The organism is Streptomyces sp. NPDC002520, from assembly GCF_053595235.1.
The window spans coordinates 1-57671 of sequence record NZ_JBSFXG010000043.1 but is presented as its reverse complement, the minus strand read 5'-3'; the positions used below and the strand labels follow the sequence as shown (position 1 = coordinate 57671).

At 70.5% G+C, this 57671-nt stretch carries 49 protein-coding genes and 2 pseudogenes (1 of these 51 running past the window's edge); 27 read left to right on the top strand and 24 right to left on the bottom strand.

The genetic code is table 11. The annotated features are described in order from the left end of the window. A protein-coding gene (locus ACWD5D_RS38115) for a lipid-transfer protein (RefSeq protein WP_451377390.1) crosses the window boundary here: on the bottom strand, window positions 1-456 show its start. 699 nt of this gene lie to the left of the window's left edge; the window shows 456 of its 1155 coding nt (coding positions 1-456); its start codon is at window positions 454-456; its stop codon lies off the left edge, out of view. A gap of 93 nt (window positions 457-549) precedes the next feature. Between ACWD5D_RS38115 and ACWD5D_RS38110 the strand changes: the two genes are divergently transcribed. Further along, window positions 550-2154 (top strand): FadD3 family acyl-CoA ligase, encoded by a 1605-nt coding sequence (locus tag ACWD5D_RS38110; protein WP_451377389.1) that lies wholly within the window; start codon window positions 550-552, stop codon window positions 2152-2154. 105 nt (window positions 2155-2259) lie between these two features. Here the strand turns inward: ACWD5D_RS38110 and ACWD5D_RS38105 are convergent, their stop codons facing one another. Both ACWD5D_RS38105 and ACWD5D_RS38100 read right to left on the bottom strand, forming a co-directional pair. Beyond that, complete coding sequence (locus tag ACWD5D_RS38105; RefSeq protein WP_451377388.1) at window positions 2260-2430, bottom strand: hypothetical protein; 171 nt, start codon at window positions 2428-2430, stop codon at window positions 2260-2262. A 204-nt stretch (window positions 2431-2634) separates the two neighbouring features. Continuing rightward, window positions 2635-5601 carry an AfsR/SARP family transcriptional regulator gene (locus ACWD5D_RS38100; protein WP_451377387.1) on the bottom strand — a complete coding sequence of 989 codons (2967 nt, stop codon included), beginning with the start codon at window positions 5599-5601 and terminating at the stop codon, window positions 2635-2637. 188 nt (window positions 5602-5789) lie between these two features. On the opposite strand from ACWD5D_RS38100, the gene ACWD5D_RS38095 reads away from it, so the two are divergent. From ACWD5D_RS38095 to ACWD5D_RS38070, 6 genes are all read left to right on the top strand, one after another. After that, a complete protein-coding gene (locus tag ACWD5D_RS38095) occupies window positions 5790-7025 on the top strand; it encodes an amidohydrolase family protein (RefSeq protein WP_451377386.1) in 1236 nt (411 codons plus the stop codon). Next, the gene (locus ACWD5D_RS38090; RefSeq protein ID WP_451377385.1) at window positions 7022-7966 is read left to right on the top strand and encodes an LLM class F420-dependent oxidoreductase; all 945 of its coding nucleotides are present in this window, start codon (window positions 7022-7024) and stop codon (window positions 7964-7966) included. The genes ACWD5D_RS38095 and ACWD5D_RS38090 overlap by 4 nt, the downstream gene beginning before the upstream one ends. 10 nt (window positions 7967-7976) lie before the next feature. Next, complete coding sequence (locus ACWD5D_RS38085; RefSeq protein ID WP_451377384.1) at window positions 7977-8747, top strand: SDR family NAD(P)-dependent oxidoreductase; 771 nt, start codon at window positions 7977-7979, stop codon at window positions 8745-8747. Between the two features lie 118 nt (window positions 8748-8865). Next, a complete protein-coding gene (locus tag ACWD5D_RS38080; protein WP_451377383.1) occupies window positions 8866-9984 on the top strand; it encodes an LLM class flavin-dependent oxidoreductase in 1119 nt (372 codons plus the stop codon). A 120-nt stretch (window positions 9985-10104) separates the two neighbouring features. Then, on the top strand, window positions 10105-11835 hold the full coding sequence (locus tag ACWD5D_RS38075) for an N-acyl-D-amino-acid deacylase family protein (protein ID WP_451377382.1): 1731 nt from the start codon (window positions 10105-10107) through the stop codon (window positions 11833-11835). Next, window positions 11832-13301 (top strand): aldehyde dehydrogenase family protein, encoded by a 1470-nt coding sequence (locus tag ACWD5D_RS38070; protein ID WP_451377381.1) that lies wholly within the window; start codon window positions 11832-11834, stop codon window positions 13299-13301. Before ACWD5D_RS38075 ends, ACWD5D_RS38070 begins: the two co-directional genes overlap by 4 nt. 20 nt (window positions 13302-13321) lie before the next feature. On the opposite strand, the gene ACWD5D_RS38065 is transcribed toward ACWD5D_RS38070, so the two are convergent. Both ACWD5D_RS38065 and ACWD5D_RS38060 read right to left on the bottom strand, forming a co-directional pair. Continuing rightward, window positions 13322-14122, bottom strand: coding sequence for a hypothetical protein (locus ACWD5D_RS38065; RefSeq protein ID WP_451377380.1), 801 nt, complete (start codon window positions 14120-14122; stop codon window positions 13322-13324). A gap of 190 nt (window positions 14123-14312) precedes the next feature. Then, window positions 14313-14711 (bottom strand): nitroreductase/quinone reductase family protein, encoded by a 399-nt coding sequence (locus ACWD5D_RS38060; RefSeq protein ID WP_451377379.1) that lies wholly within the window; start codon window positions 14709-14711, stop codon window positions 14313-14315. A gap of 70 nt (window positions 14712-14781) precedes the next feature. Between ACWD5D_RS38060 and ACWD5D_RS38055 the strand changes: the two genes are divergently transcribed. After that, window positions 14782-15312 (top strand): GNAT family N-acetyltransferase, encoded by a 531-nt coding sequence (locus ACWD5D_RS38055; RefSeq protein WP_451377378.1) that lies wholly within the window; start codon window positions 14782-14784, stop codon window positions 15310-15312. A 99-nt stretch (window positions 15313-15411) separates the two neighbouring features. Here the strand turns inward: ACWD5D_RS38055 and ACWD5D_RS38050 are convergent, their stop codons facing one another. After that, window positions 15412-16785, bottom strand: coding sequence for a CehA/McbA family metallohydrolase (locus ACWD5D_RS38050; RefSeq protein WP_451377377.1), 1374 nt, complete (start codon window positions 16783-16785; stop codon window positions 15412-15414). Between the two features lie 135 nt (window positions 16786-16920). Between ACWD5D_RS38050 and ACWD5D_RS38045 the strand changes: the two are divergent. After that, window positions 16921-17145: pseudogene (locus ACWD5D_RS38045) on the top strand (transposase); the annotation flags it as partial. Window positions 17146-17853: 708 nt separating this feature from the next. On the opposite strand, the gene ACWD5D_RS38040 reads toward ACWD5D_RS38045, so the two are convergent. Further along, a complete protein-coding gene (locus ACWD5D_RS38040) occupies window positions 17854-18186 on the bottom strand; it encodes a hypothetical protein (protein WP_451377376.1) in 333 nt (110 codons plus the stop codon). 179 nt (window positions 18187-18365) lie between these two features. Here ACWD5D_RS38040 and ACWD5D_RS38035 point away from each other — a divergent pair, with 179 nt between their 5' ends. The 4 genes from ACWD5D_RS38035 (at window position 18366) to ACWD5D_RS38020 (ending at window position 24119) form a co-directional block, all read left to right on the top strand. After that, window positions 18366-19838 carry a hypothetical protein gene (locus ACWD5D_RS38035; protein ID WP_451377375.1) on the top strand — a complete coding sequence of 491 codons (1473 nt, stop codon included), beginning with the start codon at window positions 18366-18368 and terminating at the stop codon, window positions 19836-19838. Between the two features lie 141 nt (window positions 19839-19979). Then, entirely contained in the window at window positions 19980-20825 is an 846-nt protein-coding gene (locus ACWD5D_RS38030; protein WP_451377374.1) for an LLM class F420-dependent oxidoreductase, read from the top strand. A gap of 49 nt (window positions 20826-20874) precedes the next feature. Further along, entirely contained in the window at window positions 20875-23460 is a 2586-nt protein-coding gene (locus tag ACWD5D_RS38025) for a bifunctional FO biosynthesis protein CofGH (RefSeq protein ID WP_451377373.1), read from the top strand. Window positions 23461-23555: 95 nt separating this feature from the next. Further along, on the top strand, window positions 23556-24119 hold the full coding sequence (locus tag ACWD5D_RS38020; RefSeq protein WP_451377372.1) for a hypothetical protein: 564 nt from the start codon (window positions 23556-23558) through the stop codon (window positions 24117-24119). Window positions 24120-24125: 6 nt separating this feature from the next. Here the strand turns inward: ACWD5D_RS38020 and ACWD5D_RS38015 are convergent, their stop codons facing one another. After that, window positions 24126-24626 (bottom strand): DUF2165 domain-containing protein, encoded by a 501-nt coding sequence (locus tag ACWD5D_RS38015; RefSeq protein WP_451377371.1) that lies wholly within the window; start codon window positions 24624-24626, stop codon window positions 24126-24128. 97 nt (window positions 24627-24723) lie between these two features. Continuing rightward, window positions 24724-25059, bottom strand: coding sequence for a prevent-host-death family protein (locus tag ACWD5D_RS38010; protein ID WP_451377370.1), 336 nt, complete (start codon window positions 25057-25059; stop codon window positions 24724-24726). Window positions 25060-25224: 165 nt separating this feature from the next. Here ACWD5D_RS38010 and ACWD5D_RS38005 point away from each other — a divergent pair, with 165 nt between their 5' ends. Continuing rightward, on the top strand, window positions 25225-25350 hold the full coding sequence (locus ACWD5D_RS38005) for a hypothetical protein (RefSeq protein ID WP_451377369.1): 126 nt from the start codon (window positions 25225-25227) through the stop codon (window positions 25348-25350). Window positions 25351-25353: 3 nt separating this feature from the next. Here the strand turns inward: ACWD5D_RS38005 and ACWD5D_RS38000 are convergent, their stop codons facing one another. Together ACWD5D_RS38000 and ACWD5D_RS37995 are read right to left on the bottom strand one after the other, a co-directional pair. Further along, window positions 25354-25536 (bottom strand): DUF397 domain-containing protein, encoded by a 183-nt coding sequence (locus ACWD5D_RS38000; protein ID WP_451377368.1) that lies wholly within the window; start codon window positions 25534-25536, stop codon window positions 25354-25356. Continuing rightward, the gene (locus ACWD5D_RS37995) at window positions 25533-26345 is read right to left on the bottom strand and encodes a helix-turn-helix domain-containing protein (RefSeq protein WP_451377367.1); all 813 of its coding nucleotides are present in this window, start codon (window positions 26343-26345) and stop codon (window positions 25533-25535) included. The genes ACWD5D_RS38000 and ACWD5D_RS37995 overlap by 4 nt, the downstream gene beginning before the upstream one ends. Before the next feature lie 405 nt (window positions 26346-26750). Here ACWD5D_RS37995 and ACWD5D_RS37990 point away from each other — a divergent pair, with 405 nt between their 5' ends. The 5 genes from ACWD5D_RS37990 (at window position 26751) to ACWD5D_RS37970 (ending at window position 32192) form a co-directional block, all read left to right on the top strand. Continuing rightward, complete coding sequence (locus ACWD5D_RS37990; protein ID WP_451377366.1) at window positions 26751-27566, top strand: helix-turn-helix domain-containing protein; 816 nt, start codon at window positions 26751-26753, stop codon at window positions 27564-27566. Between the two features lie 39 nt (window positions 27567-27605). After that, complete coding sequence (locus ACWD5D_RS37985; RefSeq protein ID WP_451377365.1) at window positions 27606-27863, top strand: hypothetical protein; 258 nt, start codon at window positions 27606-27608, stop codon at window positions 27861-27863. A gap of 8 nt (window positions 27864-27871) precedes the next feature. Beyond that, window positions 27872-28177 (top strand): hypothetical protein, encoded by a 306-nt coding sequence (locus ACWD5D_RS37980; protein WP_451377364.1) that lies wholly within the window; start codon window positions 27872-27874, stop codon window positions 28175-28177. A 200-nt stretch (window positions 28178-28377) separates the two neighbouring features. Beyond that, the gene (locus ACWD5D_RS37975) at window positions 28378-29493 is read left to right on the top strand and encodes an ADP-ribosylglycohydrolase family protein (RefSeq protein ID WP_451377363.1); all 1116 of its coding nucleotides are present in this window, start codon (window positions 28378-28380) and stop codon (window positions 29491-29493) included. A gap of 443 nt (window positions 29494-29936) precedes the next feature. Next, window positions 29937-32192 carry an N-acetylmuramoyl-L-alanine amidase gene (locus ACWD5D_RS37970; protein WP_451377362.1) on the top strand — a complete coding sequence of 752 codons (2256 nt, stop codon included), beginning with the start codon at window positions 29937-29939 and terminating at the stop codon, window positions 32190-32192. Window positions 32193-32292: 100 nt separating this feature from the next. Here ACWD5D_RS37970 and ACWD5D_RS37965 read toward each other — a convergent pair whose 3' ends face one another. Further along, window positions 32293-34293 (bottom strand): hypothetical protein, encoded by a 2001-nt coding sequence (locus ACWD5D_RS37965; RefSeq protein WP_451377361.1) that lies wholly within the window; start codon window positions 34291-34293, stop codon window positions 32293-32295. Window positions 34294-34472: 179 nt separating this feature from the next. On the opposite strand from ACWD5D_RS37965, the gene ACWD5D_RS37960 reads away from it, so the two are divergent. Then, window positions 34473-35849, top strand: a complete 1377-nt coding sequence (locus ACWD5D_RS37960; protein ID WP_451377360.1) for a cytochrome P450 — start codon at window positions 34473-34475, stop codon at window positions 35847-35849. 189 nt (window positions 35850-36038) lie between these two features. On the opposite strand, the gene ACWD5D_RS37955 is transcribed toward ACWD5D_RS37960, so the two are convergent. After that, on the bottom strand, window positions 36039-37607 hold the full coding sequence (locus ACWD5D_RS37955) for a sodium:solute symporter family protein (protein ID WP_451377359.1): 1569 nt from the start codon (window positions 37605-37607) through the stop codon (window positions 36039-36041). 172 nt (window positions 37608-37779) lie between these two features. Then, window positions 37780-38568 (bottom strand): SDR family oxidoreductase, encoded by a 789-nt coding sequence (locus ACWD5D_RS37950; RefSeq protein WP_451377358.1) that lies wholly within the window; start codon window positions 38566-38568, stop codon window positions 37780-37782. A gap of 74 nt (window positions 38569-38642) precedes the next feature. On the opposite strand from ACWD5D_RS37950, the gene ACWD5D_RS37945 reads away from it, so the two are divergent. Then, window positions 38643-39485, top strand: coding sequence for a hypothetical protein (locus tag ACWD5D_RS37945; RefSeq protein ID WP_451377357.1), 843 nt, complete (start codon window positions 38643-38645; stop codon window positions 39483-39485). A gap of 34 nt (window positions 39486-39519) precedes the next feature. Here ACWD5D_RS37945 and ACWD5D_RS37940 read toward each other — a convergent pair whose 3' ends face one another. Together ACWD5D_RS37940 and ACWD5D_RS37935 are read right to left on the bottom strand one after the other, a co-directional pair. After that, entirely contained in the window at window positions 39520-41430 is a 1911-nt protein-coding gene (locus tag ACWD5D_RS37940) for an MFS transporter (protein ID WP_451377356.1), read from the bottom strand. A gap of 198 nt (window positions 41431-41628) precedes the next feature. Beyond that, window positions 41629-44121: a D-alanyl-D-alanine carboxypeptidase gene (locus ACWD5D_RS37935; RefSeq protein ID WP_451377355.1), complete on the bottom strand. Its 2493-nt coding sequence runs from the start codon at window positions 44119-44121 to the stop codon at window positions 41629-41631. A gap of 181 nt (window positions 44122-44302) precedes the next feature. Here ACWD5D_RS37935 and ACWD5D_RS37930 point away from each other — a divergent pair, with 181 nt between their 5' ends. From ACWD5D_RS37930 to ACWD5D_RS37920, 3 genes are all read left to right on the top strand, one after another. Next, window positions 44303-45058 carry a GOLPH3/VPS74 family protein gene (locus ACWD5D_RS37930; protein WP_451377354.1) on the top strand — a complete coding sequence of 252 codons (756 nt, stop codon included), beginning with the start codon at window positions 44303-44305 and terminating at the stop codon, window positions 45056-45058. Between the two features lie 291 nt (window positions 45059-45349). Then, entirely contained in the window at window positions 45350-46207 is an 858-nt protein-coding gene (locus ACWD5D_RS37925) for a helix-turn-helix domain-containing protein (protein ID WP_451377353.1), read from the top strand. A 191-nt stretch (window positions 46208-46398) separates the two neighbouring features. Beyond that, a complete protein-coding gene (locus ACWD5D_RS37920; RefSeq protein WP_451377352.1) occupies window positions 46399-46590 on the top strand; it encodes a DUF397 domain-containing protein in 192 nt (63 codons plus the stop codon). Between the two features lie 170 nt (window positions 46591-46760). Here ACWD5D_RS37920 and ACWD5D_RS37915 read toward each other — a convergent pair whose 3' ends face one another. The 3 genes from ACWD5D_RS37915 to ACWD5D_RS37905 form a co-directional block, all read right to left on the bottom strand. Further along, complete coding sequence (locus ACWD5D_RS37915) at window positions 46761-47609, bottom strand: MerR family transcriptional regulator (protein WP_451377351.1); 849 nt, start codon at window positions 47607-47609, stop codon at window positions 46761-46763. Window positions 47610-47688: 79 nt separating this feature from the next. Beyond that, a complete protein-coding gene (locus ACWD5D_RS37910; protein WP_451377350.1) occupies window positions 47689-48198 on the bottom strand; it encodes a glutathione peroxidase in 510 nt (169 codons plus the stop codon). Further along, window positions 48195-49286: an ArsR family transcriptional regulator gene (locus tag ACWD5D_RS37905; protein WP_451377349.1), complete on the bottom strand. Its 1092-nt coding sequence runs from the start codon at window positions 49284-49286 to the stop codon at window positions 48195-48197. The genes ACWD5D_RS37910 and ACWD5D_RS37905 overlap by 4 nt, the downstream gene beginning before the upstream one ends. A gap of 110 nt (window positions 49287-49396) precedes the next feature. On the opposite strand from ACWD5D_RS37905, the gene ACWD5D_RS37900 reads away from it, so the two are divergent. Further along, entirely contained in the window at window positions 49397-50587 is a 1191-nt protein-coding gene (locus ACWD5D_RS37900) for an MFS transporter (protein ID WP_451377348.1), read from the top strand. Here the strand turns inward: ACWD5D_RS37900 and ACWD5D_RS37895 are convergent. Both ACWD5D_RS37895 and ACWD5D_RS37890 read right to left on the bottom strand, forming a co-directional pair. Continuing rightward, a complete protein-coding gene (locus ACWD5D_RS37895) occupies window positions 50532-51359 on the bottom strand; it encodes a slipin family protein (protein ID WP_451377347.1) in 828 nt (275 codons plus the stop codon). The genes ACWD5D_RS37900 and ACWD5D_RS37895 overlap by 56 nt on opposite strands. Window positions 51360-51535: 176 nt before the next feature. Beyond that, window positions 51536-53938 (bottom strand): SpoIIE family protein phosphatase, encoded by a 2403-nt coding sequence (locus ACWD5D_RS37890; RefSeq protein ID WP_451377346.1) that lies wholly within the window; start codon window positions 53936-53938, stop codon window positions 51536-51538. 237 nt (window positions 53939-54175) lie between these two features. On the opposite strand from ACWD5D_RS37890, the gene ACWD5D_RS37885 reads away from it, so the two are divergent. Beyond that, the gene (locus ACWD5D_RS37885) at window positions 54176-54334 is read left to right on the top strand and encodes a hypothetical protein (protein WP_451377345.1); all 159 of its coding nucleotides are present in this window, start codon (window positions 54176-54178) and stop codon (window positions 54332-54334) included. Window positions 54335-54581: 247 nt separating this feature from the next. On the opposite strand, the gene ACWD5D_RS37880 is transcribed toward ACWD5D_RS37885, so the two are convergent. From ACWD5D_RS37880 to ACWD5D_RS37870, 3 genes are all read right to left on the bottom strand, one after another. Further along, window positions 54582-55298 (bottom strand): NADPH-dependent F420 reductase, encoded by a 717-nt coding sequence (locus ACWD5D_RS37880; protein WP_451377344.1) that lies wholly within the window; start codon window positions 55296-55298, stop codon window positions 54582-54584. Window positions 55299-55362: 64 nt separating this feature from the next. After that, a complete protein-coding gene (locus ACWD5D_RS37875) occupies window positions 55363-56394 on the bottom strand; it encodes an LLM class flavin-dependent oxidoreductase (RefSeq protein WP_451377343.1) in 1032 nt (343 codons plus the stop codon). A gap of 714 nt (window positions 56395-57108) precedes the next feature. Beyond that, a complete protein-coding gene (locus ACWD5D_RS37870; RefSeq protein ID WP_451377342.1) occupies window positions 57109-57330 on the bottom strand; it encodes a hypothetical protein in 222 nt (73 codons plus the stop codon). Between the two features lie 201 nt (window positions 57331-57531). Here ACWD5D_RS37870 and ACWD5D_RS37865 point away from each other — a divergent pair. Beyond that, window positions 57532-57671 (top strand): annotated as a pseudogene (locus ACWD5D_RS37865) (DNA-directed RNA polymerase subunit alpha); the annotation flags it as partial.

Genomic DNA, 57671 nt, shown 5'->3' with positions numbered 1-57671 from the left:
CGCCAGCATCGCGATCTCGTCGGCGGGCCGGAGCAGCCCGAAGGGCCGGGTCCACTGGGCCGGAGTGGGCAGCTGGACGGCCGTGTCGGTCCACGGCCTGGCCCCGCTGCCCCGCTTCCGCGACCGCCACGCCACCCCGACACCGGCCTGCCCGGAGGCGATGGCCGCGGCGAGATGGGCGACGGTCGCGCAGGACCCGCCACCCCCGAACCCCACCTTGCTGAAGAAGGTCAGATCCCCGAACCCGACCGCCTTGGCCAGCTCGACCTCGTCCGTCTCCTCCATCGTGTAGGAGGCGACGGCGTCGACCTCACCGGGCGCGATCCCGGCGTCGTCCAGCGCGGCGAGCACGGCACGGCACGCGAGTGTCTTCTCGTCCTCCGGGAGCTGCTTGGCGAAAGGAGTCTGTCCGATCCCGACGATGGCGGTCGCGTCCTTCAACCCAGGTCCGGCCATGTCACATCCACCCACCCCTCCTGTGCTGACAGGCCGTCAGGTTACAGCTAATCTGACGGTCAGTCAGCTACGCGTGCGCAGGGGAGGCCAGCTGTGAACGACTGGGGCGAATGGCGCACCATCCCCCGCCTGGTGCGATGGTCGGCCGAGCGGTACGCGGACACCGAGGCGGTGGTCGACGGCCGTACGAGGATCACGTACGCCGAACTCGGCGCCCGCGTCGAGCGCGCGGCCGCCGCCTGCCTCGCGAGCGGGGTACGGCTCGGCGACCGGGTGGCCGTCTGGGCCCCCAACTCCCTCGACTGGATGGTCGCGGCACTGGGCGCGGTGACGGCGGGCGCGGTCCTGGTGCCGCTCAACACCCGCTTCAAGGGGGCGGAGGCGGCGGACGTGCTGCGCAGGAGCGGGGTCCGGCTGCTGTTCGTGACGGGCACCTTCCTCGGCACCTCGTACGTGGCCTCGCTCCGGCGCGCGGCGGGGGAGGGCGTCCCGGCGGGCCCGGCCCCGCTGCCAGGGCTTCCCGCCCTGGAACGGATCGTGGTCCTCTCGGACGACGCCCCGCAGGACTTCCTCACGTGGAAGGACTTCCTGGCGGGCGGGGAGGGGGTGGCGGAGTCCGAAGTCCGTGCGCGTGCAGACGAATTGGCCGGGCCTGACCTCTCCGACATCATCTTCACCTCGGGGACGACCGGCCGCCCCAAGGGTGCGATGATCACCCACGAACAGACGCTGACGGCCTACGCGATCTGGGCCGACCTGGCGGGCCTGCGCAGCACGGACCGCTACCTCATCGTCAACCCCTTCTTCCACACCTTCGGCTACAAGGCCGGCGTGATCGCCTGCCTGATGCGCGGGGCGACGATGATCCCGCAACCGGTGTTCAACGTGGACACGGCACTGGCGAACATCGCGGCGGAACGGGTGTCGGTCCTGCCGGGCCCGCCCACCCTCCACCAGTCCCTCCTCGACCACCCCTCCCGCGCCGCCCACGACCTCTCCGCCCTGCGCCTGGTGGTGACGGGCGCGGCGGTGGTGCCGTTGCGGCTGGTGGAGCGCCTGCACGGCGAACTCGGCATCGACACCGTCCTCACCGCCTACGGCCTCTCCGAGGCCAGCGGCTTCGTCACGATGTGCCGCCGCGGCGACGACCCGTCCGTCATCTCCACCACCTCCGGCCGGGCGATCCCGGGCACGGAGGTGAAGGTGACCGCCGCCGACGGCACCCCGGTACCACCCGGCACCCCTGGTGAAGTGCGGGTCCGGGGCTTCAACGTCATGCGGGGCTACTTCGAGGACCCGGCGGCCACCGCGGAGACGATCTCCCCGGACGGCTGGCTCGGCACCGGCGACATCGGCGTCCTGGACGAGGCCGGCAACCTCCGTATCACCGACCGCCTCAAGGACATGTTCATCGTCGGCGGCTTCAACGCGTACCCGGCCGAGATAGAGCAACTCCTCGGCGTGCACCCGGACGTGGCGGACGTGGCGGTGATCGGCGTCCCGGACGCGCGGCTGGGGGAGGTCGGCAAGGCGTTCGTGGTGCGCCGGCCGGACTCGGTCCTGACCTCCGACGACCTGATCGCCTGGTCCCGCCGCGAGATGGCCAACTACAAGGTGCCGAGAGCGGTGGAGTTCGTGGGGGAGCTGCCGCGGAACGCGAGCGGGAAGGTGGTGAAGGGGGAGTTGCGGGGGCGGTGAACCGGCGCCGGGCCGAGGCCGCGGTGCCGTCCGGACATGCCGCGGCCGCGGCGGCTCCCCCTCGGTGCCGCCGCGGCCGACTCCCCCGTCGGTCGGAAAGTCCGGTCAGGCCTTCTCGTCCGTGGCGTGGCTGTTGTCCGGCGTGGCGATGGTGCCGGTCTCGCCGGCGCCCAGGGCGGTGACGGGCTTGATGGGCTCGCTGGTGGCGTGGCTGTTCAGCGTGGTCACCTCGTCGGCCGAGGTCTCCGCGTGGTCGGTCTTCTTGGCGTCGCTCATGAGTGCTCCCCTGATGTTTCTGTGCGTCGGGTCGGAAAGGCCCGCCCGGCAGCTCCCCCGAGGGCTGCCGGACGGGCATTTCTGGGCCGGTACACCATAAAGTGCGGCCACTTGACGTCCGCTCTGCCCCCCAGCGCGACGGATCGACACCACTGATGGTGCCGTGCGGCGATAAACGAACGATGAACGCGCAGGAGGCCGCGCTCAGGCGACCGCGCGCGGCTCGAGCAGCGCCCGCACCTCGTCGGCCTCCGGCGTGCCCAGCGCCTCGAAGATGCCCAGGGCCTCCTGCAGACAGACCTGCGCGCGACCGCTCTGCCCGATGCCGCTCAGGGCCCGCCCGAGCGCAGTGAGCACCTGGCCGCGCCGCCATTCGCCGCCGATCCCACGCAGGAGGGTCAGCGCCGATTCCGCGTACGTCGCCGCCTGTGCCAGGCGCCGGGCGGCGAGGTCGACCTCGGCGAGGCGGAAGAGCGTCATGCCCTCCCACAGGCGCTGCCGGCTGTCCCGGAACACCTCGTGGGCCTCCTCGAGACGTTCGGCGGCCTGGTCGAGCTGCCCGCTCTGCGTGAGCGCGAGGCCCAGCGCGTACCGCCCGTTGGCGCCCTTGAACGCGTGGCCCATGTCGTCGTACATGTCCGTGCCCTGCTGGGCCAGGGACACCGCGCTGGCGGTACGGCCCATCGCCAGGTGGATCCGCGAGAGGTTGCACAGGGCGCTGGCCTCGCCGGGCCGGTCTCCGGCGGACCGGAAGCTCTCGATGGCCCGGGTCAGATGCCTCTCACCGGCCTCGTGCCGGCCCTGGTACAGCGCGATGATCCCGACCATGTTGGACGCCCAGCACTGGGGCAGGGGGTCCCCCGCCAGCTCGGCCAGCCGTATGGCCCGGGCCGCCTCCTCGTCCGCCAGCTCGAAGCGGCCGGACAAGTGGTGGCCGTTGGCCAGCGTCACCAGGGCGCGGGCCTGCGCCTGTTGGTCGCCCAAGGCTTCGGCGGCCGCGCGGACGGCGCTTCCGGTCGCCTCGTACTCCCGGGAGTTGGCCCCCGACTCGGCCAGGTCGATGGCGGCCCACAGCAGGTCCACCGCGCGCCTGAGCTGATCGGGCCGGGTCGACTGGCGTACGCACGCGAGCAGGCAGACGGCCTCCGCGTACAGCCAGTCCTGGGCCTTGTGCCGGTTCTCGAAGGACAGCCCGGGGTACTCCGTCGGCTCCAGGTGATCCACCAGCCGGTCGCCCGGACGCTCGATCAGGTAGCCGCCCGCCGCGGTCGCCAGATAGAAGTCCAGCAGCCGCGACATCGCCGCGCCCCGCTCGCTCGGCGGGTGTTCGTCGCGTTCCGCGCAGGCGCGGGCGTAGAGGCGGACCAGGTCGTGGAAGCGGTAGCGGCCCGGAGCGGCGGATTCCAGGAGGGAGGTGTCGACCAGGGACTCCAGGAGGTCCTCCGTGTCCTCCAGCGGCAGGTCCAGGGCGGCCGCTGCGGCCGCCAGTGACATGTCGGGGCCGTCGGCCAGGCCCAGCAGGCGGAAGGCGCGGGCCTGGGCGGGCTCCAGCTGGCCGTAGCCCAGTTCGAATGTGGCCTTGACCGCCAGGTCGCCGGCCTGCAACTCGTCCAGCCTGCGACGCTCGTCCGCCAGCTTGGCCGCCAGGACCGAGACCGTCCAGGTGCGGCGCGCCGCCAGCCGGGAGGCGGCGATGCGGATGGCCAGGGGGAGGAAGCCGCAGGCGGCGACGACGTCGAGGGCGGCCTCGCGTTCGGCGGCCACCCGCTCCTGGCCCACGATCTTCGTGAACAGCGCCAGAGCCTCGTCCGGGGACATGACGTCCAGGTCGACGAGGTGGGCCCCGGCCAGGTCGACCATCCGGACGCGGGAGGTGACCAGCGCCGCGCACCCCTCGGTGCCGGGGAGCAGCGGTCGTACCTGGGCGGCGTCCTTCGCGTTGTCCAGCAGGACCAGGATCCGGCGGCCGTCCAGCACCGAGCGGTACAGGGCCGCCCGTTCCTCCAGCGAGTCGGGGATCGCGGAGTCGGCCGTGCCCAGGGCACGCAGGAACGAGCCCAGGACCGTCTCCGGTTCCGCGGGACGCGGTCCCGCCCCCTGGAGGTCCACGTACAGCTGGCCGTCCGGGAAGGCGGTGCGGGCCCGGTGGGCGACGTGGACCGCCAGGGTCGTCTTGCCGACGCCGCCGATGCCGGCCAGCGCGGACACGGCCATGACGCGGCCCTCGGCCTCCGACGCCGAGGCCAGTACGTCACTCAGCTCGGAGACGAAGGAGGTGCGGCCGGTGAAGTCGGGGACGGAAGCGGGGAGTTGGGCGGGGCGTACCTGGACCACGGGGGGTTCCGCCGCCGGCGCCGAGGGCTCCGCGAGGGCCGGGTCCGCCTGGAGGATGCGCTGTTGCAGCTCGCGCAGGCCGGAGCGCGGGTCCACGCCGAGTTCCTCGGCGAGGAGGCGGCGGGTGTCGGCGTAGACCGCCAGTGCCTCCGCCTGGCGGCCGCTGCGGTACAGGGCGAGCATCAGCAGCTCGCGCAGGCGCTCCCGCAGAGGGTGGGCCGCGGTGAGAGCCGTCAGTTCCGAGACCGCCTCCGCGTGGCAGCCCTGTTCGAGGTCCATGTCGAGGCGGGACTCCAGCAGCCCCAGCCGCCACTCCTCCAGCCGGGCCCGCTGAGCCTCCGCGTAGGGGCCGGGGACGCCCGCCAGCGGCTCGCCGTCCCAGAGGTCCAGGGCCTGGCCGAGCACCGAACGGGCCCGGTGCAGGTCACCGGCCCCGCGCGCCTTCTCCGCCTCCGCCGCCAGTTCCTGCGCGATCGCGAGGTCCAGCGCGCCCTCGTCGAGACCGCGCACCGCGTACCCGCCGGACTCGCTGACCAGGACCCCGGGGTCCAGGATCTTCCGCAGCCGGGACGCGTACGTCCGCAGGGCCGCCAGCGCCTGGGACGGTGGCTCGATGCCCCAGAGGGCGTCGATCAGCTCCGGCGCCGTCGCCGTACGGCCCTCGCGCAGCAGCAGGGCGGCCAGCAGGGCGCGCTGCTGCGGGGAGCCGGTGTTGAGCGGCTCCCCGTCACGCCAGGCACGCACCGGACCGAGCACGCTGAAGCGCGACGCGACCGGCTCCGCGACAGCCGCGGTGCCGGAGCGCCGCTGCCGTGGTACTCGCGGCCCACCGTCCATCCGTTCGCCCCCTAGGCATTCCGAACAACTCCGTCAGTTTGCCTTGTTCACGGCGGTTGCGTCAGCCGTGGGAGACGCCGATCACAGCGCGGCGCAGGGGAGTGCACAAGGCCCTCACACTCTCTCCGCGCCCCGAACCTCCGAAACAGTAGCTGACGGTCCGTCAGATCAGCGCTACCGTGAGGCTCATGGAGACCTCGACGACAGCGCCCTTCCCCCTGATCATCTCGGTCGACGACCACACCGTTGAGCCCGCCACGGTGTGGCAGGACCGGCTTCCCAAGCGGTACCTGGACACCGGTCCGCGCATCGTCCGCGCACCTCTGAAGGAAATGACCTTCCTGGGCGGGCGGTTCAAGCCCGTCATGGGCGAACCGGGCGACGACGGCCCGCTCGGCGACTGGTGGGTCTACGAGGACCTGCGCCGCCCCCTCACCCGCCTCGACACCGCCGTCGGCTACAGCAGGGACGACATCAAGCTCGAAGTCATCACGTACGAGCAGATGCGGCCGGGCTCGTACGACGTCCCGCAGCGCCTCGCCGACATGGACGTCAACCACGTCCAGTCCGCCCTGTGCTTCCCGACCTTCCCCCGCTTCTGCGGCCAGACCTTCACCGAGGCCCGCGACAAGGAGCTGGGTCTGCTGTGCGTGCGCGCCTACAACGACTGGATGGTCGAGGAGTGGTGCGGCCCGAAGGCGCGGGGCCGGCTGATCCCTCTCACCATCGTCCCGCTGTGGGACGCCGAGCTGGCGGCGGCGGAAGTGCGGCGCAACGCCGAACGCGGGGTGCGGGCCGTCGCCTTCTCCGAGATACCCCCGCACCTGGGCCTGCCGTCCGTCCACGGCGACGACTGGGACCCGTTCCTCGCGGCCTGCGACGAGACCGGCACGGTCGTCGCCATGCACATCGGCTCCAGCAGCCGGATGCCGTCCACCTCCGCCGACGCCCCGCCCGCCGTCGGCTCCACCATCACCTTCGCCAACTGCTGCTTCTCGATGGTCGACTGGCTGATGAGCGGCAAGTTCGAGCGCTTCCCGAACCTGCGGATCATGTACGCCGAGGGGCAGATCGGCTGGATCCCGTACATCCTGGAGCGCGCGGACGTGGTCTGGGAGGAGAACCGGGGCTGGGGCGGCGTCGCCGACAAGGTTCACCGGCCGCCGTCCGAGCTGTTCGCCGAGCACGTCTACGGCTGCTTCTTCGACGACGCCTTCGGCCTCAGGAACCTCGACTCCATCGGCGTCGGCAACGTCCTGTACGAGACCGACTACCCGCACTCCGACTCCACCTGGCCGAAGTCCAGGGAGGTCGGCGAGTCCCAGATGGGGCATCTGACGCCCGACGTGGTCGAGCGGATCGTCCGGGGGAACGCGATCGAGCTGCTGGGGCTGACCCCGGACGGCCTGTGGAGCCCCCGGTGAGCCCTGTGGAGTCCCCGGTGAGCCTCACGTACGGCATCCAGCTGCCCGTGCAGTCCCAGAGCACCCTCTACACCGAGGACTGGGAGACCGCCGCCGGGCCCGCCGACCTCGTCGAGATCGCGCGGGCCGTGGACCGCGCCGGGTTCGACTACCTCGCCTCCTGCGACCACGTCGGCGTCCCGCGCCGGCTGGTCGCGGCGATGAGCACGGTCTGGTACGACCCGGTCGCCACCCTCGCCCACCTCGCCGCCGTGACCGAGCGCGTCCGGCTGCTCAGCCACGTGGCCGTCGTCGGACTGCGCCACCCGCTGCTCACCGCCAAGCAGTACGCCACCCTCGACCAGCTGTCCGGCGGCCGGCTGATCCTGGGGGTCGGGGCCGGGCACGTGCGGGAGGAGTTCGAGGCGCTCGGCGTGGACTTCGAGCGGCGCGGGGCCGTCCTCGACGAGACGATCGACGCGCTGCGGGCCGCCCTCGGGCCGGAGGAGTTCCCCGAACACCACGGTAAGCTCTTCGACTTCGAGGGCCTCGGCCAGCGCCCCCGGCCCGCCCAGGAGCACGTCCCCCTCTGGGTGGGCGGCTCCTCTCCCGCCGCCGTACGCCGGGCCGCGTTGAAGGGCGACGGCTGGCTGCCGCAGGGGGATCCCCGGGACCGGCTGCCCGCCCAGATCGACAGGCTGCGGCGCATCCGCGCCGAGGCGGGCATCGAGGCGCCCTGCACGATCGGCGCCATCACCGAGCCGCTGTACGTCGGCCGGGCCGGCTGGGAGGTCGGGCGGAGCACCCTGGCCGGGCCGGCGCAGGAGATCGCCGAGTCGCTGCGGGCCTACCGCGCGATGGGCGTGGACCAGATCCAGGTGCGGTTCCGCAGCCGGAGCCGCAGCGAACTCATCGACCAGATCGCCGTGTTCGGGGCCGAGGTCGCACCCCGGCTGAACTGAGGAGGACGTCATGGGCAAGCTGGACGGACGGGTCGTCGTCATCACCGGGGCGGCGCGCGGGCAGGGCGAGCAGGAGGCACGGCTGTTCCGCGAGGAGGGCGCGCGGGTCGTCGTCGCGGACGTGCTGGACGACCAGGGGGAGGCCCTGGCCAAGGAGATCGGGGCCCTCTACGTCCACCTCGACGTCGGCACCGAGGACGGCTGGCGGGAGGCCGTCGCGGCGGTCAAAGCGGCGTACGGGCGCATCGACGGGCTGGTCAACAACGCGGGCATCCTGCGCTTCAACGCCCTCGTGGACACCCCGCTCGACGAGTTCATGCAGGTGGTGCAGGTCAACCAGGTCGGCTGCTTCCTGGGCATGAAGACCGTGGCACCGGAGCTGGAGGACGGGGGCACGATCGTCAACACCGCCTCCTACACGGCGCTCACCGGCATGGCGGCGGTGGGCACGTACGTCGCCACCAAGCACGCGGTTCTCGGGCTGACCCGGGTGGCCGCGCTGGAGCTGGCGGGCCGGCGGATCCGGGTCAACGCGGTCTGTCCGGGCGCGATCGACACGGCGATGTCGAACCCGGGCCGCCTCGACCCGGACGCCGACCCGGCGGAGACGAGCCGGGCCCTGGACGAGCTGTACCGCAAGCTCGTGCCGCTCGGGCGGGTGGGGCAGCCGGAGGAGGTGGCCCGGCTGGCCCTCTTCCTCACCTCGGACGACTCGTCGTACATCACCGGGCAGCCGTTCGTGATCGACGGAGGCTGGCTGGCCGGGGTCAGCATCATCTGACCTACATCCGACAGGCATCTGACTGTCCATCAGCTATTGACGGCCGGTGCGGCCGGTGCGACAGTCGGCCAGACAGAACCTGACGGTGTGTCAGATAACGTGAGGACGGTGAACCGCCGTGGAATTCGGGCTCTTCGTACAGGGATACGTGGGCAAGCGCGCCGAGACCGACCCGCTGGCCGAGCACAAGGCGCTGATGGAGGAGACCGAGTACGTCATCCAGGCGGACAAGTCCGGCTTCAAGTACGCCTGGGCCTCCGAGCACCACTTCCTGGAGGAGTACTCGCACCTGTCCGCCAACGACGTCTTCCTCGGCTACCTCGCCCACGCCACCGACCGCATCCACCTCGGCTCCGGGATCTTCAACCCGCTCGCCCAGGTCAACCACCCGGTCAAGGTCGCCGAGAAGGTCGCCATGCTGGACCACCTCAGCGAGGGCCGCTTCGAGTTCGGCAGCGGGCGGGGCGCCGGCAGCCACGAGATCCTCGGCTTCCTCCCCGGGATCACCGACATGAACTACACGAAGGAGATCTGGGAGGAGACGATCGCCGAGTTCCCGAAGATGTGGCTCCAGGACGAGTACACCGGCTTCCAGGGCAAGCACTGGCAGCTCCCGCCGCGCAAGGTGCTCCCCAAGCCGTACGGGAAGTCGCACCCGGCGATGTGGTACGCGGCCGGATCGCCCGCGTCCTACTCCATGGCCGCCAAGAAGGGCCTCGGCGTCCTCGGCTTCAGCATTCAGAAGGTCTCCGACATGGAGTGGGTGCTGGAGCAGTACAAGACGGCGGTCGTCAACGCGGAACCCGTCGGGGACTTCGTCAACGACAACGTGATGGTGACGACCACCGCCATCTGCGCACCCACGCACGCGGAGGCCATCGACATCGCGGTCAACGGCGGGCTGCACTACCTGCCCTCGCTGGTGTTCCGGTACCACGACACGTTCCCCCGGCCGGAGGGGTTCCCGGAGTGGCCGGAGACGCTGCCGCAGTACACGCCGGAGTTCGTGGAACTGCTCGTGGAGGAGGAGCTGCTCATCTGCGGGGACCCGGACGAGGTGCTGCGCCAGTGCAAGCGGTGGGAGCAGGCGGGGGCGGACCAGTTGAGCTTCGGATTGCCGGTGGGGGTGCCGAAGGAGGAGACGCTGCAGACGATCCGGTTGATCGGGGAGCACGTGATTCCGAAGATCGACACGGATCCGGTGCATCGCACTACGCGGTTCCGGGCTGCTGCTTGATCGCCGTTGCGGGGTGCGGGTGCGTGGGGGCTTGTCGCGCCCACGCGGCGGAGCCGCATATCGATACAGCCCCGCGCCCCTAGGTAAGCCAGCACCCCGGAGTCGAAAAGGGAGCCCCCTGTGCTCGATCATGTCATCAAGGGCGTCACCGTCGTGGACGGCACCGGGGCGCCCGCCTTCGTCGCCGACGTGGGGATACGAGACGGTCGTATCGTCGCGATCGGAGAGATCACCGAAGAAGCCCGCACCAGCGAGGACGCGCGTGGCCTCGTCCTCGCCCCCGGGTTCGTCGACCCCCACACCCACTACGACGCCCAGCTCTTCTGGGACCCGTACGCCACGCCGTCCCTCAACCACGGGGTGACGACGGTCGCGGCCGGGAACTGCGGGTTCACCCTCGCCCCGCTCAACCCCGACCGCCCCGAGGACGCCGACTACACGCGGCGGATGATGTCCAAGGTGGAGGGGATGTCCCTGGTCGCGCTGGAGGAGGGGGCGCCCTGGAACTGGCACTCCTTCGGGGAGTATCTGGACGCCCTGGAGGGGCGGATCGCGGTCAACGCGGGGTTCATGGTGGGGCACTGTGCGCTGCGCCGGCACGTGATGGGGCCGGACGCGGTGGGCGGGCAGCCGACGCAGGAGCAGCTCGCGGAGATGCTCCAGCTGCTGCACGAGGCCATGGACGCGGGGGCGTGGGGGTTCTCCACGACCCAGTCCAGTACGCACTCCGACGGGGACGGACAGCCGGTCGCGTCCCGGCACGCCCGGCCCGAGGAGCTGCTGGCGCTCTCGCGGGCCGTCGGCGAGCACGAGGGGACGCAGATCGAGGCGATCGTGGCCGGGTGTCTGGACCAGTTCAGCGACGCCGAGATCGATCTGTTCGTGGAGATGAGCGCGGCGGCGGGCCGGCCGCTCAACTGGAACGTGCTCACCATCGACGCCGCCGTGCCGGAGCGGGTGCCCCGGCAGCTGAGCGCGAGCGAACGGGCACGCAAGGCGGGCGGGCGGGTGGTGGCGCTCACCATGCCGATCCTGACCCCGATGAACATGTCCCTGGGCACCTTCTGCGCCCTGAACCTGATCCCGGGGTGGGGGCCGATCCTCGGGCTGCCCGTTCCCGAGCGGATCGAGCGGCTGCGGGACCCGGAGGTCCGCGCCGAGATGCTGCGGCGCGCCCGGTCCAAGGAAGCGGGGGTCTTCCGGCGGCTCGCGGACTTCGGGCGGTACGTCATCGGGGACACCTACAGCGAGGCCAACCGGGGACTGACCGGGCGGGTGGTGCGGGACATCGCCGCCGAGCGGGGCCTGGACCCCTTCGCCTGCCTGGTGGAGATCTGCGCGAACGACGAACTCCGGACGGTCCTCTGGCCGATGCCGACCGACAACGACCCCGACTCCTGGGCCCTGCGCGCCGAGACCTGGCAGCACGAGGACGTCCTGCTCGGCGGCTCGGACGCGGGCGCCCACCTGGACCGGATGTGCGGGGCGCCCTACACCACCCGGTTCCTCGGGGACTGTCTGCGCCGTCGGAAGCTGGTGGGTCTTGAACAGGCGGTGAAGATGCTGACGGACGACCCGGCGCGGCTGTTCGGGCTGCGCGAGCGGGGCCGGATCAGGGAGGGCTGGCATGCGGACCTGGTGCTGTTCGACCCGGAGCGGATCGACGCGGGTCAGGCCACCCTGGTGCACGACCTGCCGGGTGACAGTCCACGGCTGGACTCCAAGGCGCTCGGGATACGGGCCGTGTGGGTCAACGGCGTCGAGGCGATCCGCGACGATGTGGTGAGCGGCGCCGTGCCGGGCCGGGTACTGCGGTCCGGGCGCGACACCGGGACGGTGAGCACCAGGTGAGCGAAGTGCGGCGGGAGCGCCGGGAGCAGCGGCTGTTCGTCGGCGGGAAGTGGGTCGAGCCCGGCGCCGGCTTCCACCCGGTGACCGATCCGGCCACCGAGGAGACCGTCGGACTCGCCCCGGAGGCCTCGCCGGAGCAGGCGCGGGAGGCCTGCGCGGCGGCGCGCGAGGCGTTCGGGCGCTGGTCGCGGACCCGGCCGGAGGAGCGGGCGGCGATACTCGGGCGGGCCGCGGAGATCATCCGCGAGCGGCTCGTGCCGTACGCCGAGCTGGCGCGGGCCGAGACCGGGGCGACGACCGGGACGGCGCGGGCGATGCAGGTCGGCGTGGCCGCCGCCCGCTTCCGCCGGTACGCCACGGTGGAGCCCGCCGAGTGGGCGATCGCCCCGCAGATCAACGAGGCCGGCCCGATGGGGAAGGCGGGCGTGATGGGCGCGCTCGCGGTACGGCAGCCCGTCGGGGTCGTCACGTGCGTCACCTCGTACAACAACCCGTGGGCCAACCCGGCCGGCAAGGTCGCGCCGGCGCTGGCCATGGGCAACACCGTGGTGGTGAAGCCGGCCCCGCAGGACCCGCTGTCCGTGTACCGGATGGCCGAGGCGCTGGAGGCGGCCGGGGCGCCGCCGGGCGTGGTGAACGTGGTCTCGGGGCGCTCGGTGGCCGTGGGGGAGGAGGTCGTGGCCTGCGACGACGTCGACATGGTCAGCTTCACCGGGTCCACGGCCGTCGGCCGGCGCATCGCCGAGGTGTGCGGGCGGGACATGAGACGCCAGCTGATGGAGCTGGGCGGCAAGGGCGCCGCGCTCGTCTTCGACGACGCCGACCTGGCCTCGGCCGTCGCCGGCATCGGCACGACGTTCTCCTTCTACAGCGGCCAGATCTGCACGGCCCCGACCCGGGTCCTGGCCCAGCGGGGCGTGTACGACCGCCTGGTCGAGCAACTGGCCGCCTACGCACGCCGGTTGAAGATCGGGGACCCGAGGGAGCCCGACACGGTGGTCGGCCCGCTCATCTCCGCCGAACACCGGGCGCGCGTGGAGTCGTACGTCGAACTGGGCCGCAAGGAAGGGGCGAACGTGGTCACCGGCGGCGAACGCCCGCCCCTGGAACGCGGCTTCTACGTCGCGCCCACCCTCCTCGCCGACTGCACGAACGACATGCGCGTGGCCCGGGAGGAGATCTTCGGCCCGGTGGTGGCGGTCATCCCCTTCGACGAGGAGGACGAGGGCGTGGCCCTCGCCGACGACTCCGAGTACGGCCTGATCGACTACGTCTGGTCGGGCGACGTGGCCCGCGCCTTCCGCGTCGCCCGCCGCCTGCGCGCCGGCGGCGTCGGGATCAACACGGTCGGCCGCAACATGGAGGCGCCGTTCGGCGGCTTCAAGCGCAGCGGAGTCGGCCGCGACGTCGGCTCGTACGCGCTCCACGCGTACAGCGAGGTGCAGGCGATCGTCTGGCCGGGGTGACCGGTGCCGCCCCTCCCCCTTTACTGCGGCGGCGGGCCGCCGAAGGGCGACTGCTGCCCGTGCTGCTGCGCCTGTGGGCCGTACTGCGGCGGTTGCTGCTGCCCGTACTGAGGGGGCTGCTGTTGGTGCTGCGGTGCGCCGTATGGGGGCTGCGGCTGCTGGGACTGGCCGCCGTAACCGGGTACCTGTTGGCCGTATCCGGGCGCCTGCTGCCCGTACTGCTGCCCGTACTGCGGAGGCTGCGGCTGCCAGTACTGCTGCTGGGAGCCCGGCGGGAGGTAGAAGACCTGGCCGGGGGACGGCTCGTGGCGTACGAAGCCCGCTGTCTGGAGATAGACGCCGGCCTTCCTGTGACGAAGGAAGTTGACCCAGATGCCGACGCCGACCAGGACGACCATGACGCACAAATAGCCGAGGGCGAGACCCGCGGAGTCGCCCAGGAAGCTGAGTGAGCGGAGCGACGCCAGGAAGAGGGCCACCCCCACGACCGGCAGCCGTCTCAGCAGCGCGGCCTTGCCGGTCAGGTCGAACAGGACGCGCTTCTTGTCGAGTTCCAGCGTCTGCGGCGGGATCCCGGGCACCTGCGGTGCGTACGGCCAGTACTGCGCGGCGCGTGCCTGTGCCTGCGGGCTGAGGTCGGGGGTGAAGCGCAGCTTGATGGAGAAGACCTCCTGCCGGGCCCCGGCGTACTGGTAGCCGAACAGCTCCGCGGTGGACACCAGCGTCGCGAGCCGCTTCATCGTCGACATCGTGGTCGCGAACTCGAACGGCATGCCCCGGCGCATGTGGTCGAGCAACTGGAGTGTCCGGCGATCTGCCATGCGTCCTTCAATCCCCCTCGGTAAGCGCGCCCTGCGCTGCTGCACCCCGGCGCTGTGGCCATCGTTCAGAAGGGGCAGCCTAGCCAGCCGCGGCGCCCAGGCCACCCCTCATGCGCCCTTTCGGAAGGTGAGGCTCCGCACCCCGCGTCGACCGTCCCGCGCCGCCGCCGATGCAGGTGCGGTAGCGCCCTCAGCCCTCCAGATCCACCCGCACGGTCATCAGGTCGTTGCCGAACGCCCGTACCGCCGCGCTGTTGAACCGGGGCAGCGAGCGCAGACGGGCGACCGGGTCGTCGTCGGGGAGGAGGTGCGCGGTGCCCTGGTGCCAGCGGCCGGCGATACGGACGCGCACCTTCGGGTCGGCCTGGATGTTGCGCACGTACTGCGACTTGTAGCCGAACTCGGAGACCAGCCAGAAGGATTCACCGACCCGCCGCCCGCCCACCGGCGTCTGCCGCGGCAGCCCGGACGTGCGGCCGGTCGTCTCCAGCAGCACCTGGAACGGCAGGCGCCGGTTGAGGGGGTTGGCGAGGTAGCGCTGGAATCGCGTGACCACGCGGTGCTTGAACTCGGCGGAGCGGGACGACATGAGGGCGCTGCCTCCTGCATGCTGGGTGGTTCGAGGGATCGAACAGTCCGACGGGGGAGACGGTACGCCCGTGCGCTTCACGCCTGGGGAAACGGTGGACACCGAGCGGCTGACGTTGCTGCCGCTGCGGCCCGCGCACGCGGAGGAGATGGCCGGTGTGCTGGCCGACCCCGCCCTGCACACCTTCATCGGCGGCGCCCCGCAGCCCCTGGAGGCCCTGCGCGCCCGCTACGTCCGCCTCACCGCGGGCTCGCCCGACCCGGCCGTCACCTGGCTGAACTGGGTGATCCGCCTGCGGGAGGAGGACTGCCTGACGGGCACCGTCCAGGCCACGCTGACCGGTGGCACGGCCGAGATCGCCTGGGTGGTCGGGCTGCCCTGGCAGGGGCGGGGCATCGCTTCCGAGGCCGCACGGGGGCTGGTGGACCGGCTGCGCACCCAGCCGGTGCACACGGTCGTCGCCCACATCCACCCGGCCCATCACGCCTCCGCCGCCGTCGCCACCTGCGCGGGACTCACCCCCACCGACGAGCAACAGGACGGCGAGACCCGCTGGCGGCTGACACTCCCGCAACCCGCCCGGGGAACGCCCGGTTCGTGAGCGCGGCCGACCACGAGCGGCCCGCGGGGACGCGGTGGAGGCTCCGCGGGGACGCGGTCGCCGGGATCGTCGCCCTGCGCCGCGCGACCCGCACGGTCCTCAACGGGTCCCCAGGAACACCGGGTTGGTGAACGCGGCCATCGCGCCCGGCACCGGCCCCAGCGCCGCCTCGTGGCGCAGCTCCGCCCGTACGTAGGCCGCACGCGCCGGAGTCGTACGCCACTCGACCACGCCCTCCCCCGACACCGGCAGCGGTCCGCTCGTGAGCAGGACGCCCTGGTCGGTCACGAGGCGGGCTGTGCACCGGTGGGCGCCGGAGACCTCCAGGCGGACGGTCACCGGGGTGTCCTCCGGGACCCCCAGCCGCTCGCCGATCCCGGCCTGCCGGCCGTCCTCGGCGGTCGCGGTGAAGATGAGGTTCACGTGCCGCGACTCGGCCACGTACGAACGGCCCGCGCGCAGACCGGCCAGGATCGCGTCCCGGGAGAGGTCGACGGCGAGGACGACCGTCTGAGGCAGCCCGACGGCATCGGGGGCGCGGTGGGCGTCACTGTTGCCCATGGCCGGGAGCCAGGACCCCTTCCGCCGTGCGGATACGGCGAGTCGGGCGTCCCAGGTGGCCAGGGTCATCTCGTCGTCGGGAGTCCAGGGCCCGTTCCACACCTCGACCGCGTCCGCCTCCGCGAACCCGAACTTCCAGGAGCAGCCGACGCAGGAGCCGTACGGATGGGCCGGTACGACCAGCCCGCCGGCCCGGCGGATCTCGCGGGCGAAGTGCCCCCAGCGGTCCTCCCGCGCCCGGTACCGCCAGTCGACGAACGTGCCCGGGTCGGTGCCGACGGCCAGCACATGCCCGTTCCTGGTCGTGACCTCCTCGCCCAGCAGCACGAGCAGGTCCTCGCCCGCCGCGTCGGCCCAGTGGGCGTGCGAGGCGTTCGTGTTGTGGTCGGAGCTGTTGACGAAGTCCAGCCCCGCCGCACGGGCCAGCGCCGCGATCTCACCCGGCGTGCGGCGCCCGTCGGAGTGCCAGGAGTGCAGGTGACAGTCCCCCCGGTACCAGTCCCGCCCCCGCCCGCCGACCCGGGACGGCGGATAGGCGGGCTCCGGTGCCTTTCCGGCCTCCCCGGGCACGAGCGTCACCGTCACCTCGTACGCCAGCCCCTCCGGCGCCACCGTGTACGGCCCCAGCGCGATGTGCCAGGTACCGGGGTTCAGCGGGCCGGGGAGATAACCCGGGGTCGCTTCATCCCCCCGGACGAAGAACTCCGTACGGGCACCCCCCGACCAGCCCCGAAAGCCCCGCCCGCCCAGCTCGACGCCCCGCTCGTCGAAGAGCCCGATGTCGAGCGCGTTGCCGGGCCGCCGGTCGTACGTGTAGGAGACGCGCAGCTCTCGGGTGCCGGCCGGAACTTCGCAGGGGAGATAGACGTAGTCCGGTGAACCTGGGGCCAAAGTGCCGCGCACAGTCCTCACACGTCCAAGTTAGCCTCGCGCTTTCACGAGGTGAGCTGTCCAGGAGTTGATCAGAAACACGGAAAGTGCCCTTGACCTGCAACGATGGGACTTGCTGAGGGTCCTGTTGGCTGCAAGGAAAAGAGCACTTTCCAGGTGAGAGAGCCTATCTCGTCGTACCCGCGTGTCCGTGTCCAGGGAGACGGTCGGCAGGTGGTCTCGCAGGCCGGTGCGGTCCTGCTGCTGGAGACGGTCCGCAAGATCGGCCTTGACCAGGCGATATCCATAGCCCTGGCGTCCTGGCGCAAGCCGCGGGCCGTCCACGATCCTGGGAAGATCCTTGTGGACCTTGCTCTGGCGGTCGCGCTGGGCGGGGACTGCGGCTGGCCAACTCGTCACCACCGGCCGTCGCAGAATCCTCCGCCTGGCCCGCCGCTGGCCCTGGACCCACGAGGTCACGGACGCCCTCGAACGACGCGCACTCCTGCCCAACCCGGGCTGACCAGCCAACTTCCCGTCCCGACGACAGCACCACCCGACCCGGGCAGTGGAACCCGGCACCCACCCGACACGACAGTCGGGCCACCGGCCTGCTCACCAACCGCCCCGAAACCCGAAAAGGTCCCCCGACTCCGTCGACGGACCCTCACGAAAGATCGAGGCTGGAAGGGGCGCTCTCAGCGAACGCCCCTTCTAGCGTTGGTGGGGTGACTTCGGCCTTTGGGCTGCCTTCCCCGAGACGAGTCGTTCTCAGATGGCCTTGCAGCCCGTGCGCGTCCACCGCGAGAAGCCCCGCCCGTAGCAGACGGACTTCACGGTCTGGCACTTGAGGGAAGGCGGCTTAGGCCAGGTCTTGCGCTTCACATCGACCCCCGATCACGTTCACGCCGCACCGTTCGCGCCGTGTCTCGAAGCTGTTTGATTGCCTGGTACTTCTGGTGACGGCGGCGGGCTTCGGCCTCCAGGGCTTCCAGCGGCCGAATTTCCGTGAGATGCGCCTGCCTTCCAACCATTCCTCGATGCACCAGAAGAGGAAGGCCAAGCCCACGACGACGCCGATGAGGCCGAAAATCAGTTCAAGGGCGAGCTTCACTCGAACCCCCGGCCACGTCCGAAGTCGTGGACGCTGCGTGCCGTCACCCGGGCGTACTCCTGGGCGATGGGGATCAACAGGGACGCGAGGTAGGCGTCTTGTCCCGCCAACTCACGGGCGAGGTTCGCGACGTCAGTCACGTCCTCCATCCCGGCCTCGGCGAGACGCTTGCGCATCATCGCCTTGACTTCTTCCTTCTTGCCGTCGCCCAGCAACTTGTAGACGTCGACTTCGGTCTGCGACGCGACCTTCTCGCGCTGGCGCTCCAACGCGCTCCCGCGTCGCCTGCCACGCTCCGGCATCCCGAACAGTTCAAGGCTGCTGCCCATAGCTCCGTTCTCCTTGCTCTTCCGGTGTCGGGCTTGATGCCTGCGACCTTGTTGAGAACGGTGGTTCAGGGAACGGCGGACAGTACACGCCAGGAAGGCCGACACTTAAAATGTCCAGTGGTGTCCAGTGCTGTCGGGTGCGCTGAACTGCACCGATGCATTGGGTGAGGGGGTTCTCCGTGAGCGACGTCGACGACCTGGTGGAGGCGTTCAAGGCCCTGCGGCGGGAGGAGGGGGCCACACCCGTCAAGCTGGCCGACTACCGCGCAGGCCACCTGACCGAACTGCTGGGGACTCCGGGTAACGAAGAAGCGGCGCTTCAAGTGCTCGGCGACCTCATCGGAAGGATGGGTGAGCCAACCTTCAACATGGCCTCGGCTGGTGTCAGCGCACGACTGAGGAAGCCACTCGTCCAACGCGCGGTGCGTGTGGCGTTGGGTATCGGTGACGACGACCAGGGCGTGCCGCTGGTAGACCACGGCAACCTCACTCAACGTCGTAGCTGGGCGTGCGGTGAGTCGGGCAGCTCAGTAACTCCGCCCTACTTCACGGGCGGCACTACCAAGACGCACGAACGTCATGAAGAGGCTGGCTTCCGTGTGCTCGCGAGCCTGATCCTCGCTCGTGCTGAGAACCCCTCGTTTCAAGAGGCTGCCGCCCGGCAGTTGGCCGAGGCGAACCAGACTGCCGCCTGCACCCCCGCGGAACCGATCGACCTGAAGGCTGCTCTCCCCGCGTTGCCCGAGGACGACCAGGGCGACGACGCCGTGACGGTGGAAGCGGCCGATCAAACAGACGCCGGCCGCAGGGGCAAGGTACGGGCGGTCATGCGTTGGTCGCGAAGGGCGGCAGCTCCCCGCAACCCTCGTTACCGACCACTGCGCCCATATGAAGTCGTACTCACCGTGATGTGCGTCGGGGCGCTAATCGCGGTTGGTGCGCTCATATACACCGGTGTCATCCCGCGTCCGGGGAATCGGGCAGGGACGACCAATCCAACGGCCGAGGCACCCAGCGGCGCTCCTGTCGGGGAGATCAACAACACCACCGGTTGGGGGCCACGCCGTGAGACCTACACGATGAAATCACCCGCAGCCGCGCCGGTATTCAATTCGATCACTGACCACCCCACCATCGGGGATGAGCGCAACTTCTTTGGGTGTCGTGACCTCGCGCAGGAGGGGACGTACTACTCGAACGAGGTCATCGAGCACCCCGGGCACACCTATGAGTGCTCCCTGTATTTCGATAATGACGTTGCACCGAATCTCGCGCAGATGGCGAGCCCCGACACGGGTGAGAACCTTCTCGCTATGCTTCACGACGCCAAAGCTCGAATCGGTCTACCCGACGCCACGCCGAAGCCGAATGTTGGCGTTGAAGCTCATCTTTCGGCGTCCAATGTCGTACCGCCCGCGCCGTCTGATGTCTGGTCGTCTTGTAACTTCGTCGGCCCCGATCAGATCACCTTGACCTACGTTGCAGGCTCCGCCCGGATGGTCACGGCGGATACTCCGAAGGACGGTGCTCCGCTGAAGGGAGACGCCTCCTTCACCACTACAGGTGCTCTGCTCGGCAAGAACCAAGACGGCTACCTCGGGCAGAACGGTGGATACATCGTTTTCAACGTCCGGGTGCAGGGGGAGAATTAGCAGTACAACGAAGAACACCCCACACTCGCTGTTAACCGGCGCCGCACCCGCCAACAGCAGGGAACCACCTCCCCACAAAAGGCGCCCCAATCCCGACCAGTCGGTATCGACACCGGGGCCCAACCTCGGTACAGATACCCCATGCGCATCTCCGTCACGATCTTCCTCACCGACGAGACCATCGCCCCCACCCCCCTCGCCCGCGAACTCGAGCAGCGCGGTTTCGCCGGGCTCTACCTCCCCGAGCACACCCACATCCCCGTCGAGCGCACCACCCCGTACCCCGCCGGAGGCGACCTGCCCCGCGAGTACGGCCGTACTCTCGACCCCTTCGTCGCCCTCGCCCAGGCCGCCGCCGTCACCCAACGCCTGGGGCTCGGCACCGGCATCACCCTCGTCGCCCAGCACGATCCCATCGCCCTCGCCAAGCAGATCGCCACTCTCGACCACCTCTCCGACGGCCGTCTCACGCTCGGCCTCGGCTACGGCTGGAACGTGGAGGAGGCCGCCGACCACGGTGTGGACTGGCGGACGCGGCGGGAGCTGGTCCGGGACCGGATGCGGCTGATGCAGACCCTGTGGGCGGGAGAACCGACCTCCTACGAAGGCGAGTTCGGGAGCGTACGGGCGAGCCACGCCCACCCCAAGCCGGCGCAGAAGCCGCGCGGCCCGGTCACCGGCCCGCGCACGCTCGTCGGCGGGGCGGCCGGGCCGAAGCTGTTCGCGCACATCGCCGAGTACGCCGACGGCTGGCTGCCCATCGGCGGCAGGGGTCTCGGCGAGTCCCTGCCGGTGCTGCGCTCGGTCTGGGCCGACGCGGGCCGGGATCCGGCCGCGCTCCAGATCGTCCCGTACGCGGTCCTGCCGACCCCGGGCAAACTCGCCCACTACGCCGAACTGGGCATCGAGGAGGTCGTGCTCCAGCTGCCGCCGGCGGGGGAAGCGGAGGTGCTGCGCGCGCTGGACGGTTATGCGAGCTTCCTGTAGGCGCGAAGGGAGCCCGCTGGCCTGATCAGCCCGAACGTATCCTCGAGAGATGACGACTTCCGCGACCTCCGGAACCGGCCCGACCGAGAACTCCATGCGTCGCGCCCTCAAACGCGCCCGGGACGGCGTCGCCCTCGACGTCGCCGAGGCCGCGGTGCTCCTCCAGGCCCGCGGCGAGGCTCTGACGGACCTCGCCGCGTCCGCCGCCCGGGTGCGGGACGCGGGTCTGGACGCGGCGGGCAGGCCCGGTGTCATCACCTACTCGAAGAGCGTCTTCATCCCCCTCACCCGGCTGTGCCGGGACAAGTGCCACTACTGCACCTTCGTCACCGTTCCCGGCAAGCTGCGCCGGGCGGGACACGGGATGTTCATGTCCCCGGACGAGGTGCTGGACATCGCCCGCAAGGGCGCCGCCCTCGGCTGCAAGGAAGCCCTCATCACCCTCGGCGACAAGCCCGAGGACCGCTGGCCGGAAGCGCGCGAGTGGCTGGACGCGCACGGCTACGACGACACCATCGCCTACGTCCGCGCCGTCTCCATCCGCATCCTGGAGGAGACCGGCCTGCTGCCCCACCTCAACCCGGGCGTCATGAGCTGGACGGACTTCCAGCGGCTCAAGCCCGTCGCGCCCTCCATGGGCATGATGCTGGAGACGACCGCCACCCGCCTGTGGTCCGAGCCCGGCGGCCCCCACTTCGGCTCCCCGGACAAGGAACCCGCCGTGCGGCTGCGGGTGCTGGAGGACGCCGGCCGCTCCTCCGTCCCCTTCACCTCCGGTCTCCTCATCGGGATCGGCGAGACCTACGAGGAGCGGGCCGAGTCCCTCTTCGCGCTGCGCAAGGTCTCCCGCGCCTACCACGGCATCCAGGAACTGATCATCCAGAACTTCCGTGCCAAGCCCGACACGGCGATGCGCGGCATGCCGGACGCCGAACTGGACGACCTGGTCGCCACGATCGCCGTCGCCCGGCACATCATGGGCCCGAGCGCCTGTCTGCAGGCCCCGCCGAACCTCGTGGACAGCGAGTACGAACGGCTGATCGGCGCCGGCATCGACGACTGGGGCGGGGTGTCGCCGCTCACCATCGACCACGTCAACCCCGAACGGCCCTGGCCGCAGATCGAGGAACTCACCGAGCGCTCCCGGGCCGCCGGCTTCGAACTGCGCGAACGCCTCTGTGTGTACCCGGAGTTCGTCCGACGCGGCGAGCCCTGGCTGGACCCGCGGCTGCGCCCGCACGTCGACGCCCTCGCCGACCCCGAGACGGGCCTCGCCCGCCCCGACGCGCTCCCGGAGGGACTGCCCTGGCAGGAGCCGGAGGAGGTGTTCGTGCCCTCCGGCCGTACGGAACTGCACGCGACGATCGATACCGAGGGCCGCACCTTTGACCGGCGCGACGACTTCGACGAGGTCTACGGCGACTGGGAGGCGCTGCGCGAGGCGGCGGCCCCCGGCATGGCGCCGGAGCGGATCGACACGGACGTACGGCAGGCGCTGCGCACGGCGGCCGACGACCCGACGAAGCTCACGGACGCCGAGGCCCTGGCCCTGTTCCACGCGGACGGACCGGCGCTGGACGCGCTGTGCCGGGTCGCGGACGACGTGCGCAGGTCGGCGGTCGGCGACGACGTGACGTACATCGTCACGCGGAACATCAACTTCACCAACGTCTGCTACACCGGCTGCCGCTTCTGCGCCTTCGCGCAGCGCAGGACGGACGCGGACGCGTACACGCTCTCCCTGGAGCAGGTCGCCGACCGGGCCCAGCAGGCCTGGGACGTGGGCGCGGTCGAGGTGTGCATGCAGGGCGGGATCCACCCGGACCTGCCGGGCACGGCGTACTTCGACATCGCGAAGGCGGTGAAGGAGCGTGTCCCCGGCATGCACGTCCACGCCTTCTCGCCGATGGAGGTGGTGAACGGCGCGACCCGCACCGGCATGTCCGTCCGGGAGTGGCTGTCAGCGGCGAAGGATGCGGGGCTGGACTCCGTCCCCGGTACGGCGGCGGAGATCCTGGACGACGAGGTCCGCTGGGTGCTGACCAAGGGCAAGCTGCCCGCGGCCACCTGGATCGAGGTGATCACGACCGCCCACGAGCTGGGCATCCGGTCCTCCTCCACGATGATGTACGGCCATGTGGACCAGCCCCGCCACTGGCTGGGCCACCTGCGCACGCTGGCCGGGATCCAGCAGCGCACGGGAGGCTTCACGGAGTTCGTCACACTCCCCTTCATCCACACCAACGCGCCGGTGTACCTGGCGGGCATCGCGCGGCCGGGTCCGACCATGCGGGACAACCGAGCGGTGACGGCCATGGCTCGCCTCCTCCTGCACCCGTACATCCCCAACATCCAGACAAGCTGGGTCAAACTGGGCGCGGAGGGGGCGGCGGAGATGCTCCGCTCCGGGGCGAACGACCTGGGTGGCACGCTCATGGAGGAGACGATCTCGCGGATGGCGGGCTCGTCGTACGGCTCGTACAAGTCGGTCCGGGACCTGGTCGCGGTGGCGGAGGCCGCCGGCCGGCCCGCCAGGCCCCGCACCACCCTCTACGGCGAGGTGTCCGAGGAGCGGCGGCGGGCGGCGCAGGCCTCGGACGGGCACCTGCCCGACCTGCTGCCGGTGCTGGACTGAGACCCGCTGCGGGTCCTCGACCGAGCCGGGACTGAGTACGATGATCGGACCCCAGTTCTGAGAAGGGGGACCCGTAGCGGAGGAGATGCGTACCCGTGGCTGCCCGACTGCCCTCGTGGGCCTGGGTCTCCGGACTGACGGTGGGTGCGACCGCCGCCGTCGTCGCCCTCGCCGTCCAGGCGGAACACGGGCCGCATCCCACGGCCGCGACGGTCAAGCCGAGCGCGTCGGCATCGGCGGGGGCGCACCCCTCCGCCACCCCGCAGCAGTCGGCTCCGCCCGCGGTGCCCGAGCATTCGGGCACCGGCCGCCGGATCGTGTACTCCCTCGCCGAGAAGCGGCTGTGGCTGGTCGACGCGACCGGCAGGGCCACGCGCACCTTCACGGTGTGGCCGGGCACGGTGAGCCCGCCGCCCGGCCGCTACTCGGTCATCAACCGCACGCCCGCCACCACCGGCAGCGACGGGGTGGCGATCGAGCACATCCTGTACTTCACCGCGGCGTCGGGCGTGGACATAGGCTTCTCCAACGCCATTGACGGCTCCTCGCCGCCGCCCGCGAACGGCAAGCAGACAGGCGGCATCCGCCTCCACAAGGAGGACGGAGCCGCGCTGTGGGCCTTCGGCGACTTCGACACCCGGGTGACGGTCGTCGAATAACCGGGTCTACTCGGCCCGTCCGCCCGGCAGCTGGTTGACGATCAAGGCCACCCCGCTCAGCAGGAACACCCGGGTCGCCGCGTCCAGCCCGTTCCAGGTCTTCGACTGCCACATGGCGAACCACTCCCCGCCGATGGCGATGAACCCGGCGCCGAAGAGCGTCAGCAGCATCAGCAGCCCGTAGGTGGACGCCCGCCGGGCCCGGTCGCCCCGGCCCCGCACCCACAGCCAGGTCCCCCAGATCAGTACGAGCGCCGCCACCGACTCCCACACGATGATCGCGACGTACGCGGCGTCCTGGAGCCCGGTCCCGGTGATCGCCCGCCCCATCAGGTCGTCGTCCCGGAACGTCGTGTCCATCGCGAGCACATGCCGTACGAACTGCTGGTTCGTCCCGAAGTCGGTGATGTTCCCTACGGCGACGAGGGTGATGTAGAGGGCGAGGATGCCGGTGAGCACACCGGCGGCCAGGGGGAGGCCGGTGTGGCGGGTGGGGGTGGTGGTCATTGCTGAATTCTCCCTGACAGAAGGGGAGTTCTCCCGATCGCTTTGCGTCAGAGTGGTTCCGTCGGGGGCGGAGCGGCGTCGGCGCCACGCTTCGGGCTCACGGCGCGGTCACCTCGCCGTGGTCCTCGTCCGGCAGTCGCCGGGTGAGCTGCGCGGCGATCTCGGGGTCGGCGAGGACACGTGCCGTCGCGCGCCATTCGACGACGATCCGGTGGAGATTGCCGTGAACGTCCCACTGTGCCGCGTCGTGCGTGGCGTCGATGAGTTCGGTAACGAGCTGCTTCAGCTCGTCCGCCGACAGGTGGCGGACCCACGGGAAGACCGAGGGGAGTGCGCGCAGTATGGCCCGCTCGCCGGCGTTGCTGCGGACGAGGGCGGCGAGAAGGCGAGCCGTGATGTCCGCCGTCTCCTCGCGCTGCTGGTCATGGCGCACTGTCGTCAGGTACAGGTCCTCACCGTCTTGGCGCGTGATGTGTACGCGCTGAGTCTGGTCGAGTGTTTCGGCAACGCGCTTCGAATTCTTCGAGAGCTCGGAGAAGGCGATCTGGTACTCACCCCTATGTCGTACTTCAGATGGGCCAGATGCGGGGGTGACTGGATGAGGCCGACGGGGCGGTGGGCGCAGGCGCTGGTGCAGGGGGGAGGGCGCGGCGAGCGCGTCGCCGACGCCCTCGCCGAGCTCTTCGCAGTGCGTGACGCCCCCCGCGCCCCGCGCGGGGACTGAGGCTCAGCGCCTCGCGAACGTCACGAACTCGGCCCAGGCGGAGCCCCTGACGGCGAGTTCGGCGGCTTCCTTGTTCTTGGAGTCGCGGATGTGGACGGTGGCGGGGGATATGGCTACTTCGACGCAGTCGGGTCCGTCGGCGCTGCTGTAGCTGCTCTTGAACCACTCCAGCGGCGTGGAGGTCATGTCTCTTCTCCCAGCACTTTCTCGATGAAGGCGAGGGACTCTCGGGGGGAGAGAGCCTGCGCCCGGATCATTCCATAGCGCATATCGAGGATCTGAACTTCCCTGGGATCACTGATCAGACGGCTGTGCAGCTGGACTTCCAGGTGTCCCACAGTCTTCCCGCCCCGGAGTTTCAGCAGCCGGATAGGCCCGCTCAGACCCGCGTGGTCCTCACGGTCCGTGGGCATCACCTGGATCTCCACGTGCGGCAACGTGCCGACTTCCAGGAGGTGTTCGAGCTGCTCACGTAGAACGGCCTTGCCGCCGACGGGACGTCGTAGGGTCACCTCCTCCTGGACGAACGTGATCAGCGGGCGTGGCACACGATCGAAGACGGCCTTGCGTGCCATGCGTGCCGCGACCAGCCTCTCGATCTCCTCCTCGGTGTACGCCGGCCGCCGCAAGGCGTGCACCGCCTGCGCGTACGCGGCTGTCTGCAGCAGACCGTGGATGTGGTTGCTGACGTAAGCCCCCATCTCAAGGGCCTCGTCCTCCAGCTTGGTCAGGTCCCGAACGTTCTTCGGGTACCTCGCCTTCACCACGTCTTCCTTCATCGCGGACAACTTCCCGCCCGCACCCAGCGCTTCATCGGCTGCGTCCAGGAACTCCGTCTGAGGGACCCGCACTCCGCGTTCCACCGCCGAGACCAGATCCGCGCCGTACCCGATCCGCGCGCCCAGCTCGCCCTGTGTGAGTCCGGCGGCCTCCCGCCACACCTTGATCTGCCGCCCGACCGTCCTGAGCACGGCCTCGGCCTCTTCGTCCTCCACGCTCACCCTCCGCGACTAGGTCGTCACTCATCAGCGTAGGGAGGGGCGGGAGTGTCGGGTGACCGGAACGAGAAATCCGACGTGCGACCGGGTCCCGGGTGCCCACGACCCGGTGAAGTCGGCGGACGCCGGGGCCCGCCGTGGACCGGACTCGCACCGGGTCGCGGTGGGCCACGACCCGGTCGGGCGCGACGTCAAAGACCAAAGAACCGGGGAAAGAACCAACCCCACCCCCACCGCCCCCGTCGATCACTCCCCGGAGTGAATATGCCCAACGCGGCTGGCGTGGCGGGGCAGTTGTGGTGCAGCGTCGGCGACGACAACACGTCCACACATGCATCGGCCCCCGCCGGGACTGGCATCCCACTGCGAGGGCCTGATCACCGAGGAAGAAGACGCTTCCCGATGACTAGCAAGCAGCGTAACGCGCCCGCGCACCCGAAGTCCGCCCGTTCCCACTACGGCGTCACCCATGTGAAGGAACCCCTCGACGCCAACTTCACCGTGCTCAGCAACGAGCTGCTCCAGCACCCGGAGTTGTCCGTCTTCGCGAGGGGCGTCGGGTCCTACATCCAGTCGCTGCCCGAGGGAGCCTCGGTCGGTATCAAGGACCTGGCGGCGCGGTTGCCCGAGGGAGAGATCAGGATCGCGGCAGCCCTGCGCGAGCTGGAGAAGTACGGGTTTCATCTGCGCGAGAGGGAGCGCCTTCCGTCCGGCCAGGTGGTGACCCGGACGTACGCGTACAACAGGCCGCGTCTCGCGATGCGCGAAGCCGCCCGAGCCCCTGAGGCAACCGCCCCCGCCCTCGCCTCCACCCCGCCGAAGACGCCCGCGCCTACGCCGTCGGGCAAGGCCGCCGAGCTGCTGGCCGGGCTCCGGGCGTACGACTCCCGGCTGATCCTCAGCGAGCGGGACGTACAGCGCCTGGCATCGTTCGTGTCCAGGTGGCTGGATCGGGGTGTCCCGCCCACAGCCGTCGTACGCGCGCTCACAGAGGGCCTGCCACGAGGGGAGATCAAGCATCCGGCCGCCTTCCTGGCCCATCGCCTCACCGCGCAACTGCCTCCCCATCTGCCGACCCCGGCTCGTGTTCCGCGCGACACGCCCGCACCGCCCCGCCGTGATCCGCTCCAGACCTGCGACGGCTGCGACCGGGCGTTCAGATCCGCTCGTCCCGGGCGCTGCCGCGACTGCCGAGCACTGGCTGGGAAAGCAGCTTGACCGGCCACCATGCCCCCTCAGGAGAGGAGTACCTCCAAGATGACCTACGGTTACCGTCCCCGGGACTTCAGGTACCGGACCACGCCCAAGGCACGCGTCTTCGCGGGGCATGAAGATCTCGCCCTGCACCCGGAGCTGTCCCTCATGGCGATCGGCGTCGGGGTCCTTATCCGGTCGTTGCCCGAAGGGGCTCCCATCAGCGTCGCGGCGTTGGCGGGACAGCTCCCGGAGAGCGAGTTCGAGATCGCCGCCGCCGTCCAGGAGCTGCGGAACCACGGCTTCCTGCCCAAGGCCTGACGGCTTCCGTGTCCGATCCGACGCCGGACGCCCTGCGGACCGAGGTCACGCGCATCGCGCCGAGCTCGATGCCCGCTCTCACCCAGCATCTTTTCGAAGCCGCGACGAACGCCCTCCAGACCCAGAGCCTCGCGCCGCTGCGTGCCTTCGTGCATTCCTGGGCCGTGTTCGTTGCCATCGAGGGGCATCCCGAACGCGCAGCCCGCCTGCGGGAACTGGAGCGCGTGGTGGATACGGGGGAGCGGGACCCGACGGCCGCCATCGAGGAGATCCGCAGGATCCGGGAGGCTGCCGAGGCGGAGGCGAGCTCCTGACGCCCTGGCATCAGTCCCCCCTTCCTCCTCCTCTCCTCCCCCCTCCTCACCCCTTCCTCCCTCCCCTCTCCCGCGAGGGCGAAGCGCTCATAGCTGTACGGGAATGACCCAGCGGGGCGGATTTGCCCCCGTGAATTGATCGACCCCGGTCGATTACAGTGCTGACGTCGTACGTGCGGACGGTGCCGTAGGAGGTCTGGGTGAGTGCGACAACCGGCGCGGTCTGGGGCCGCTCCGAGCAACAGGACTTCCGTAGCCGCGTGCGCGGCACCCTGCTCGGCACCGCCGTCGGGGACGCGCTGGGCGGGCCGGCCGACGCGCTGGACCTCGAGGAGATCCGCTCGGCGTACGGCGCGGAGGGCCTGCTCGACCTCGCTTTCGGGCACGGGCGGCGCGGTACGGTCACGCACCACACCCAGCTCACCCTCTTCACCGTGGACGGGCTGATCCGTGCGCAGGTGCGACGCGACACCGGGGCCTGGCATCCGCCGACGGATCTGCACCGGGCGTATCTGCGCTGGGCGGCCACCCAGCGGGACTGGGGCCCCGACGAACGCCGCAAGGACGACGGCTGGCTGGCCCGCGAGGAGTGGCTGTACGCCCGCCGCGACCCGGCCCGGTCCCTCCTCATCGGCTTCGGCGACGACACCATGGGCACGCTGGAGTCCCCCAAGAACCCCGGCGAACTCGGCCCCGAGGCCGTGGCCCGCTCCGCCCCCTTCGGCCTCCTCGTCGGCTGGGAGCCCCAACTCGTCCTCCAGCTCGCGGTGGAGTGCGCGGCACAGACCCACGGCCACCCCCTGGCCTGTCTCTCCGCCGGCGCCTACGCCGTCATCGTGCACGCCCTCGCCCGCGGTGAGAGCCTCGACGCCGCCGTCCAGCGCACCCTCTCCCTGCTTTCCGCCCGCCCCGGCCACCAGCCCCTCGCCGACGCGCTGCAGCACGCGCTGGGTGCGGTACGGCAGGGCCTGCCGAGCCCGGCGAGGGTGGAGGAACTGGCCGGCGACGGCACCGCGGACGGTCTCCTGGCCGCGTCCGTCTACTGCGCCCTGGTCTGCGAGGACGTACGCCACGGGCTCTGCCTCGCCGTCAACCAGAGCGGACCCTCCGCCGCGGCCGGCGCCATCACCGGCGGCCTCCTCGGCGCCCTCCACGGCGAAACGGCACTCCCCCCGGCCTGGCTCGCCGAGCTGGAGGGCCGCCCGACCATCCTGGAACTGGCCGACGACTTCGCCATGGAAATGACCCAGGGGCCCGCCCTGCACGGCCCCGCCGGGGCGTCACCGGGCTGGCTGACCCGCTACCCACGCGCCTGACCCGCTCACCGCCGCCTGGGACATCGGCGTCCACTCTCGTGTCTCGGCCTGCCTGTGCGGGCGCCGGGCCGGGCAGACGACGGGGGGATCGCGTCTGCCCGGTTCCCTGCGTGCGCATCCGCTCAGGGGGGCGAGCGAACACCACGGGACCGGTTCGACCGGTCCGCCAGGTACAGCGCACACGTCGCCACAGACGTCACACGGGGAGCGATGCGCGGGGAACCAGTTCCCACAGGCGACGCCCGCACTCCGACGAAGGAAGTGGTCTGCACCACATCTGGCCGCCTTTCCGTGACATCCGTAGCTCGGGAAGCGCTGATAGAAGCGGCAACCTCTGTGACAGGTGTGCCCCACGTGACTTTCCCGCCGGCCTTCTGCCGGCCTTCTATGGGGGTGGATACGTCGTGAGCCGTCGTACGTCGCATGCGTACAGACCGCTGAGCATGAAGCGACGGGCCTGGCTGACGCTGGGTGCCGTGGTCCTCGGAGCCGGAGGCGTGGTGACCTACGCGGTCGCCAGCCCGTCCGGCGATACCGGCGCGGCGGGCCGGGCCAAGAGGCCGGTGAAGGTTTTTGACCTGGCGCTGAAGGGCACCGGGAACGACAAGCGGGAGCTGCCGCGCACGGACACCGAGCAGTTCTCGATGCTCGGCGTCTCCTGGACGCGTGCCGCCGAGCGGCTGCACGGGACGGCCCAGGTGCGCACCCACAGCCTGAAGACCGGCGAGTGGTCGGCCTGGCAGGACCTTGAGGTGAACGTCGACCCGCTGGAGGACCCGACGGCACGAGCCGCCGCCCACGGCGCGTCCGAGCCGCTGTGGGTCGGCCCCTCCGACGGCGTCCAGGTGCAGGTCGTCCGCAAGAACGGCTCCGTCGCCTCCGCCCTGCCCAAGGGGCTCAAGGTCAACCTGGTCGACCCCGGAGTGGTGACCGAGGCCGAGACGAAGGCCGAGCCGGCCGGGTATGTGGCGGGGACCGTCGCCGACCCGAGCGCGTCGCCCACCGACTCCGTCTCCCCGAGCGACAGCACCTCGCCGTCGGACAGCGCGTCGCCGTCGGACAGTGCGTCGGCGTCTCCGAGTGACTCCGCTCCGGCGTCCGCGTCGGCCTCCACCTCGGCGAGCACGTCCCCGAGCGCGTCCGTGAGCCCTTCGCCCACCAGGCCCACCGCGCCGCCGTCCAGTGTGCCGCAGCCGCCGATCGTCTCGCGCGTCGGCTGGGGCGCCGACGAGTCGCTCAGCCCCGACCCGTCGGAGTACAACGCCGACGTGAAGGCCGTCTTCGTCCACCACACGGACGGGTCCAACACGTACTCGTGCGCCGACTCGGCGTCGATCGTGCGCGGCATCTACGCGTACCACACGAAGACCAACGGCTGGAACGACATCGGCTACAACTTCCTGGTCGACAAGTGCGGCACGATCTTCGAGGGCCGCAAGGGCGGCGTCGACCTGCCCGTGCTCGGCGCGCACACCTACGGCTGGAACCGGGAGTCCACCGGCATCGCGGTGCTCGGTGAGTACACCTCCACCGGCGCCTCCAACGCCGCGCTGGCCTCGGTCGCCCGGATCGCGTCCTGGAAGCTCGGCCAGTACGGCGCCGACCCCTCCTCGACCGTGAGCCTCACGGCGGGCGCGACCCAGCCGAGCGGCACGGGCCTCAGCTACACCGCGGGCAACAAGTACACCTTCAACCGGATCTCCGGTCACCGCGACGGCTACAACACCGCGTGCCCCGGCACCTCGCTCTACGGCCAGCTGCCGACCATCCGCTCCTGGGCGTCCGGCCCGGTGCAGGGGCTGAAGGTCACGTCGGTCAGTGGCGCGGGCCTTTCGGGCTCGACGTACTACACCAAGGGCGCCATCACCGCGAACTGGACGACCACCACGCCGGGCTCGCTGATCTCCAAGTTCGAGCTGCTGGTCGACGGCAAGGCCGTGGCCTCCGCCTCCGGCACCGCCACCTCGGTCGGCACCACCCTGGCCCTGGGCAGCCACACCGTTGCCGTGCGGGCCGTGCACCAGTCGGGCAAGACCACGACCACGGCCGCGCTGAACTTCGTGGCGGAGACGACCGCGCCGACCTTCACCACCGGCCCGAACCTCTCCCTGCGCACCGGTACCGTCAACACCACTGCCGTCCCGGTCACCCTCGGCTGGAAGGCCGCGGACAACACGGCACTGAGCTCGGTGAAGCTGCTGTCGCCGACGGCGGCCACCTTCGGCCCGACGACGACCAGTTCCAGCCGCACCGCCGCGTCCGGCACCGCCGCCACCTGGTCCATGCGGGCCTACGACTACGCGGGCAACTACCGCACGTCCTCCCCGGCCTTCACCCCGATGATCCTTCAGGAGACCTCGGCCACCAAGTCCGGTACCTGGACGGCCCGTTCGTCGACCAGCTACCTCGGCGGCAAGTCGTACTCCAGCGGCTCGAAGAGCGCGAGCCTGACGTGGACCTTCACCGGCCGCTCCGCGGCCTGGGTGGTCTCGCGCGCCTCCACCTCGGGCCAGGCGTACGTCTACGTCGACGGCGTCAAGGCCGCCACGGTCGACCTGAAGTCCTCCACCACCCTGTACCGCCAGGCGATCTGGACCAAGAACTGGTCCAGCAGCGCCAAGCACACAGTGAAGATCGTCGTGGTCGCCACCAGCGGCCGTCCCACGATCACCACGGACGGACTGGTCTACATCAAGTAGCCCCCTGACCCACAGCACGACGCCGGCCTCTTGCGACCCGACAGGGTCCAAGAGGCCGGCGTCATGTTGTCCGCGGTCCTTGCTCCGGTACCTGGAGACCTCACTTTGGTCCGAGCTCAGTGGTGCGCTGGCACGTCACGTGTCCTTCGCAGAAGGCTCGCAGCATGAGGTCCTGGGCTGCGCCGGGCTGCATGACTGCTCCGAGCAGACGTCGTATGGCGACTCGGGTGTTGGGCGTGTTCGCGATCATCTCTGAGCGAAGTGAGGGCGTGGCGTGCCAGAGGAGCACCTCCTTGTCCAGCGCGTCGGTGAGAGTGCCGGCGCTGTCCTTGCCGGCGGAGCGGCGGTCCAGTCCGTGGAGGACGTAGGTCAACTCGTCGTCAAGTCGTTCGGAGCACATGCATGTGGTGGCGCGCTCTGCGGCGTCGCTGGTGCCCGTGGTGTGGAGACTGCGGCTGTGTTCGATGAGCGCACGTCCGGCAGCGGTTCGGCTTCGCACGGCGGCAGCGGTGGTGGCCTGCGACTGGTTCCACTCCGAGAGCGTGGGCGTGTCTGGCACGGGCCTGCCGTTGAGGTATGCGGCGAGCCGTTGCACACGGGCGTAGACGTTGCCGCGCTCGCCCCACCAGCAGTAGCCCATTCCGGACAGAAGCATCCGGTCTGTGGCATCGTCGTTCTCGGGGCCGAGCGGCAGATATTCGGGCAGGTGGCCGACGAGCCGACTGGCAGCCTGGGGAGGCAGCCCCCGGCAGAGGGTTCCCGTCTCGAAGATCGCGGCCTCGGCGTCGAGGTCGGTGAGGGACGCTGCCAGCACCGAGAGCATCATGTTCCAGGCGCCGTAAAGCATTTCTCTCAGGTCTTTCGGATCCGGGAAAGCCCATACGCCGTAGTTCGAATATCCCATGGAAACCATGGCGGCGAGTCGCACGCGTGCGGGATACTCGGACAGCCAACCGGGAAAGCATGCGTCGACGATTTGATAAGGGGCAGAGCCGGCGATCGAGTCCATCTCCCGCTGGAAACATATCCCATGGTTGCCCACAGTGTGGCGCCATGCCGAGTGACCGATCGTGTCGAAATGCAAGTCTTCGGGGAGTTCGAGGCCGCTGTCGAGGCCCAGACGTTGATAACTCTTTCCGTAATCTGCCATCGAGGTGAGGCAGAGGTACAGCCTCGCCCGCTGCTCCGTCTCCGGCATTCCGTCTGTGCCGACTACATTCCACCATCCCAGCATGAGGCCCGGTATGTGCTTATAGCTGTCCACTCCGATGGTTTCGGGGGCACCGTGCGTGGTGCGCTGATGCACTTTGGGGGTCAGTGGAATGGATTCCGGAGCGGTCCCGCCCGCCTGTTCGGCGGCTACCTTTTCCCTGCGGGCGAGTTCGGACAGGGTCACGCGATAGGACATGACAATTCCCAGCCATGTCAGGAGCAGGTGTAGATAGTCGACCCCGGGGACCGCGATGTTCGCCGCAGCTCTCCTGAACCCGTTTCGGTAGCTCTCGAAGGTCCGTGCGCACAGGCGGCCGGCTCGGCGTGACCACGGCGAATTCAGGCGGCTGTGCAGTTCGGCGATGGTCGGCCAGCCTTCGCCGCGGTGGGGGTCCTCTGGAGCGCATCTCGTGAACAACGTGCGCCAGTTCTCGTACGCCGGCAGCCGGAGAGGTGAATCCGAGGCCGTCCCGGAGACCCACGGCCTACCGCCCGCACAACCCGCTTGGCAGTAGAAGTTCTCCGGCACAGGGGGTAGCGCTTCAGACGCGATGGGCGTCGAGCCGCCACTGGCGGCGTAGGTGTCCTCGAACAACTCGGCGAGCCAGAGCAGCGCGGCAAGATGGTCTTCGTCGTCAAGGGAGAAAATCCCGAGATCGACGGGCAATACATCCGACACCCAGTCGCCTGCCCGAGGTCTGAAGCGCCCTGAATCCAAGACGGCTTCTGTGAGCTTCCACCCGGGCAGCGATGACAGGGAGAACCGCGCGTCGAGCTTGGCTACGGAAGCCTGCTCGGTCCCTGCGGACAGCGCGAGGTCATAGCTCCCGAACCAGCCATGTATGACCCCTTCCCGACTCTTTTGTGCCTTTATCTTCTCTGGAATCACTTCGCTGCCTCTCGACGTGCCGGCAAGTACCTTTGACCGGCACTCCCTCGGAAAGCAAGTGACGTCGCACCTGTTCCTTTCCGCCCGTACATGCGATATTTCCCTCACGTTGTCACCGTCGGCCGCAGCGTAATCGCTGCGCCTGTAACTCGATCAACATTGGGGAACGTCCTCCCATCATGAATACACAGACCCCGCCCTGTGCGCCGGGGGCGCTACCACTGCTCGGGCACACCCTGCCTCTGCTTCGAGACCCCCTGTCCTTTCTCACCGCGCTCCCGGCCATCGGTGATCTGGTGCAGGTCAGGCTGGGCCCCTGGCGTGCCTACGTGGTGTGCAGTCCTCGGCTCGTCCATCAACTGCTCGTCGACGACCGGACGTTCGACAAGGGCGGCCCGCTCATCGACAGGGCCCGCGAAGCCCTCGGCGCCGGGGTTGCCACCTGCCCTCACGGCCAGCATCGCAGGCAGCGGCGGCTGAACCAGCCCGCGTTCCACCGGGGCCGCATGCCCGGCTATGCCGCTCAGATGACAAAGCACCTCGCGGACCTCACAGACTCATGGCGTGAGGGCCAGACCGTCGACGTCCTGTCCGCACTGGAGGAGACCGCGGTCCGGATCCTCATCGCCACGATGTTCACCGGTGCCGCGCTGTCGGACGAGGACCTCACGGAGATGCTCCGCGACGTCATGGGTATCTCCCGGGGTGTCTTCCGGAAGATGCTCATGCCCTCGATGCTGGCGAAGCTGCCTGTGCTGGGAAACCGCGAATTCGACAAGTCCCACGCGCACTTGCGCCACCTCGCCAAGAAGACCATCGCGCACCACCGGAAGAGCGGTAGCGATCACGGAGACCTCCTCTCCGCCCTGGTGGCCGCCCAGGATCCGGACTCCCACGGCAGCGGGGCGTACCTCTCCGACGACGAACTCACCGACACGATCATCAGCTATTTCTTCGCCGGAGCGGAGACGAGTGCCAGTCTCGCCGCGTGGGCCCTGTATTTCACGGCCACTCACCCCGAAATCGAAGAACAGCTGCACGCCGAAGTCGACCGGGTCCTGGGCGGGTCCCCCGCCACCTACGCCGATCTCCCTCAGCTCGACGTGACCAGCCGCATCATCACCGAAACCCTGCGCATACGCCCTCCCGCCTGGATCTTCACACGTACCACCACGAAAGAGGCCGAACTGGGACGTTATCGAGTCCCTGTGGGCACCACGGTCCTCTACAGCCAGTACCTCGTCCACCACCGGCCGGACGTCTTCCAGGACCCGGACCACTTCGACCCCGACAGGTGGCGTCACGACCGTTCCGACCCACCGCCCCCCGGTGCCTTCGTTCCCTTCGCCACCGGCGCCCGTAAGTGCATCGGAGACACCTTCACCACAACCGAAGCGGTCCTGGCCCTGGCAACCATCGCCGCGCGCTGGAACCTCAGGCCAAGCCCCGGCACGAAGATCCGCACAGCGCCCGGCGGTCTCGTGCTGCGCCCCGCCGGCCTGCGCATGGTCGTTGGAGCGCGCCCTCGGACGCGAACCGCGCCACACCTCCCGTAGGGGCATGACCCAGATATGCCAGAGTCTGCCGCGGGATGGTCTTGGGGTCTGGGCGGCTCGTTACGACCCGTCGTCCGGCGTGAGGATACGGGCCGGATGCGCGAAAAAGGGGCGTGGGAACTGTGCGACCAGCCCCCACGCCCCCGCAGTCGGCGTACACCTATCACCGAACGGCACCGCCTCGAACGCTCACTCCCTCGCCGGCGCCCCGACAACTCCGTCCCCCGGGGCCGCCGGCGCCGGAACAGCCGCAGCGCCCTCGCCGTTCGTGTTGACGATCTCGATGATCGCGAGCCGTTCGGGCGTGTCCTCCGGCTTCAGGAAGCCGATGAGGATGTACAGCACCAGGGAGACCGCCAGCGGCACCGAGACCTGGTACTGCAGCGGCACGCCCCCGTCCACGTTCCAGTTGATGGGGTAGTTGACCAGCCAGAAGGCCAGCAGGCCCGCGCCCCAGCTGACGAGCGCCGCCGTGGGACCGGAGCGGCGGAACGGGCGGAGCAGACCCAGCATCATCGGGATCGCGATCGGACCCATCAGACCGGCCACCCACTTGATGACGACCGTGATGATGTCCTTGAACGTGGGGGAGTTGACCTGCGTCGCCACCGCCATGGACAGGCCGAGGAAGACCACCGTCGTCACGCGGGCCGCGACCAGGCCCGACCGCTCACCCCACGCCCGCGCCCGAGCGGACAGCACCGGTGCCACGTCCCGCGTGAACACCGCGGCGATCGCGTTCGCGTCGGAGGAGCACATCGCCATCGTGTGGGAGAAGAACCCGACGATCACCAGTCCCAACAGCCCGTGCGGAAGCAGCTGTTCGGTCATCAGGGCATACGAGTCGGAGCCGTCCGGCTTCTGCGCGTGCACCAGCAGCGGCGATATCCACATGGGGAAGAACAGCACCACCGGCCACACCAGCCACAGCGTGGCCGACAACCGCGCCGACCGCTCGGCCTCCCGCGGGCTGCCCGTGGCCATGTACCGCTGCGCCTGGTTGAGCATGCCGCCGTTGTACTCGAACAGCTTGATGAAGAGGAACGCGAGCAGGAACACCGTCCCGTACGGCCCCACCAGCGGCTTGCCGTGCCCGTGCAGCGCCGGCTGGTCCCAGACGTCGAAGAAGCCGATGTTCTTGTCGTTCAGCTTCAGTACGACGGCGATGAACATCGAGACGCCGGCCAGCAACTGGATGACGAACTGGCCGAGTTCGGTCAGCGCGTCCGCCCACAGACCGCCGATGGTGCAGTAGACGGCGGTGATCGCACCGGTGATGAGGATGCCCTGGTTCAGGGACACCCCGGTGAACACCGACAACAGGGTCGCGATCGCCGCCCACTTGGCGCCCACGTCCACGATCTTCAGCAGCATGCCCGACCAGGCGAGCGCCTGCTGCGTGGAGAGGTTGTACCGGTTCTTCAGGTACTCCAGCGGGGAAGCCACATGGAGCCGGGACCGCAACCGGTTGATGCGTGGGGCGAACAGCTTGGAGCCGACGGCGATGCCGAGCGCGATCGGGAAGGACCAGGTGACGAAGGAGGTGACGCCGTAGGTGTAGGCGATCCCCGCGTACCCGGTGAACATCACGGCGCTGTAGCCCGACATGTGGTGCGAGATGCCGGACAGCCACCAGGGCATCTTGCCCCCGGCCGTGAAGAAGTCACTGACGTCGTCCACGCGCTTGTGCGACCAGACGCCGATCGCGACCATCACTCCGAAGTAGCCGATGAGCACGGCCCAGTCGAGACCGTTCATGTGTCCCCTTCCAAGGTTCACAGCCAGGGTCAGGCATGTGAACTTTGGTTTCGAACGTGGACACAGGGCAAGGAAGCGGAAGGTCAAGAGCAGGTAAAGATGTTCGTCGTGGTGACCTCTGTTCACATGGATGAACAGTCATTCCCTTGGCCGTCCTCATGGCCAAGTGCGGCTACCGCATCAGCTCACCCGCGTTGACCAGCAGCGACTGCCCCGTGATGGCCCGTGCCCGGTCCGAGGCCAGGAACACCGCCGCGTCCGCCACGTCCCCGTCCGTCGCCAGTTCCGGCAACGCCATCCGCCCGGCCAGCCGCCCCAGCACCTCCGCCTCCGGTACCCCTTCCGTCTGCGCGGTGAACTGGACGTACGCCTGCACCGGCGGTCCCCACATCCAGCCCGGCAGAACGGTGTTGACCCGGATCCGGTGCGGCCCGAGCTCCCGCGCCAGCGAGTACATCGTGCTGGTCAGTGCCCCCTTCGAGGCGGCGTACGCGGCCTGCGCGACCTGAGAGGGCGCGGCGAGTGCCGACTGCGTCCCGATGAACACCACCGACCCGCCCCCGCCCGCCTTCAGCGCCGGCAGGCATGCCCGCGTCATCCGCAGCGTGCCCAGCAGGTTCACGTCGATGACCGACTGCCAGGTCGCGAAGTCCGCGTCCTCGACCCCGCCGAAGTACGAGTCCCAGGCGGCCACGTGCACCACGGCGTCGATCGCCCCGAACCGCTCGCGCGCAAGAGCGGCCAGCGCCTCGCACCGCCCCTCGTCGGTGATGTCGGTCGCCCGGTACGCCGTGTGCGCGCCCTCCGGGTCGATCTCGGCCGCGCTCTTGGCGAGGTTCGCCTCCGTGCGCGCCCCCAGCACCGCGTTCCCGCCGTCCCGGACGACGGCCGCGGCGACCTGATGGCCGAGCCCGGCGCCGACCCCGGAGACGACGACGGTCTTTCCCGCGAGCAGTGGCATGGAGACCTCCCGAACCCTGGCGCTTTATCTGACGGAGCGTCAGAGTATGGGCGACCGCAGGAAAGGGGAACCGCATGAGCGAGGACACCCGCAGTGAGCTGTACGCCGAACTGGCCGCCGTGGGCCCCTACGGCGTCCACCCCGGCCACGCCCTGATCACCATGGTGGAGCCGCACCCCGGCGACGAGTACGCCTACAACCGCTGGTACGAGGACGACCACTACTACGCCGGCGCCATGGCCATGCCCTGGATGTACGCCGGCCGCCGCTGGGTCGCCACCCGTGACCTGCAACTCCTGCGGTATCCGGAGAAGTCGGCCGTCGCCCGGCCGGTGACCGCCGGCTGCTACCTCTCCACCTACTGGATCACCGACGGCCGCTACGACGACCACATGAAGTGGACCGTCGCCATCAACAAGCGCCTCAACCGCGACGCCCGCGTCCACCACGCCCGCACCCACGTCTTCACGGCCTTCCAGGACCACGCGACCACGGTCTACCGCGACGGCGCGGCCGGCCCGAGGGACGTCCACGCCCTCGACCACCCGTACGTGGGCCTGGTACTGGAGGTGATCGACGCGGAGTCGGCCGAGCAGCGCGCCCGGCTGCTGGAGTGGCTCACCGCCCGCCACCTCCCCAGGCGCCTGGCGGGCTCCCCGGCGGCCATGGTGACGGTCTTCCGCCCGACCCCGCTGCCCAGCGACCGCATGACCTACGTCAAGCAGGTCGAGGGCGTCGACACCCGCCTGACCCTGCTGTGGTTCCTGGAGCAGGACCCGCGGGAGTGCTGGGAAGGGCACTTCCGCGGGCCGGCCGAGCAGGTGGCACGGGCGGGGCTGGGCCGGGTGGAGCTGATGGCACCCTTCATCCCCACGGTGCCGGGCACCGACCGCTACGTGTCGGAGCTGCGCGGCTGACCGCGCCGGATGTCACTTCGGCTCCTGCCGGACGTCATTTCAGCTCCTCAGGGCACGGAGTACCCCGGGGCAGCTGGTACGGCGACGCCAGCCGGTACGTACCGGGCTTCGGGGCGACCAGCACCGTCCACGTGTCCCCGTCCCCGTCCTCCGCGGACTTCATCAGGCACCCGTTGACGTTGTCGTACGTCTTCGGCGTCCCCTCGGCCCGGTGCTTGGACTCCGCCGTCTCCTGCGGCGGCTTCAGGCTCTTGCCGTGCTCGTCCACGATGCTCAGCCAGGGCGAGTACGGAAGCCTGATCAGTATCCGCCCGGCGCCGCCCACCCGCAGCGTCCACTCGCCCTGCTCGGCCCGGTCCACCACCGCGTTCGGCTCGGCGAGCGGCACCGGGTCGGTGACCTTGAAGAGCTGCCAGTTGGCGTCGCCCCAGATCTGCGTCAGGTACGGCATCCCGCGCCGCAGCAGCTGCCGCTCGCGGTCGGCGCCGCTGTCCCCGTCCGGGTTGTCCTTCGGCAGCACCACGAAGTGCACGGCCCACCGCTGGAGCCATTCGTGGTAGTTCGCCGAGTTGAGGGTGTCGTCGTAGAAGAGCGGGTTGCGTTCGATGTCGGCCTGCCGGTTCCAGCCGCGGGCCAGGTTCACGTACGGCGCGAGCGCGGAGGCCTCGCGGTGCGAGCGCGCCGGGACCACCTCGACCCTGCCCTTCTCCGCGCCGACCCGCTGGAGCTCGTTGACCAGCGGGGCCAGCTCCCGGGCCCAGGACGCGGCCGGGGTGGTGTGCACCATGTCGTCGACCGACTTGAAACCTATCCAGCCGGCGAAGCCGAGGAAGGCCAGGACCGTGACGTACCACTTGCGCGAGCGCGGCACCGTGAACGGCAGCGCGGCGATCAGCGTCGCACCCGCGAACAGCATCGGCAGCCGCGACATGTTCGAGCCGATCTGCGAGTTGATCAGCCACACCAGGACGACACCGATGCTGTAGACGGCGGCCGTGAGGCGGACCGTCTTCCACTCCCTGGGCACGAGGAACAGGCACAGCAGGCCGTACAGCAGGGGCAGCACCACCGAGCCGAACCTCATCGGCTGGGTGCCGGAGAACGGGAACAGCCACGCCGAGACGGCCACCACCGCGACCGGCGCGAGGCCCAGCGCCCACGCGCCGGGCCGCCGCTTCTGCAGGAACAGCGCGGCCGCGACCAGGCCCACGAACAGCCCCGCGACCGGCGAGGACATCGTGGCGAGCGCGGCCAGCGGGGCCGCGACCAGGGCCTTCGCCCAGCGTTTGAACCGCCAGCGGTGGGGCCAGCAGAAGACGGCCACGACCGCGCCGAGCCCGAACATCGTGCCGAGCCCGAAGGTCACCCGCCCGGACACGGCGTTGCAGAGGAACGCGAAGACCCCGGCGAGCGAGGCCCACAGCGGGTTCTTCACCACCCGGCTGCGGATCAGGACCAGCGTGAGCAGGCCCGCCGAGACCGTACCGGCGATCATCATCGTCGTACGGACGCCGAGCACGGACATCAGGTACGGCGACACCACGCTGTACGACACCGGGTGCATGCCCCCGTACCAGGCGAGGTTGTACGCCGAGTCGGGGTGCCGGCCGACGAACTCCGCCCAGGCGTCCTGGGCCGCGAGGTCCCCGCCGCTGTTCGCGAACACGAAGAACCAGATGATGTGCAGCACGCCCGCGAGGGCGGTGACGGAGAGGGCCGGGTGCCGCAGGAGCCGCTGCCGCAGCGGCTCGGCGGCGGCACGGAGGCGGGCGGCACGTCCCGGACGCGCGTCGCCGTCACTGTCGGTGACGTCTGCGGTGTCGCCGCACTGCTGACGCTCCGTACTCCCCGTACGTTCCGTGTCAGTCGCGGACAGGCGTATTCGCGGGCCGGATCCCGGGTCCGGATCGGCGTCGTCGGCGCGTTTCGGCTCGGTTGTGGCCACCTGAAGGCACTCCCCGTGTCCCGTCTTCTGTTCGCGGCCGCGTTCCTCGGTGTTCGCGGCCTCGTCCCGTCCAGTTCGCGGCCCTGTCCCCCGACCGGCGAGCTGCCCCGATTCGTGACGCTAGCACGCACCCCGCCACAGGGCTCCCGGGTGGGGCTCCCTGGACGGGGTGCGCGGGCGGGCGTGCGGGTGGTGCGCTCAGCCCAGCCGGGTGAGCTTCGCGGTGAAACCGGGCTTGGCCAGGTCCTTCCGCAGAGCCACCGGAACCTTCACCGAACCGGCCGAACCGTCACCCACGGTGAGGGTGCCGACCTCGGTGCCGGCCTTCGCGATGTGCGGCACCGAGGCGGACGTGAAGGAGAGCTTCACCTTCAGACCGGACCAGCCGGCCGCGGTGACGTCCTTGGTGACCACGACCGGTGTACGGCCGCCGAGGCCGTCGTCGACGTACCCGACGACGTCGCCCTTCTTCAGGACCGTCGCCGGCTTCAGGGCGCCCTGCGCGGCCCGGATCAGCTTGTCGCCCGCGTCCAGGACACCGCTGATGATCGTGTTGTCGAAACCGCCGGCGGGCTGGCGCATGACGGCGCCGATGATCGTGCGGGTCTCGCCGCCGACGTCCTGCTTCGCGGCGAAGACCAGGTTGCCGAGGGCGGAGGTGGTGGTGCCGGTCTTGATGCCGACGACGTTGTTGTGGCCGACCAGACGGTTGTAGTTGGAGTGGTTCACGCCCTTGTAGTCGTCGTACGACATCATCGCCGCGACCTCGCGGAAGGCGGGCTGCTCCATGGCGGCCTTGGCGAGCTTGACCTGGTCGACGGCCGTACTGACCGTCGAGTCGGTCAGACCCGAGGGGTCGGTATACCTGGTGTCGGTCATGCCGAGGTCCTTGGCGGCGGCGTTCATCTTCGTCACGAACGCCTCCTCCGAACCCGAGTCCCAACGGGCGAGCAGACGTGCCACGTTGTTGGCGGAGGGCAGGAGGATGGCCTCCAGCGCCTCGCGTTCGGAGATGCGGTCGCCGGCGGTCACCGGGACGGTGGACTCCTGGCCGGCGTCCGACTGCTCCTCGGCGGGCTTGTCTATCTTGATCTTGGGCCCGTCCGCGCCGCTCTTGAGGGGGTGGTCGCGCAGGATCAGGTAGGCCGTCATGACCTTCGCGAGGCTCGCGATCGGTACGGGCTTCTGGGTACCGGAGGAGCCGAACGTGCCGATGCCCTGGACGTCGAGGGCGGCCTGGCCGGTGGCCGGCCAGGGGATGCCGGGCTTGGCGCCGCCGAAGGTGTAGGTCTCCTCCGTGGTGAGGTCCAGGGTGGGCTTCGGGAGGGGGCGCAGGGTCTGTACGACCGCAAAGACGATCGCCAGGAGGAGGACCAGAGGGGTCCAGATCTTGACCCGGCGTATCAGGGTGCGGAAGGGGGTCTGCGGGGGCGGGGGCGTGTTCGTCAGCTCGGCCAGGAGGTCGAGCGGGGGCTTCGGGGGAAGCGGCTGCTGGGTGGTGCGCTCCGGGCCGACCTGCGGGAAGGCGGTGGTGGCCGTGGTGGACGGGACGTCAGGATTCCTCAGCGGGACGAACTTGCTGCCGCCCAGCTTGAGCATGGTGGTCGGCTGGTCGACCTCCGGCTTCTTGGGGCGGAGGGCCTTGAAGGCGGTGGTGGGCTGATCGACGGGCGAAGCCTTGGCTTCGCGGTCGGCGTCGGTGTCCGTCGCCTCGGCTTCGCCTTCGGTGTCGGTGTTCCCATCCGCACCACCTGTGCGGGTCTCGTCGTCGGCCGCAGGCGGCCCCTGTGGGGCCTTCTCGCCGTCGGCGGCCCGCGGGTCGGCGTCGGTGTCCGTCGCCTCGGTGTCGGTGTCGGTGTCGGTGTCGGTGTTCCCATCCGCACCCCCCGTGCGGGTCTCGTCGTCGGCCGCAGGAGGCCTCTGTGGGGCGTCCTCGCCGTCGGCGGCCCGCGGGGCCTCGTCGGCGGCCTGCGAGTCCTCGTCAGAGGCCTCTGGGGCCTCAGAGGCCTTGTCGGTGGTCTGCGGGTCCTCGTCCGGAGTCTGCCGGTCGTCGTCCGAGGCCGTCGGGCTCTCGTCGGCGGGCTCCGCTTCGGGCTCGTCGGCAGCTTCGGCGGTGTCCTCGGCGGCAGCCTCGGTGGCGGGCTCCGAGGTGGCTTCCTCGTCCGCGGTCGGGTCCGTGGCCGTCTTCGCGTCCTCGGCGGCCGGCTCCGAGGGGGTGTCGTCCGAGTTGGCGTCCGACTCGGTGTCAGCCCGCACCTCGGCGTCGGCCTTCGCGCCCGTGCCGGCCTCAGGCGCCGCGGCGGCCTCGGCCTCCGTCCCGGCCGTCGGCGCCGTCCCGGCCGTCGGCTCCTGCTCCTGCCCGGCCTTCGGCTCCTGCTCGGCCTTCGGCTCCTGCTCGGCATTCGGGGTGGAGGCCGAGCGGACCCAGGCGGAGACGGCGTTCTTGAGGTCCGTGTCGTCGTCGCCCTTCGGGGACTTGGTGTCGTCCTCCTCGGACTTCAGGTCGCGGACGGACAGGACTTTCGTGGCGGTGTCCACTGCCGCCGCCGCGGAATCCTTTTCGCGGGAGACGGCGAGGCGCGGATCGCGGGCCTCGGGAACCGAATCCCTGGTCTCCGGCGTCGGTTCCACCGACGACTCGCGCTGCTTCGACCTGTCGGGGGACTCGCCCGCCACCGATGCCTCCTCCATGCGCCGCACGCCCATTTGCGCGCCCTGTCCGAACCATGTACCAGTGTCCTGTGTGAGGGCTTGGCCCCCGTGGTAGACGAGAACGACATACCTACCGGTTCCCTTACGAACCGGTCACGCACTCTCGACAGACCAATGTGAGAGGGGTCACCCTGTCATTCATCCACGCGGGGAGGCATGGATGGGCAGGAGCCGCAGAACAATTCCGGAGGAGCTTCTGCTGCTGGCACTGGACCCGGCCACGGGTACCACTGCACAGCCGCAGTCGCTCGACCTCGGTCTGGCCGGAGCACAGCTAGTGGAGCTGGCGCTGGCCGGACGGATAGCCCCAGACGGGGATCGTATCGCCGTGGTGGTGCCACGGCCGACTGGAGATCCGACTTTGGACTGTGCGTTGGAGTTGCTGCGAAGGCGTGGCGCTCCCGTGCGGGCTGTGCACTGGATCGGCGGACCCCGGCTGGGGCTGCGTCAGATCTATCTCTCGCATCTGGAGCGGTGCGGCATGGTTGCCGCCGTACCGGGTCAGATGTGCGGGGTGTTGCCGACGACGCGGTACCAGGCGACGGACACCGAGATCAGCCGGGAGATCCGATCCCGGCTGGATTCGGCGATCCGCACCGGCGTACCGCCGGACCCGCGGACCGCGGCGCTCGCCGCGCTGGCCCACGCGGTCGGCCTCGGCAAGCACCTTTATCCGGGGAACGAGGGCAGGTCCTCGCGCTCCCGGCTGCGGGATCTGATCCGGCACGACCCGATGGGCGGTCTCGTCGCGCACGCCGTGATGGACGTGCAGAACGGCGCGGCCACGCAGCCGCGCCGCGGTCCGGCCGCGGCCGCACGGCAGACCGGGCCCGGAGGCAGGCCCGCGGCGGAGCCCGCACGCGCGGTTCCGATGCAGCCGCGCCACGGATCCATGGCACGCGCCGTGGTCCACTGATCGACCGCACTGATCAGCCGTACCGATCGGCCGCACCGTCGGCGCCAGGACCGGTTCGGGAGCCGCTGGTTCGAGCGGGGTGGTGGGACCCGTGGTCCCACCACCCCGCTCGGCCGCTTCCGGCACTCCTGTTCCGCGGCCCACTTCCGTGGTCCGTCTCCGTGCCCGAACTGACGCGTACGCACCGCATATCCACCGTTTGCCAGCGGTGGAAAGCGCCTTGGTGGCAATCTGCTCAACAGCAGATACGCAAAGTGTCAGGAACAGGCAGCAGCCGGAGGTGCACGTCCCGTGGCGTCCAATGTCAATCCCACCGTCAGGCGACGCCGGCTGGGCCAGGAGCTGCGCAAGCTCCGTGAGCTCAAGGGCATGACGGCGGAAGAGGTGGCCGAGCGCCTGCTCGTGTCGCAGTCGAAGATCAGCCGCCTGGAGAACGGTCGCCGAAGCATCAGCCAGCGCGACGTGCGCGACCTGTGCGGGGTGTACGAGGTCGAGGACCAGCGGATCGTGGATTCGCTGATGGAGATGGCCCGGGACTCGCGCCAGCAGGGCTGGTGGCACACCTTCGGCGACATCCCGTACAGCGTCTACATCGGGCTGGAGACCGACGCCGAGTCGCTCCGGGTGTACGAACCCCAGCTGGTGACCGGTCTGCTGCAGACCCGCGCCTACGCGGAGGCCCTGGTGCAGGGCGCGTTGCCGGAGACCTCGACCGCCGAGATCGAGAAGCGTGTGCAGGTGCGCATGCGGCGACAGGAACGTATCACCGCCGAGCACAACCCCCTGCGGCTGTGGGTGGTGCTGGACGAGGCGGCGCTCAAGCGCGTCGTGGGCAGCCGGCTGGTCATGCGGGAGCAGCTGGAGCACCTGAGCGAGATGTCCCAGCTGCCGCATGTCACCGTGCAGGTGCTGCCGTTCGAGGTGGGCGCGCACCCGGGGCTCAACGGCCAGTACGCGATCCTGGAGTTCGCCGACGCGGCCGACTCCAGCGTGGTCTACCTGGAGGGCGTCACCAGCGACCTGTACCTGGAGAAGGCGCCGGACGTGCAGAAGTACGCCGTGATGTACGAGCACCTGCGGGCACAGTCCCTCAATGTGGAACAGTCCCGGCAGTACATCGCAAAGGTGGCCAAAGAGTACGCGGATTGAGTCCTGTCCCACAGGAAGCGCGGGATCGTACACCGCCACTCCGCTCAAGCGGAAGGCTCTCCTGGAATATGCCATCCGCTTGAGTGAACGACTCCTCCGGCAGGCGCAGTTGCCCGGTAGCGTCGATCACGCCAATCGGTCGACAAGGTTGGCGTGAACCGCACTGCAGCAACTCGCAAACAGGAGTGGACATGGCACTGATTCAGGGCGCTTCGGAGACGTGGATGAAGTCCTCCTATTCCGCGGGCAACGGCGCCTGCGTCGAGGTCAAGTCGCCCGCCGTCGCGGAGCTCGCCGTACGCGACTCCAAGGTCGTCGAGGGCCCGACCCTGGCCTTCCCCGCCGAGGCGTGGAACGCCTTCGTCGCCTCGGTCAAGGCGTAGGGGGCGCTCTCTGACCCTCGCGCCTAGCCGCATCGGCGGCAACAACCGCACAAGCAGGACCCGCAGAGCCCTCTCGACCAGTCGCCGTCCTTGCCGAGAGGGCTCGGCATCTCCCGCCCCGGGGAACGGCCGTACCGCCCCGAGGATCTCGGGATCACCGGCTCACCGGATCACGACACCGGGAACGCCACGTCGCACACCGGGTCCTCGGCACCGGCCGCGCCCCAGTCCGCGAAGTACACCTCCCTGCACGGACCGGCGATCTCCAGCCCCTCCTGCCGCACCCAGTGCTCCACCGCCTCGAACGCGGCGATGATCTGCGGATGCGCCACCTGGGCCTTGGTGATCCGGGTGAAGGCCAGCCGGGCCGCCGGCTCGATGCGCACCCGCGTCGCCCACGGTCCGCCGTGCCGCTCCACCCACGCCCGGGCCGCCGCCTCGTCGGCCACCGGCACACAGGACTCGGCCGGGCCGTCACTCTCCGTCGACACCTCGGAGTGGTAGACGACGAACGGCGCCCCGGCCACGCCCCCGCACTCCCGGGCCGCCGCCTCCAGGCGGCCCAGCGAGGAACCGATCCAGGTCGGCAGCTCGTCCGCCAGCGTGTGCCGGGACTCGGTGATCACCACCTGCGCCGGCACGTCCACCGTCTCGACCACGAACTTCTCGTACATCTCGGAACTCCTCCCCGACAGACGTCCACGGAGGTACGAGGCGAGGGTGCGCTGCCCGGCCAGCCGGGTCTCCACGTCCGCCCAGTAGGCGGCGAGCCGGTCGGCGGCCTCCGTGCCCTCGGCTCCGACGATCTCGGCGATCCGGGCCAGCGGCATGTCCAGCTGCCGCAGCAGGGCCACCAGACGGGCCTGTTCCACCTGGCCGGCGCGGTAGTAGCGGTAGCCGCTGGCGTCGTCGACCTGGGCCGGCACGAGCAGACCGAGACGGTCGTACAGCCGCAGTGCCTTCGCCGAGAGGCGGGAGCGCGCGGCGAACGCGCCGATGGTGAGCAACTCCTCGTTCACCCTGTCATCCTCCGTCACCGGGCGGCTCTGCCCGCCCGGTGACAGGGACGCTCTCGCCTGCCCCAGGGGCAAGGTCAAGCTACTGGCCGAGCCGGCCCTCGATGGCCGCCACGACCTCGGCGGACTCCGGCTCGGTCTGCGGCGCGAAGCGCGCGACGACCTGGCCGTCCCGGCCGATCAGGAACTTCTCGAAGTTCCAGCGGATGTCACCGCTGTGCCCCTCGGCGTCGGCGAAGTCCACCAGACGCTCGTACAGCGTGTGCCGGCCCTCCCCGTTCACCTCGACCTTCTCGGTCATCGGGAAGGTCACGCCGTACGTCGCCGAGCAGAACTCGGCGATCTCCCCGGCGGTGCCGGGCTCCTGCCCGAGGAACTGGTTGCAGGGCACCCCGAGCACGGTGAACCCCTGCTCGGCGTACCGCTCCTGCAGCCGCTCCAGGCCCGCGTACTGGGGGGTCAGGCCGCACTTGGAGGCCACGTTCACGATCAGCACGGTCTTGCCCGCGTACTGCGCGAGGTCGGCGGAGCCGCCCTGGAGGGCCCCGATCTCGGTGTCCAGGACGGAGGTGTTGTGGTCAGAAGTCGTCATGAGCGGGATGTTATGCGCTGCGTCCGCAGGGGCGGACGCGCAGGGGTGGCGGGCTTGGTGGTGGGTGGCCGCGGCGGCGTCGTGGCTGGTCGCTCGCCCCCGGCCGCGCCCTTCGGGGCGGTGCCCCCCGCTGCCTCCAGCAGCACCTCGCCCGCCGCCGTCCGCCCGTACAGCACCGAGCGCCCGGACCGCCACCGCTCCACCAGCCCCGCCTCCCGCAGCACCTTCAGATGCCGTCCGACCGAGCCCAGCCCCTGCCCGGTCACCGCCGTCAGCTGGGTGGTGGTCAGCGGGGAGTCCAGCAGCACGAGCACCCCGGCCCGCGCCGTGCCGAGCAGTGCGTCCAGGCTCGCGGGCACGGGCCGGTCGCGGTGGCCGGCGAGGGCACCGGCGCAGGGGTAGACCACGGCGTACCGCTGCCCGTCCTCCCAGGCCGCCCAGCCGTGCCGCTGGGCCGTCACCGGCACGAAGAGCAGCTCGGCGCCCGAGATCTCGCGCGGCGGGTACTCGTGCAGGTTGACCTGGAACCGGCTGTCCCCGAGCCACCGGGTGCCGCCCGGCCGCAGCGAGTCCAGCACCCCCGCCCAGCCGCCCCGGCTCACCCGCGCGGTCCGCGCCGTCACGTCCGCCTCCAGCACCCGCCGGCGCCGCTCCCACGACGGCCGTACGGTCTCCTCCCACACCCACTCCAGCAGCGCGGCCGCCCGCTCGGGCAGGTCGTCCCGGTCCAGCACGGCCGGCAGCGGACCGGCCAGGGAGAGGAGCAGATGCGCCCGGGCAGCGGCCGGGTCCACCGCCCGCACCCGGCCGACCTCGACGGCGAAGTCCTCCCCGCCGCGGGGCGTGGGCGTCAGGAAGTCGGCGATCCACTCGCGGCCCAGCCCGGCCCGCACCAGCCGCGCGGTCACCGGGTCCGCCGCGAGCAGCGCCCGGTAGCCGGGCAGATGCGCGCGCAGCCACTCCTGCTCCCCGGGATGCGCACCGGCGCCCGAATGCAGCAGCTTCAGGCTCGCGAAGGTCTCGGCGAGCGGAGAGATGACGAACCGGCTGCGCGCCAGCGTGTCCGCGTTGAGCTGCCACCACCCCACGGTCCGCCCCCGTTCCCGATCCCCTGGTGTGCCCCCGTGCGAGGGCCACGTCCTTTCGCGTGACAGCGAAACATTAACGGCCCCCGCTCACCCCGCCCGAGACTCCCCGCATGTCCAGCTACCGATCCCTGTTCCGCACGCCCGAGTTCGGCCCGTTGTTCTTCGGTGTGGCCCTGCAGACCGCCGCGCAGACCGTCGGCGGCCTCGCGCTCGGCACGCTCGTGTACCGGGCGACCGGATCGCCGCTGCTGTCGGCGGTGAGCATGTTCGGCCCCTCGCTCGCCCAGGTGCTGGGCGCGACCTTCCTGCTCTCCGGCGCCGACCGGCTGCCTCCGCGCACGACCCTGGCCGCGATCGCGCTGGCCTTCGCGGCGGGTACGGCGGTCCAGGCGCTGCCCGGCCTGCCGACCGGCGCGCTGTTCGCGGTCGTCCTGCTGCTGGGCCTGGTGGCCTCGCTGGGCGGCGGGGTCCGCTGGGGTCTGCTGAACGAGATCCTGGCCAAGGACGGCTATCTGCCGGGGCGTTCGCTGTTCAACATGGCGGGCGGCCTGATGCAGATCGCCGGGTTCGGCACCGGCGGCGTCCTGCTGGCCACCCTCTCGCCGCGCACCTGCCTGCTGCTCGCCTCGGCGCTGTACCTGACGGCCGCGCTCGTCCTGCGGCTCGGCCTGACCGCCCGCCCGCCCCGCGCCACGGGCCGCCCCTCCGCGGCGGCGACCTGGCGCACCAACGTCCTGCTGTGGTCGGACCGTCCGCGCCGTCTCACCTACCTGGGCCTGTGGCTGCCCAACGGCCTGGTCGTCGGCTGCGAGTCGCTGTACGTGTCGTACGACCCCGGTGCGGCCGGCATCCTGTTCGCGTGCGGGGCGCTGGGCATGTTCGCCGGGGACCTCACGGTGGGCCGGCTGCTGCCGCCCGCCGTACGCGCCCGGCTCGCGACCCCGCTGCTCGTGCTGCTGGCGGCGCCCTACCTGCTGTTCGCCGCGCACCCGCCACTGGCCGTGGCGGTGGTCTGCGCGACGACGGCCTCCGCCGGGTTCGCCGCGAGCCTCGTGCAGCAGGAGCGGCTGATGAACCTGACCCCCGACGAACTCGCCGGTCACGCCCTCGGGTTGCACTCCGCGGGCATGCTGACGCTGCAGGGCGTGAGCGCGGCGCTGGCCGGTTCGGTCGCCCAACTCACCTCACCGGCCACGGCGATGACCGTGATGGCGGCGGCCTCGCTGGCCGTCACCCTGGCGCTCGTTACTGCTGCTCGGCGTCCGGCTGAGGCTGCTGTGCCGGAACCTGCCGCGCGGTGATGTCCGCGTCCATCTTCTTGGTGGCCTTGTCGAAGTAGCGCAGCAGCTCGACCGGGAACGGCATCACCAGCGTGGAGTTCTTCTCGGCGGCGACCTCGACGACGGTCTGCAGCAGCCTGAGCTGCATGGCCTCCGGCGTGTCCGACATGATCCGCGAGGCGTTGGCGAGCTGCTGCGCGGCCTGGAACTCACCGTCCGCGGTGATGACCCGGGCCCGCCGCTCCCGCTCCGCCTCGGCCTGCCGCGACATGGACCGCTTCAGCGACTCCGGCAGCTGTACGTCCTTGATCTCGACGCGGTCGATGTGGACGCCCCAGCCCGCGGCCGGGCTGTCGATCATCAGCGCCAGCCCCTCGTGCAGCCGCTCCCGGTCGCTGAGCAGGTCGTCCAGGTCGCTCTTGCCGATGATGGACCGCAGGGAGGACTGGGCGACCTGGCCGACGGCGAAGACGTAGTCCTGCACCTCGATGGCGGCCCGGACCGGGTCGGTCACCCGGAAGTAGACGACGGCGTCGACCTTCACCGACACGTTGTCCCTGGTGATGCCCTCCTGAGTCGGCACGGGCATGGTCACGATCTGCACGTTCATCTTGCGCATCCGGTCGGCGAACGGGATGAGGAAGGTGATCCCGGGCTGCCGGTGGCCGGGCAGGGCCTTGCCCCACCGGAACACCACTCCGCGCTCCACCTGGTTGACGACCCGCATCCCGCTCTTCAGCACGAGCAGCAGGGCCCCGACCACGATCACCACTGCGACGACGGTGCCTTCCATGGCACTCCATTCTCCGACGCGACTGCCGTCCGGTTCCGGACAACGAGGAGGACACCGTGACGGGGCCGTCGGATGCGTCCCCGGCGTCAGGGATCCGTAAAGAATCCGCGCGACGGGGTCCGTCGGGGGCCCGGCCCGCCCGGTCGCCGAGGAAACCGGTGGGAGCGGCCGCCGGGTCAGGCCAGGGCGGTGACGGGCTCCTCCGCCCAGATGGTCTTGCCGCGGTCCTCGTACCGGGTACCCCACCGCTGGGCGAACTGCGAGACCAGCAGCAGCCCGCGGCCGCCCTCGTCGGTCGTCCGGGCGTGCCGCAGATGCGGGGCCGCGCTGCTGCCGTCGGACACCTCCACGCTCAGCGTGCGGTCGCGGATCAGCCGCAGCTGCACGGGCGGCTTGGCGTACCGGATGGCGTTGGTGACCAGTTCGCTGACGATCAGCTCGGTGGAGAACACCTCGTCCTCCATGGCCCAGGTGCTCAGCTGGCGGGCGGTGAGCGAGCGGGCGGTGGCGACGGCCTCCGGGTCGGCGGGCAGCACCCAGGTGGCGACGCGCGCCGGATCGAGCGAGCGGGTGCAGGCCACCAGGACCGCCGCGTCCTTCCAGGGGTCGGGCGGCACCAGCTCCTCGGTCAGGCGCAGACAGAGATCCTGCGGCGACCCGCGGAAGGCGGACAACAGGCTGCCGAGCCGCTCGTGCGCGTCGTGCTGGGCGTCGTCGCCCTTGAACGCCTGCAGCAGACCCGACGTGTACAGCACCAGCCGGCTGCCGTCGGACAGCCGCAGCTTCGTCTTCGCGAAGGGCGGGCCGGGCCGGCCGAGCGGCGGACCCGCGGCGATGTCGGGGAAGGACACGGTGCCGTCCGCGGCCAGCAGCGCCAGCCCCGCCGGTCCGGCGGTGGCCACGGTGGCCTGGCAGGTGACGGGGTCGTAGACCAGGTAGAGGCAGCTGGTGCCGACGGGGCTGCCGGAGGGTTCCTGGGCGGTCTCGGCCTGCATCTGGCGGACCAGGTCGTCCAGGCGGGCCGTCAGCTCGTCGGGGGCGAGACCGAGGGAGGCCAGCGTGTGCACGGCGGTGCGCAGCCGCCCCGCGGTGGCGGCGGCCCGCACACCGCGGCCGGGGGTGCTGCCGGCCACGAGGGCCACCCGGGCGCCGGGCAGGGCGATCACGTCGGTCCAGTCGCCGCCCGCGCCGGACTGCACCCAGTGGTGGGCCGCCCGGACCGCGCGCGGCGCATGGAGGTCGCGGGGCACCAGACCGCGCTGCAGGGTGAGCACGGTGTTGCGTTCGCGCACGTAGCGGTGGGCGTTGTCCAGCGCGACGGCGGTACGGGCGGCGAGATCCTGGGCCACGGTCAGGTCGTCGTCCTCGAAGGGGCCGCGGTCGGTCCACCGGTAGAAGGTGACCAGGCCCAGCGTGCTGTCGCGGGCTCGTAGCGGGACCGACATCAGGGAGTGGACCCCCTCCTCCCGCATCCGCCGGCCCCGGACCACGTCGCGGCGCACCCAGTCGCTGTCCTCACCGACCGTGCGCACCAGACACGCCTGGTGGTCGTTGAGGACCTGGACGGCGGGCGCCGCGTCGGGATAGCTGCTGACCTCGCCGATCGCGTAGGCGCCCGTGTGGCTGTCGGCCTGGACGGACCGGGAGGCGGCCCGCCGCAGGTCCCAGCGCGGCTCGATCGGCCCGCCCGGTACCTCCTCCCCGGTCAGCACCGGCTCCAGGAGGTCCACGGCCACCCGGTCGGCCAGCCGGGGCACCACCACGTCGGCGAGTTCGGCCGCGGTGCTCAGCACGTCCAGGGTGGTGCCGATACGGGAACCGGCCTCGGCGATCAGGGCGAGCCGCTCCCTTACGCGGTACTGCTCGGTCACGTCGGCGACCAGGTCGGCGAGGCCGAGGATCCGGCCGTCGGTGTCCTCCAGGCGGAACACGGACGCCGAGTAGATGTGCTCGTGTTCCGGATCGCAGGGAGGCCGGCCGCGCTTCTCGAAGGCGAGCACCGGCTCCCCGGTCTCCAGCACCTCGGTCATCACCTGCTCGGCCTTCTCGGCACTGAAGTCCGCCCACGCCTGAGTGGGCCGCATCCCCAGCTTCTCGGTCACCTCGGTGCCCTGCATGCCGACGGCGGCGGCGTTGTAGCGGGTCAGGCGCAGATCGGCGTCCAGGACGAACAGGCCGATGGGGGAGCGGGTGAACAGAGCCTCCAGCAGCGCCCGGTCCACGGCGCTCCTGTCGGCCTCCGTGCCCCCGGGCTGCCCGGGCTCCGCGCGCTCCTCGAGTGCCGCGCCCTTCTCGGACGCGCCTGACGGCCCCAGGTCGATCCTCCAGCGCAGCACGTTCCCCGCCTCGTGCTCGGCGCTCACCCGCACCCGGCAGGCGACGGGGTGCCCGTCCCGGTGCCGCAGCACGACATCGGCGCGCGCCTCGGCCGCCGGCGCGTCGGCGATGAACTCCCTGGCCTTCCGGCCGACGATCTGCCGCGCGGGATATCCGAGCAATTGTTCGGCGGCAGTACTCCACGCGACGACGACGCCTTCGTCATCGACCGCGAGAGAAGCCCTGTACGTCGAATCGTTCATGGTCACCCGACCGTTCTCGCGCCGGCACAGTGCGGTCGTACCCCCCAGTCTGACCGGGGTGCCCCGACTCGGCATTCCGTTCGGCCGTACGGCGCCACGCGCCGGCCCTGCCGCGCACCGAGCCGCTTTCCGCAACTCGGCCGGGCGCGGGAGGCTCCCGGGCCCCGCACCTCCCGGGATCGCCACCGGGCGATCGCGGCCGGCCGGGCCGTCCCGGCCGACTACCGCTTCCGCTGTGTGCAACTGGGCACACCGGACACGCGGCAGCGCCTGGCCCGCCTCGCGGTGGGCGAGGACGTCGACTTCTTCTGCCTCAACGACGTGGAGACCGCCCCGGCGGCCAGGGCGGGAGCACAGGCCGCCATCCGCGCCACCCGTCCTCTGTCGCACCCCTGACCGCGAAAGTCCCGTCACAGCCGCAGCCGAGGGAACAGGAAGCCCGGCATCCCGACTGACACCACCCGACGAAGACCCCAGCTCCGAACCACCCGAGCCGGGAGGCCGGCCGATCCGGCCTCGGCAGCCCTGGAACCGGGGCCGGCGAACGGCCCGTATCGCCGCCCCGAGCCCCTCGACCAGCTATCTCGTGCCGACGCCGACGCCGGGCCACGACAGGGTCGGCGCCGCCCTGGCCCGGTGTGGGTCAGGCGGCGCGTTCGGTCGGTTCCGGGTCGGCGTTCCGCGCGCTGGTCACGGCCTGTCCGCGGTCCGACTCCGGGAAGCGGTCCAGCATCGCGCGCAGTTCGTCGGCGCCGACGTTGGCGCCGAAGGGCTCGGTGCCCGGTTCGAGCCGTACCCCTTCGGCGAGCGGGCCCGCCACGACGGGGTCGAAGCCGAGAGCGTCGACGAGGTGCGCGACCGTGGCCAGGCCGTCCGGATCGTCACCGGCGATCGCGATGGCCTTGCGTCCGGTCGTCCCCGCGGGCCGGGCCCCGTCCTCGAGGTCGTGGTACCCCATGTGGTTGAACGCCTTGATCACGCGCGATCCCGGCAGGTACGCCTGCACGATCTCGCTGGAGGAGGTGAGCGGGTCGGTGAGGTCCTCACGGATGCCGTCGACCTCCCACCAGTAGTTCATCGCGTCGACGACGAGCTTGCCCCGCAGCGCTTCGGCGGGAACGCCGCGGTACTTGCCGAGCGGGAGCGCGAGCACGGCCACGTCCGCCTCCGCCGCGGCCTGCGCGGCGGTGACCGGGACGGCGCCGGGCGTGAGGACTTCGACGGTGAGGGCGATCTCGGCGGGATCGCCGGACCCCGCGACGAGCACGCGGTAGCCGGCTGCCAGGGCCAGCCGCGCCAGAACGGTGCCGACCTTGCCCGCGCCCAGGATGCCGACGGTGCGTACGGCGTTGCTGTCCACGTCTTCTCCGCCTTCTCTGGCTTCTCTGCCTTCTCTGCCTTCTCCGTCTTCTCCGTTCATGGCGTCAGCCGGCGAGGATGTCGCGGACCATCGGGATCACCTTCGTGCCGTACAGCTCGACGGCGCGCAGGCGGGCGCTCACCGGCTGAGCACCGCTGGTGTAGATGAGGTCGAACCGGCCGACGCCGAGAGCCTCGATGGCGCGGGCCATCTTGCGGGCGACCGTCTCGGGGGAGCCGACATAGAGGGAGCCGTGCTCGATCTCGGCTTCGTACTCCTCCTTGCGGACCGGCGGCCAGCCCCGCAGCGCGCCGATGCGGTCACGGATGACCCGGTAGTGCGGCCAGTGATGCTCCCGGGCCTCCTCGTCCGTGTCGGCGATGAAGCCCGGCGAGTGCATCCCGACCGGATGGGCGGTCGTGCCGAACTTGTCGGCGGCGCGCTCGTAGAGGTCGATGTACGGCGCGAAGCGCTCCGGGCTGCCACCGATGATGGCGATCATGAGCGGGAACCCGTAGCGCGCGGTGCGGATGACCGACTGGGGTGTACCGCCCACGCCGACCCAGGTGTTCAGGTGCCCGGACTCGGTCTTCGGGAAGACGTCGGCGTCGTCGAGCGGCGGCCGCTTGGTGCCGCTCCAGGTGACGGGCTTCTCCTCCAGCAGCTTGGCGAAGAGCTCGATCTTCTCCTCGAACAGCACGTCGTAGTCGGCGAGGTCGTACCCGAACAAGGGGAACGACTCGGTGAAGGAGCCACGCCCGAGGATGACCTCGGCCCGGCCGTTCGAGAGCGCGTCCACGGTGGAGAAGCGCTGGAAGACGCGGACCGGATCGTCGGAGCTCAGCACGGTCACGCCGGAGGCCAGGCGGATGCGGTCGGTGCGCGTGGCGATGCCGGCGAGGACGGTCTCCGGGCTCGAGATCGCGAACTCCGGGCGGTGGTGCTCCCCGAGGGCGATGACGTCGACGCCGGTCTCCTCCGCGAGGAGGGCCTCGTCGAGCACCTGCCGGATGGCGCGCGCGTCGGACACCGGTGTGCCGGAGTCGTCCTGCGGCACATCGCCGAACGTGTCGAGACCGAACTCGAGATCAGACATGAGTGGACTCCTTCACGACTGCTTGACGCGTCAATTATCTTCCAATGTACTTGACTCGTCAAACATGTGAGCTGGCGACCGCCACCGGACGCAGCCGTCGAAAGGTCCCGTCGAAAGATCCCGCCACTCGCGGCACCCGCTGTCAGCGGTGGTGAGCCACGTCGAAGGGTTCACCGTGGGGGCGGCGGACAACGCGCCGCGCCGGGGCACTTCAGGATCTACGAGGCGCCCCGCCGTCTCCGCGCAGACCGACGCGTCCACCCCGTGGCGTTCCGGATCCGCTGTCCCCCGCTCGTTCCGCGCGCTTGTGGCGCGGAGTCGTGCGACGTCCAGCGGATCGCGTCGGTGAGCTGCCTCACCACTTCCGTCAGTTGTTCGTGAGCTGGTACCGACCGAGGACGTGACGGGTGGTCAGCACCGGAGAAGGCCCGCGGGAAGCCACCGAGACCGCCGCACGCGGGGGAGCTGAGCGGCCTTGGGCTACGCCGCGCGCGTGTCCGGGGCGGGCCCCTGTGCCTCCTCGGGCAGGAAGGTCTCGACGTCCCCGAAGTCCGGAGTCTGGAAGGGGTTTGTCGTCGGAGGCGGCGATGCCGGAGCGGCCCGGCGGGGCTGCCCTTCAAGGGCGGAGAACAGCGACGTCAGATCGATGAGAGGGCTCACTTTCGTTGCAGGCCCCTGACGGGGCCTGGCGTGCCGTCGACCGGCACAGCGGTCCTACAGCTTGGTCATCTTGGGGTACGGGCTCAAGATCCGCATCGGCTCCGAGCCGAAGTCCACGAGTGCCGCGATTCCGTCCTCGATGCCGATCACCCGACCGAGGCCGTACACGTCGTGTGTGACCTGGTCTCCCACGGCGAAGTGCTTGGGAGGCGGTGTGACCGGGGGCTTGAAGGGGCTGGTGGGCAAATGACGCTTCGGTGCAGCAGGCTTTGTCATCGTCCCCAGTATGCGCCCGAACCGCGTCGGCGGCTGCCTTGCCGATCGTCGGACTCCGCTTCGGCGGGAGCCGAGCCTGCCGACCGGCAGGCAAAAGGGAGAGGTCGGGCGGTTCGGCTTCTTAGGAGGCCGAACCGCCCGTACTCTTCGTTGTGTCAACGGCGTCAGATAGCGGGCGCCAAACACTGGAGGCAATACCTCGTGCTGATTGCTCAGCGTCCCTCGTTGACCGAAGAGGTCGTCGATGAGTTCCGCTCCCGGTTCGTGATCGAGCCGCTGGAGCCGGGCTTCGGCTACACCCTCGGCAACTCCCTTCGTCGCACCCTTCTGTCGTCGATTCC

Excerpts from the sequence above, each read along its gene's own strand:
- ACWD5D_RS38105 (WP_451377388.1), bottom strand. The coding sequence starts at position 2,430 with ATGAGCGACGCCAAGAAGACCGACCACGCGGAGACCTCGGCCGACGAG.
- ACWD5D_RS38100 (WP_451377387.1), bottom strand. The coding sequence starts at position 5,601 with ATGGACGGTGGGCCGCGAGTACCACGGCAGCGGCGCTCCGGCACCGCG.
- ACWD5D_RS38095 (WP_451377386.1), top strand. The coding sequence starts at position 5,790 with ATGGAGACCTCGACGACAGCGCCCTTCCCCCTGATCATCTCGGTCGAC.
- ACWD5D_RS38085 (WP_451377384.1), top strand. The coding sequence starts at position 7,977 with ATGGGCAAGCTGGACGGACGGGTCGTCGTCATCACCGGGGCGGCGCGC.
- ACWD5D_RS38065 (WP_451377380.1), bottom strand. The coding sequence starts at position 14,122 with ATGGCAGATCGCCGGACACTCCAGTTGCTCGACCACATGCGCCGGGGC.
- ACWD5D_RS38060 (WP_451377379.1), bottom strand. The coding sequence starts at position 14,711 with ATGTCGTCCCGCTCCGCCGAGTTCAAGCACCGCGTGGTCACGCGATTC.
- ACWD5D_RS38040 (WP_451377376.1), bottom strand. The coding sequence starts at position 18,186 with ATGGGCAGCAGCCTTGAACTGTTCGGGATGCCGGAGCGTGGCAGGCGA.
- ACWD5D_RS38030 (WP_451377374.1), top strand. The coding sequence starts at position 19,980 with ATGCGCATCTCCGTCACGATCTTCCTCACCGACGAGACCATCGCCCCC.
- ACWD5D_RS38025 (WP_451377373.1), top strand. The coding sequence starts at position 20,875 with ATGACGACTTCCGCGACCTCCGGAACCGGCCCGACCGAGAACTCCATG.
- ACWD5D_RS38015 (WP_451377371.1), bottom strand. The coding sequence starts at position 24,626 with ATGACCACCACCCCCACCCGCCACACCGGCCTCCCCCTGGCCGCCGGT.
- ACWD5D_RS38005 (WP_451377369.1), top strand. The coding sequence starts at position 25,225 with ATGAGGCCGACGGGGCGGTGGGCGCAGGCGCTGGTGCAGGGGGGAGGG.
- ACWD5D_RS38000 (WP_451377368.1), bottom strand. The coding sequence starts at position 25,536 with ATGACCTCCACGCCGCTGGAGTGGTTCAAGAGCAGCTACAGCAGCGCC.
- ACWD5D_RS37990 (WP_451377366.1), top strand. The coding sequence starts at position 26,751 with ATGACTAGCAAGCAGCGTAACGCGCCCGCGCACCCGAAGTCCGCCCGT.
- ACWD5D_RS37985 (WP_451377365.1), top strand. The coding sequence starts at position 27,606 with ATGACCTACGGTTACCGTCCCCGGGACTTCAGGTACCGGACCACGCCC.
- ACWD5D_RS37970 (WP_451377362.1), top strand. The coding sequence starts at position 29,937 with ATGAAGCGACGGGCCTGGCTGACGCTGGGTGCCGTGGTCCTCGGAGCC.
- ACWD5D_RS37960 (WP_451377360.1), top strand. The coding sequence starts at position 34,473 with ATGAATACACAGACCCCGCCCTGTGCGCCGGGGGCGCTACCACTGCTC.
- ACWD5D_RS37955 (WP_451377359.1), bottom strand. The coding sequence starts at position 37,607 with ATGAACGGTCTCGACTGGGCCGTGCTCATCGGCTACTTCGGAGTGATG.
- ACWD5D_RS37950 (WP_451377358.1), bottom strand. The coding sequence starts at position 38,568 with ATGCCACTGCTCGCGGGAAAGACCGTCGTCGTCTCCGGGGTCGGCGCC.
- ACWD5D_RS37945 (WP_451377357.1), top strand. The coding sequence starts at position 38,643 with ATGAGCGAGGACACCCGCAGTGAGCTGTACGCCGAACTGGCCGCCGTG.
- ACWD5D_RS37935 (WP_451377355.1), bottom strand. The coding sequence starts at position 44,121 with ATGGAGGAGGCATCGGTGGCGGGCGAGTCCCCCGACAGGTCGAAGCAG.
- ACWD5D_RS37930 (WP_451377354.1), top strand. The coding sequence starts at position 44,303 with ATGGGCAGGAGCCGCAGAACAATTCCGGAGGAGCTTCTGCTGCTGGCA.
- ACWD5D_RS37920 (WP_451377352.1), top strand. The coding sequence starts at position 46,399 with ATGGCACTGATTCAGGGCGCTTCGGAGACGTGGATGAAGTCCTCCTAT.
- ACWD5D_RS37910 (WP_451377350.1), bottom strand. The coding sequence starts at position 48,198 with ATGACGACTTCTGACCACAACACCTCCGTCCTGGACACCGAGATCGGG.
- ACWD5D_RS37900 (WP_451377348.1), top strand. The coding sequence starts at position 49,397 with ATGTCCAGCTACCGATCCCTGTTCCGCACGCCCGAGTTCGGCCCGTTG.
- ACWD5D_RS37895 (WP_451377347.1), bottom strand. The coding sequence starts at position 51,359 with ATGGAAGGCACCGTCGTCGCAGTGGTGATCGTGGTCGGGGCCCTGCTG.
- ACWD5D_RS37890 (WP_451377346.1), bottom strand. The coding sequence starts at position 53,938 with ATGAACGATTCGACGTACAGGGCTTCTCTCGCGGTCGATGACGAAGGC.
- ACWD5D_RS37875 (WP_451377343.1), bottom strand. The coding sequence starts at position 56,394 with ATGTCTGATCTCGAGTTCGGTCTCGACACGTTCGGCGATGTGCCGCAG.
- ACWD5D_RS37870 (WP_451377342.1), bottom strand. The coding sequence starts at position 57,330 with ATGACAAAGCCTGCTGCACCGAAGCGTCATTTGCCCACCAGCCCCTTC.